This is a genomic window from Acinetobacter sp. AKBS16, assembly GCF_002899995.1.
GTDB lineage: Bacteria > Pseudomonadota > Gammaproteobacteria > Pseudomonadales > Moraxellaceae > Acinetobacter > Acinetobacter baumannii.
The window spans coordinates 1-57,671 of sequence record NZ_POYH01000027.1 but is presented as its reverse complement, the minus strand read 5'-3'; the positions used below and the strand labels follow the sequence as shown (position 1 = coordinate 57,671).

Annotated in this window: 56 protein-coding genes and 3 pseudogenes (1 of these 59 running past the window's edge); 24 read left to right on the top strand and 35 right to left on the bottom strand. The window is 38.1% G+C overall.

Features of this window, described 5'->3' with window-relative positions; translation table 11 throughout:
* The 3 genes from C1642_RS04280 to C1642_RS04270 all read left to right on the top strand — a co-directional run.
* A protein-coding gene (locus C1642_RS04280; RefSeq protein ID WP_000355658.1) for a LysR family transcriptional regulator crosses the window boundary here: on the top strand, positions 1–57 show its final stretch. The gene continues 810 nt to the left of window position 1, outside the view; 57 of the gene's 867 nt are visible here — the last part of the coding sequence; its start codon lies off the left edge, out of view; the stop codon is at positions 55–57.
* A gap of 148 nt (positions 58–205) precedes the next feature.
* Positions 206–625 carry a hypothetical protein gene (locus C1642_RS04275; protein ID WP_000644154.1) on the top strand — a complete coding sequence of 140 codons (420 nt, stop codon included), beginning with the start codon at positions 206–208 and terminating at the stop codon, positions 623–625.
* 94 nt (positions 626–719) lie between these two features.
* Positions 720–1,151, top strand: coding sequence for a hypothetical protein (locus tag C1642_RS04270; protein ID WP_001088069.1), 432 nt, complete (start codon positions 720–722; stop codon positions 1,149–1,151).
* 99 nt (positions 1,152–1,250) lie between these two features.
* Here the strand turns inward: C1642_RS04270 and C1642_RS04265 are convergent, their stop codons facing one another.
* Both C1642_RS04265 and C1642_RS04260 read right to left on the bottom strand, forming a co-directional pair.
* The gene (locus C1642_RS04265) at positions 1,251–2,606 is read right to left on the bottom strand and encodes a S8 family serine peptidase (protein WP_001190943.1); all 1,356 of its coding nucleotides are present in this window, start codon (positions 2,604–2,606) and stop codon (positions 1,251–1,253) included.
* Positions 2,607–2,641: 35 nt separating this feature from the next.
* Complete coding sequence (locus tag C1642_RS04260) at positions 2,642–2,950, bottom strand: hypothetical protein (RefSeq protein ID WP_086221421.1); 309 nt, start codon at positions 2,948–2,950, stop codon at positions 2,642–2,644.
* A gap of 593 nt (positions 2,951–3,543) precedes the next feature.
* On the opposite strand from C1642_RS04260, the gene C1642_RS04255 reads away from it, so the two are divergent.
* Complete coding sequence (locus tag C1642_RS04255) at positions 3,544–4,290, top strand: hypothetical protein (RefSeq protein WP_103235959.1); 747 nt, start codon at positions 3,544–3,546, stop codon at positions 4,288–4,290.
* A gap of 62 nt (positions 4,291–4,352) precedes the next feature.
* Here the strand turns inward: C1642_RS04255 and astE are convergent, their stop codons facing one another.
* The 8 genes and pseudogenes from astE to C1642_RS04215 all read right to left on the bottom strand — a co-directional run bounded on the left by astE (position 4,353) and on the right by C1642_RS04215 (position 16,005).
* A complete protein-coding gene (astE, locus tag C1642_RS04250) occupies positions 4,353–5,327 on the bottom strand; it encodes a succinylglutamate desuccinylase (RefSeq protein ID WP_103235958.1) in 975 nt (324 codons plus the stop codon).
* Positions 5,328–5,339: 12 nt separating this feature from the next.
* Complete coding sequence (astB, locus tag C1642_RS04245) at positions 5,340–6,683, bottom strand: N-succinylarginine dihydrolase (RefSeq protein ID WP_103235957.1); 1,344 nt, start codon at positions 6,681–6,683, stop codon at positions 5,340–5,342.
* 17 nt (positions 6,684–6,700) lie between these two features.
* Positions 6,701–8,170 carry a succinylglutamate-semialdehyde dehydrogenase gene (astD, locus tag C1642_RS04240; RefSeq protein ID WP_103235956.1) on the bottom strand — a complete coding sequence of 490 codons (1,470 nt, stop codon included), beginning with the start codon at positions 8,168–8,170 and terminating at the stop codon, positions 6,701–6,703.
* The gene (astA, locus tag C1642_RS04235; protein ID WP_000973732.1) at positions 8,170–9,201 is read right to left on the bottom strand and encodes an arginine N-succinyltransferase; all 1,032 of its coding nucleotides are present in this window, start codon (positions 9,199–9,201) and stop codon (positions 8,170–8,172) included. The genes astD and astA overlap by 1 nt, the downstream gene beginning before the upstream one ends.
* A gap of 18 nt (positions 9,202–9,219) precedes the next feature.
* Positions 9,220–10,434: an aspartate aminotransferase family protein gene (locus C1642_RS04230; protein WP_000437488.1), complete on the bottom strand. Its 1,215-nt coding sequence runs from the start codon at positions 10,432–10,434 to the stop codon at positions 9,220–9,222.
* Positions 10,435–10,578: 144 nt separating this feature from the next.
* Complete coding sequence (locus tag C1642_RS04225) at positions 10,579–11,850, bottom strand: Glu/Leu/Phe/Val family dehydrogenase (protein ID WP_001281781.1); 1,272 nt, start codon at positions 11,848–11,850, stop codon at positions 10,579–10,581.
* 1,039 nt (positions 11,851–12,889) lie between these two features.
* A pseudogene (locus C1642_RS04220) lies at positions 12,890–14,315 on the bottom strand (amino acid permease).
* 412 nt (positions 14,316–14,727) lie between these two features.
* Entirely contained in the window at positions 14,728–16,005 is a 1,278-nt protein-coding gene (locus C1642_RS04215; RefSeq protein ID WP_002125615.1) for a hypothetical protein, read from the bottom strand.
* A gap of 127 nt (positions 16,006–16,132) precedes the next feature.
* Between C1642_RS04215 and C1642_RS04210 the strand changes: the two genes are divergently transcribed.
* Together C1642_RS04210 and C1642_RS04205 are read left to right on the top strand one after the other, a co-directional pair.
* Positions 16,133–16,927, top strand: a complete 795-nt coding sequence (locus tag C1642_RS04210; protein ID WP_103235955.1) for a class I SAM-dependent methyltransferase — start codon at positions 16,133–16,135, stop codon at positions 16,925–16,927.
* Positions 16,928–16,942: 15 nt separating this feature from the next.
* Positions 16,943–17,476 carry a hypothetical protein gene (locus tag C1642_RS04205; RefSeq protein WP_086261905.1) on the top strand — a complete coding sequence of 178 codons (534 nt, stop codon included), beginning with the start codon at positions 16,943–16,945 and terminating at the stop codon, positions 17,474–17,476.
* Between the two features lie 49 nt (positions 17,477–17,525).
* Here the strand turns inward: C1642_RS04205 and C1642_RS04200 are convergent, their stop codons facing one another.
* Both C1642_RS04200 and C1642_RS04195 read right to left on the bottom strand, forming a co-directional pair.
* Positions 17,526–18,089 (bottom strand): hypothetical protein, encoded by a 564-nt coding sequence (locus C1642_RS04200; RefSeq protein ID WP_103235954.1) that lies wholly within the window; start codon positions 18,087–18,089, stop codon positions 17,526–17,528.
* A 139-nt stretch (positions 18,090–18,228) separates the two neighbouring features.
* Positions 18,229–18,696 (bottom strand): Holliday junction resolvase-like protein, encoded by a 468-nt coding sequence (locus C1642_RS04195; protein WP_103235953.1) that lies wholly within the window; start codon positions 18,694–18,696, stop codon positions 18,229–18,231.
* A 158-nt stretch (positions 18,697–18,854) separates the two neighbouring features.
* On the opposite strand from C1642_RS04195, the gene C1642_RS04190 reads away from it, so the two are divergent.
* The 4 genes from C1642_RS04190 to yccS all read left to right on the top strand — a co-directional run bounded on the left by C1642_RS04190 (position 18,855) and on the right by yccS (position 23,774).
* Positions 18,855–19,499, top strand: a complete 645-nt coding sequence (locus C1642_RS04190; protein WP_000849145.1) for a ParA family protein — start codon at positions 18,855–18,857, stop codon at positions 19,497–19,499.
* A gap of 122 nt (positions 19,500–19,621) precedes the next feature.
* Positions 19,622–20,740 (top strand): AI-2E family transporter, encoded by a 1,119-nt coding sequence (locus C1642_RS04185; RefSeq protein WP_000553809.1) that lies wholly within the window; start codon positions 19,622–19,624, stop codon positions 20,738–20,740.
* 115 nt (positions 20,741–20,855) lie between these two features.
* Positions 20,856–21,431 (top strand): superoxide dismutase family protein, encoded by a 576-nt coding sequence (gene sodC, locus C1642_RS04180; RefSeq protein WP_001143885.1) that lies wholly within the window; start codon positions 20,856–20,858, stop codon positions 21,429–21,431.
* A 192-nt stretch (positions 21,432–21,623) separates the two neighbouring features.
* A complete protein-coding gene (gene yccS, locus C1642_RS04175; protein ID WP_032060057.1) occupies positions 21,624–23,774 on the top strand; it encodes a YccS family putative transporter in 2,151 nt (716 codons plus the stop codon).
* 37 nt (positions 23,775–23,811) lie between these two features.
* Here the strand turns inward: yccS and C1642_RS04170 are convergent, their stop codons facing one another.
* Both C1642_RS04170 and C1642_RS04165 read right to left on the bottom strand, forming a co-directional pair.
* Entirely contained in the window at positions 23,812–25,041 is a 1,230-nt protein-coding gene (locus C1642_RS04170) for an MFS transporter (RefSeq protein WP_103235952.1), read from the bottom strand.
* 369 nt (positions 25,042–25,410) lie between these two features.
* Complete coding sequence (locus tag C1642_RS04165; RefSeq protein ID WP_000719498.1) at positions 25,411–25,776, bottom strand: hypothetical protein; 366 nt, start codon at positions 25,774–25,776, stop codon at positions 25,411–25,413.
* A gap of 224 nt (positions 25,777–26,000) precedes the next feature.
* On the opposite strand from C1642_RS04165, the gene C1642_RS04160 reads away from it, so the two are divergent.
* Both C1642_RS04160 and C1642_RS04155 read left to right on the top strand, forming a co-directional pair.
* Positions 26,001–26,588 (top strand): NAD(P)H-dependent oxidoreductase, encoded by a 588-nt coding sequence (locus tag C1642_RS04160; RefSeq protein ID WP_000065452.1) that lies wholly within the window; start codon positions 26,001–26,003, stop codon positions 26,586–26,588.
* A gap of 13 nt (positions 26,589–26,601) precedes the next feature.
* On the top strand, positions 26,602–26,916 hold the full coding sequence (locus C1642_RS04155; protein ID WP_000955560.1) for a putative quinol monooxygenase: 315 nt from the start codon (positions 26,602–26,604) through the stop codon (positions 26,914–26,916).
* A gap of 44 nt (positions 26,917–26,960) precedes the next feature.
* Here C1642_RS04155 and C1642_RS04150 read toward each other — a convergent pair whose 3' ends face one another.
* Both C1642_RS04150 and C1642_RS04145 read right to left on the bottom strand, forming a co-directional pair.
* Positions 26,961–27,329, bottom strand: a complete 369-nt coding sequence (locus C1642_RS04150; protein WP_001189303.1) for a hypothetical protein — start codon at positions 27,327–27,329, stop codon at positions 26,961–26,963.
* 95 nt (positions 27,330–27,424) lie between these two features.
* Complete coding sequence (locus tag C1642_RS04145) at positions 27,425–28,834, bottom strand: FAD-binding oxidoreductase (RefSeq protein ID WP_000993506.1); 1,410 nt, start codon at positions 28,832–28,834, stop codon at positions 27,425–27,427.
* 379 nt (positions 28,835–29,213) lie between these two features.
* Here C1642_RS04145 and serA point away from each other — a divergent pair, with 379 nt between their 5' ends.
* The 3 genes from serA to C1642_RS04130 all read left to right on the top strand — a co-directional run bounded on the left by serA (position 29,214) and on the right by C1642_RS04130 (position 32,380).
* Positions 29,214–30,446: a phosphoglycerate dehydrogenase gene (gene serA, locus C1642_RS04140; protein WP_000077814.1), complete on the top strand. Its 1,233-nt coding sequence runs from the start codon at positions 29,214–29,216 to the stop codon at positions 30,444–30,446.
* A gap of 98 nt (positions 30,447–30,544) precedes the next feature.
* Positions 30,545–31,429 carry an EamA family transporter gene (locus C1642_RS04135; protein WP_000098158.1) on the top strand — a complete coding sequence of 295 codons (885 nt, stop codon included), beginning with the start codon at positions 30,545–30,547 and terminating at the stop codon, positions 31,427–31,429.
* 90 nt (positions 31,430–31,519) lie between these two features.
* Positions 31,520–32,380, top strand: a complete 861-nt coding sequence (locus C1642_RS04130) for an EamA family transporter (RefSeq protein WP_001180504.1) — start codon at positions 31,520–31,522, stop codon at positions 32,378–32,380.
* Between the two features lie 7 nt (positions 32,381–32,387).
* On the opposite strand, the gene C1642_RS04125 is transcribed toward C1642_RS04130, so the two are convergent.
* The 3 genes from C1642_RS04125 to truB form a co-directional block, all read right to left on the bottom strand.
* Positions 32,388–32,831 carry a hemerythrin domain-containing protein gene (locus C1642_RS04125; protein ID WP_001019905.1) on the bottom strand — a complete coding sequence of 148 codons (444 nt, stop codon included), beginning with the start codon at positions 32,829–32,831 and terminating at the stop codon, positions 32,388–32,390.
* Between the two features lie 210 nt (positions 32,832–33,041).
* Positions 33,042–33,818: a sulfite exporter TauE/SafE family protein gene (locus C1642_RS04120; protein WP_000525222.1), complete on the bottom strand. Its 777-nt coding sequence runs from the start codon at positions 33,816–33,818 to the stop codon at positions 33,042–33,044.
* Positions 33,819–33,837: 19 nt separating this feature from the next.
* Positions 33,838–34,743 carry a tRNA pseudouridine(55) synthase TruB gene (truB, locus tag C1642_RS04115; protein ID WP_000208689.1) on the bottom strand — a complete coding sequence of 302 codons (906 nt, stop codon included), beginning with the start codon at positions 34,741–34,743 and terminating at the stop codon, positions 33,838–33,840.
* A 153-nt stretch (positions 34,744–34,896) separates the two neighbouring features.
* Between truB and C1642_RS04110 the strand changes: the two genes are divergently transcribed.
* Together C1642_RS04110 and C1642_RS04105 are read left to right on the top strand one after the other, a co-directional pair.
* Positions 34,897–35,931 (top strand): lipase secretion chaperone, encoded by a 1,035-nt coding sequence (locus C1642_RS04110; RefSeq protein ID WP_002027627.1) that lies wholly within the window; start codon positions 34,897–34,899, stop codon positions 35,929–35,931.
* Positions 35,932–36,045: 114 nt separating this feature from the next.
* Positions 36,046–36,987, top strand: a complete 942-nt coding sequence (locus C1642_RS04105; RefSeq protein ID WP_103235966.1) for a lipase family alpha/beta hydrolase — start codon at positions 36,046–36,048, stop codon at positions 36,985–36,987.
* A gap of 51 nt (positions 36,988–37,038) precedes the next feature.
* On the opposite strand, the gene rplS is transcribed toward C1642_RS04105, so the two are convergent.
* The 12 genes and pseudogenes from rplS to ispH all read right to left on the bottom strand — a co-directional run bounded on the left by rplS (position 37,039) and on the right by ispH (position 48,104).
* Positions 37,039–37,407: a 50S ribosomal protein L19 gene (rplS, locus tag C1642_RS04100; RefSeq protein ID WP_000014562.1), complete on the bottom strand. Its 369-nt coding sequence runs from the start codon at positions 37,405–37,407 to the stop codon at positions 37,039–37,041.
* 207 nt (positions 37,408–37,614) lie between these two features.
* Complete coding sequence (gene trmD, locus C1642_RS04095; protein ID WP_000464599.1) at positions 37,615–38,355, bottom strand: tRNA (guanosine(37)-N1)-methyltransferase TrmD; 741 nt, start codon at positions 38,353–38,355, stop codon at positions 37,615–37,617.
* Between the two features lie 45 nt (positions 38,356–38,400).
* Complete coding sequence (gene rimM / locus C1642_RS04090) at positions 38,401–38,949, bottom strand: ribosome maturation factor RimM (protein WP_000189236.1); 549 nt, start codon at positions 38,947–38,949, stop codon at positions 38,401–38,403.
* 19 nt (positions 38,950–38,968) lie between these two features.
* Positions 38,969–39,220 carry a 30S ribosomal protein S16 gene (gene rpsP / locus C1642_RS04085; RefSeq protein ID WP_000260334.1) on the bottom strand — a complete coding sequence of 84 codons (252 nt, stop codon included), beginning with the start codon at positions 39,218–39,220 and terminating at the stop codon, positions 38,969–38,971.
* A 146-nt stretch (positions 39,221–39,366) separates the two neighbouring features.
* On the bottom strand, positions 39,367–39,792 hold the full coding sequence (locus C1642_RS04080) for a type IV pilin protein (RefSeq protein WP_000788342.1): 426 nt from the start codon (positions 39,790–39,792) through the stop codon (positions 39,367–39,369).
* On the bottom strand, positions 39,789–40,271 hold the full coding sequence (locus tag C1642_RS04075) for a type IV pilin protein (RefSeq protein WP_001046417.1): 483 nt from the start codon (positions 40,269–40,271) through the stop codon (positions 39,789–39,791). The genes C1642_RS04080 and C1642_RS04075 overlap by 4 nt, the downstream gene beginning before the upstream one ends.
* Positions 40,272–40,283: 12 nt before the next feature.
* Positions 40,284–44,129 carry a PilC/PilY family type IV pilus protein gene (locus C1642_RS04070; RefSeq protein WP_213064248.1) on the bottom strand — a complete coding sequence of 1,282 codons (3,846 nt, stop codon included), beginning with the start codon at positions 44,127–44,129 and terminating at the stop codon, positions 40,284–40,286.
* Positions 44,130–44,140: 11 nt separating this feature from the next.
* Positions 44,141–44,959 (bottom strand): PilX N-terminal domain-containing pilus assembly protein, encoded by an 819-nt coding sequence (locus C1642_RS04065; RefSeq protein WP_000149374.1) that lies wholly within the window; start codon positions 44,957–44,959, stop codon positions 44,141–44,143.
* Positions 44,956–45,957 (bottom strand): PilW family protein, encoded by a 1,002-nt coding sequence (locus tag C1642_RS04060; RefSeq protein WP_000079191.1) that lies wholly within the window; start codon positions 45,955–45,957, stop codon positions 44,956–44,958. The genes C1642_RS04065 and C1642_RS04060 overlap by 4 nt, the downstream gene beginning before the upstream one ends.
* A complete protein-coding gene (gene pilV / locus C1642_RS04055; RefSeq protein ID WP_103235951.1) occupies positions 45,958–46,518 on the bottom strand; it encodes a type IV pilus modification protein PilV in 561 nt (186 codons plus the stop codon).
* Entirely contained in the window at positions 46,512–46,985 is a 474-nt protein-coding gene (locus C1642_RS04050) for a pilus assembly FimT family protein (RefSeq protein ID WP_001214058.1), read from the bottom strand. Before C1642_RS04050 ends, pilV begins: the two co-directional genes overlap by 7 nt.
* Positions 46,986–47,154: 169 nt before the next feature.
* Positions 47,155–48,104, bottom strand: a pseudogene (gene ispH, locus C1642_RS04045) (4-hydroxy-3-methylbut-2-enyl diphosphate reductase).
* Positions 48,105–48,226: 122 nt separating this feature from the next.
* On the opposite strand from ispH, the gene gmk reads away from it, so the two are divergent.
* The 7 genes and pseudogenes from gmk to bfr all read left to right on the top strand — a co-directional run bounded on the left by gmk (position 48,227) and on the right by bfr (position 53,138).
* Entirely contained in the window at positions 48,227–48,856 is a 630-nt protein-coding gene (gene gmk / locus C1642_RS04040) for a guanylate kinase (RefSeq protein ID WP_000015937.1), read from the top strand.
* 72 nt (positions 48,857–48,928) lie between these two features.
* The gene (gene rpoZ, locus C1642_RS04035; RefSeq protein WP_000135049.1) at positions 48,929–49,207 is read left to right on the top strand and encodes a DNA-directed RNA polymerase subunit omega; all 279 of its coding nucleotides are present in this window, start codon (positions 48,929–48,931) and stop codon (positions 49,205–49,207) included.
* 38 nt (positions 49,208–49,245) lie between these two features.
* Positions 49,246–49,376: pseudogene (locus C1642_RS04030) on the top strand (hypothetical protein).
* A gap of 39 nt (positions 49,377–49,415) precedes the next feature.
* Positions 49,416–51,521 carry a RelA/SpoT family protein gene (locus C1642_RS04025; protein WP_001117590.1) on the top strand — a complete coding sequence of 702 codons (2,106 nt, stop codon included), beginning with the start codon at positions 49,416–49,418 and terminating at the stop codon, positions 51,519–51,521.
* Between the two features lie 120 nt (positions 51,522–51,641).
* Positions 51,642–52,025, top strand: a complete 384-nt coding sequence (locus tag C1642_RS04020) for a RidA family protein (protein WP_000090000.1) — start codon at positions 51,642–51,644, stop codon at positions 52,023–52,025.
* A 209-nt stretch (positions 52,026–52,234) separates the two neighbouring features.
* Positions 52,235–52,429, top strand: a complete 195-nt coding sequence (locus tag C1642_RS04015) for a bacterioferritin-associated ferredoxin (protein ID WP_000289091.1) — start codon at positions 52,235–52,237, stop codon at positions 52,427–52,429.
* A 244-nt stretch (positions 52,430–52,673) separates the two neighbouring features.
* The gene (gene bfr / locus C1642_RS04010) at positions 52,674–53,138 is read left to right on the top strand and encodes a heteropolymeric bacterioferritin subunit Bfr (RefSeq protein ID WP_000678123.1); all 465 of its coding nucleotides are present in this window, start codon (positions 52,674–52,676) and stop codon (positions 53,136–53,138) included.
* A 40-nt stretch (positions 53,139–53,178) separates the two neighbouring features.
* Here bfr and C1642_RS04005 read toward each other — a convergent pair whose 3' ends face one another.
* The 4 genes from C1642_RS04005 to C1642_RS03990 all read right to left on the bottom strand — a co-directional run bounded on the left by C1642_RS04005 (position 53,179) and on the right by C1642_RS03990 (position 57,603).
* Complete coding sequence (locus tag C1642_RS04005; RefSeq protein WP_103235950.1) at positions 53,179–54,807, bottom strand: PglL family O-oligosaccharyltransferase; 1,629 nt, start codon at positions 54,805–54,807, stop codon at positions 53,179–53,181.
* A 108-nt stretch (positions 54,808–54,915) separates the two neighbouring features.
* Entirely contained in the window at positions 54,916–56,226 is a 1,311-nt protein-coding gene (locus tag C1642_RS04000; RefSeq protein WP_103235949.1) for an O-antigen ligase family protein, read from the bottom strand.
* A 60-nt stretch (positions 56,227–56,286) separates the two neighbouring features.
* The gene (locus C1642_RS03995; RefSeq protein ID WP_103235948.1) at positions 56,287–56,703 is read right to left on the bottom strand and encodes a pilin; all 417 of its coding nucleotides are present in this window, start codon (positions 56,701–56,703) and stop codon (positions 56,287–56,289) included.
* 339 nt (positions 56,704–57,042) lie between these two features.
* Entirely contained in the window at positions 57,043–57,603 is a 561-nt protein-coding gene (locus C1642_RS03990) for a TPM domain-containing protein (protein ID WP_020753495.1), read from the bottom strand.
* Positions 57,604–57,671: the final 68 nt, after the last annotated feature.

The window sequence follows — 57,671 nt, the reverse complement described above, 5'->3', positions numbered from 1 at the left end:
AACCATAAAGCGAGAGACATGTTTATAGAATTGATTAAGTCTGAGTTTTGTTTATAAAGCATTTGGGTAATGATGCTATTCCCTTCAAATGATGATTTCTCGTAATCGAATCGTATGGGTTTTATCTCATGTCTGCACAAGATTTATTTTTAACAGTAAGATCAGCTATCCATATTTTGATAGTCATTGGGGAGATTAATCCAAAATGAAAGCCATAAAAATTTTATGTATTACAAGCTCTATCTTGGTTTCATCATCTCTCTTTGCTGAAACACCTCAACCTCAACAAGTGAATGAAGCAACTTCTAAGACAATGCCTTATGGTGATAATCCAAGCTTAGGCCGCGTACTGTTATATAAAACAGGAAAAGGCATTCAAAATTTAGGAGATTCTATTCAAGGCGCTTCTGAAAAAACTTCAAATAAAATTAGTGAAAAATGGAAAGATACGAAAGAATTTACCGCCGAAAAAGCAGAAGTTGTTCAACAAAAAGCGGATACAGCCAAAGTATTTACTGAACAGAAAATAGAACAAGCTAAGCAAAATATCACCAGCAGTAGAAACGGTGAAAATATTCCAATCGAACAAGGTGAGCTAAGTAAATCTAGTACGACTGCCAATTAAAATTAAATCAGAGTAGCGCGATCATATCGCGCTTCCAAAGAAACACACTTTAAAAAAGACATACATCAACTACAAAGAGCTAGGAACCTGCCTTATGAACAGTCAAAAACTTCTCTTTTCTACCCTGTGCTGCTTAGCATTAACTGCATGTGCAACTACCGCACCTCTTTCTTCTTATCCTCAGGCACAAGTTTTAGAACAAGATACCAATATCGAAGCTTATCCAACCACTACAGGCAATGTAGCCAAACTCATTAAACACGATAAGCAAGCTTGTATGATTGAATTTACGGGTTATTTAGGTGGTGGACAAGTAACTGAACATTGGATTTTTAATAATAAAGGCCTGATTTCAGCTCAATCATTTACAGAGCAATATCCAGACTCTTCTGGCATATTAAGTCAAGCGACCAATTCGACAACCAAAAGCTCTACCACTTTTAATATCCAAGATCCCGAAATTCAAAATAATTTCAAAAAACTTCAAAGTAATTTTAGTAAAGATAACTTAGCAAAGTGTGATTAAGGCTTTTTCATAAAAAAACTCGTTGCAGAAGTTATCTTTTGCAACGAGCCATAGCCATTTAAATTTTTTGGACCTAATAAAAAATTATAAATATGCTATTTAGTTAACGGTTAAACCATTGGTTGCCGCCAGTAAATCAATCCGTGGGAAAACCAAGCCCGTTCTTGAGTCAGTAATAGGTTTACCCGTAGCTTTTAACCGGCTAATGGTTTGATCGATACTTTCTGTTGGACTCACGCTATTCGCTCTCAATAGAGCAATCGCGCCTGCCACGTGTGGTGTCGCTTGAGAGGTACCGCCCATGGTATAGCCACCTGCGGTAATCATTGCACCCGGCGCCAATAAAGTCACAAGGCTTCCCCCATTACTAAAGCAGGCTACCTTATCTGCTGCTGTAGTTGGGTCAGAACATTTCACGGGGTTACCCCATGACACACCACCAATATTACTATCATAAACAGCACCTACCCTTACTGCTCCTGCCACACAAGCAGGAGATGAAATGCCGTCAGGGAAGGCATCATTACCAGAGGCTACAACCGGAACCACGCCAGCAGCTCGCGCATTGGCAAATGCTGTTCCATAACTGCTATCGCTACACTCAGAGGTATATTTGACTCCCGGCACACCAAGGCTCAAATTCACCGCTTTAATATTATAGGTTTGTGCATTGTTTACAGCCCAGTTAATCCCCGCGAGAATATCACTATCATAAGCAGTGCTTACCCACTTCCCTTGGGATCTGACCTTTCTAAAGACATCAATACCAATAATTTTAGTTTTAGTAGCGACTTTCGACACAATAGCGGAAACGTTACTGCCATGCCCATCATCATCCAAAGTGCCATCATCTGGTGCACTATCAAAAGAATAAACCACACGGCAAGTACTTGATGGAGTATTCACAGCGGTACATCCGAAATCTGAATGTAGATAATTTACCCCTGTATCCAGCACAGCAACACTCGATCCCTCCCCCGTAAAACCATTGGTATTGGCTTGTGGTTGATTAATCAAAGGCAAACTTTCAGTAGTTGTAGTACGGTTAATACGGTTTGGATAAACTGCTTTAACGTTCGGATCATTTAATAAAGATACTAAAGCCTCACGGTTACTAATCCGATAAAAAGCCAAAGGCAGGTTATTGTAATCCCGAAGTACTTGTACACCGCCGGCACGATTAAACCTTGTCTGAAGATTCTTTTTATTTGTAGCAATATAACTTCGCCGTTCTAAACCGGAAGGTACGCTCGATGAAGGAATATTGTATTCGACAATTAAATCGTTTGAATCATTACTAACCAAGGCATCTAAATCTATTTTACCTTGGAACACTTTTTGTTTTGCTGCCTGACTTAACCGCTGTTTGGCCCCTTTGGAATCCAAAGGAAGAGCGGACACAGTTGTACTGAAAATTGTACATAGACCTAATAGAAACAACGTTTTACTTTGCATTATTTTTCTCCGTAGTTTTTCAACTAACAATTTGCTTATTTCGCTTTTATTTCATTTGCTGGATCTTTTTCTGGATCAATCGGTTGAATCGAAGGATCACTTTTTGTGTCATAGAAAGGAACGGCATCTGCTGATACCGGTTGAGAGTGGTTTGAATTTAAAGATACGTTTTTAGGTTGAGTAGGCTCCTTAAGTTTAGAAAGGGAAGATGAAGTATCTGGTTGCGGTGAATTCGTCTCATGTAAAGCAGAATTGAACACATCAGATGCACCGCTTGTGGGTTTGAAATAAAGAACAACGGCGATCAAGCCGACTATTACAAGTAGGGAAGCTATAATTTTCATCATTTAAGATCTCTGTTCTTTTGTTTATAGATATCTATATTTATTTTTGATTATTCGAAATAAAGAGACATTTCTTGAATTACATTTCATGTGAAATTTCTATTTCATAAAATGTATAAACATGAGAAAAGCTAAAATATCTTTTCTCGAATAAGCAAAAATACAGTTCTGCCCTTTACGTTTATATTTCTGGCAGAATAAGGTTCAAAAAAGTGCTAAAAAAGCACTATATTCTCATAATAAGCAATTATTATGCCGTTTTCTCCAATAAATAATGAGAAACACATCACATTTAGAGATATAGGCATGTATCACATGAACAACAATAGAAAAATTTAGGAGATGAAGGTTAAAAAGCTGTAAGATGGAAATAGGACCAGCTTAATAAGAATAACTAAAAAATAAATGTTCTTTTTCACTTTATTATTAATTTTTATTAATCTTCACAATTTATCCCTAGTCTGTTTACTCAATGTAACACTGTTGTAACGTTTTGATGAAGTGAGTTCCCAAGCTCATATTTCCTTAGCTATGATGCAATTGCGTTTATGAAATACCTCACTAAAAGGGTATATTCTTTGAAGGATATCGCAATGAAAATGATGAAAACAGCTATCGTTACTGCAAGTGTTCTTGCTTCTGCCTCTATTTTTGCACAAAGTGCGGGCGTTAATGCAGGTGCTTCTGCTCAAGTCAACGTACAACCGGGTGGTCTTGTTAGTGGCGTAGCCAATACAGTCAAAAATACTGCACACACTGTAGGCAGCACAGCAAAGCATGCGGGTCATGTAGCTGCTGACACTACGGTTAAAGCAACTAAAAAAACAACAGGAAAAGTGACTGAACTTTCTTCTACTAAAAATGTAGCGACTAAAGCTGCAAATGGTACTAAGCATTTTGCTACCGAGGCAGTAACAGGTACTAAAGATGTAGCGACTAAAGCTGTAAATGGTACTAAAAATCTAGCAGTTGAAGCTAAAGCTGATACTAAAGCACGTGTTGATGCTGTAAAAACTAAAGTTGCAGAAAAACAAGCTGACCAAAAAGAATTTACTGCTGAAAAACAAACTAATGCCCAAGCGCATGTAGATGCAGTAAAAACTCGTGTAGCTCAAAACCAAGCTGAGCAAAAAGAATTCGTTGCTGACACTAAAGCTGATGCTCAAGCAAAATTAAATACAGCTCAACCAGCTCATGGAGTTAACGCTCAAACAGGTGTAAACGTTGGTGTTAATGTTGCTGGTATTAATGCAAATGCAAACGTAAATGCAGGCGCTCAAGCGTCTACACAAAAAGGCGAAAAGAAATCTTTTATTAAAGGTCTTTTCGGTACTAACTAATTAAGTTAGCAATAAAAAAAGGGCGATTCATCGCCCTTTTTTATTTGCCTAAAATTAACTATTCAGATTGTTTCAGTTAAAACCAGGCCTGCACGTAAACCGATCTTCACATTCGGGTTTGGGAATAAAATCCAGACCTGATCTTGTTCAACTACATAGTTACCAGAAGGCTGAGTCGCAATGATTTCGCCTTTAGTAAAAGTTGAAAAGTTTGGAGCCTCAGCAGATAAATTCATGTGGAACTCTTCATCTTTTTTTATTAAAGAGTCAGATACCTGAAACACACGAATTTTTGGTTTATTCCGCACTGGTAAAGCTTGCTCAGAAACCACGTTACGAATGACTTCATCAATTGAAGCAAATTGACTCAAGTCATTTTGTCCAAATGGCAATGCTTTGCCTAACTCTAAAGTTGCACTCGCCGCCTTAAAATTCTCACTCGTAAAATGGGTAAATGTTTTACCTACCGCATTATGATAAACCAAAGCATCCAAATCAGCTGCTTCAAGACTTGCTGTTAAATCAGCATCATAGCCATGCGTTTGATATGGAAATAAAGCAAATGTTGGCAATAATGAAGCCCGAATTGCTGTGTGCAAATCATAATGATAACGTTTTGCCTGACTCGAACTTTCCTGAAAGAAGGTGGCAACAGTTTGCTCTAAAACCTCAGCACGCTTAGATTCTTCAGTTACAGGCAGATTTTTATACCCACCACAGAACATACGGTTTACATCGTCATGTACATAACGCTTGCCTTGACGCATCGCATAGGGATTACCCAATACAAGCAATAATCTCACCGCAAGCTTTAAACGCCCGGCAAATAAACCGGTGCAAAGATGAGATAGCAATTCAATTGGTGCCGTTTCATTCCCATGTACTCCAGCTGACAGTACGACAGCTTTGTCGTACTGCGCATGTGGTGTACATTCAAGAAGTCCCTCACCTAACCAACGCCAAGAAAAATTTGCTTGTTTTCCCTCGCGCGTTGCAGGTTGCTCACCTTGTAAGGTTAATGCTAGAAAATCTTGCATGTCACCTCCTCATTATTTTTGGAAAGGATAAACCGAACCTAAACCTAAAATTTTAGTCAGTTCATCAAGTGCCATACGGCTTTCCATGAGTAAATGCGGATCTGCCAAATCTTCTTGTGCTAAACGATCACGATAGTGTTTATCTACCCACTGATTAAGTGTCATAAACAATTGATCATTCATGAGAACTTTGGGATTTACGGCATTTAATTCGGTTTCATTTAATGCTACACGTAAACGTAAACAAGCCGGACCACCACCGTTACGCATACTTTCACGCAAGTCATAAACCTGAATTGCATCAATTGGTGTACCCATTTGAATCATGTCATTCAAATAGCTCCACACTGCAGCATTTTGGCGAGACTCTTCAGGCACAACAATGGTCATTCCGCCATCTGGACGAGTCAAAATCTGACTATTAAATAAATATGTTGCAACAGCATCGTCCACAGTCACACGGTTTTCAGGCACTTCAATTGAAATAAAGTCTTCACCGAGGCTTGCCATTTTCTGACGAATTTCGGCAAATGCCTGATCTTGATTTAAAAATGCATGTTGATGGTGGAATAAAACCTGCTGGTTACTTACCGCGATCACATCGTTATGGAAAACGCCCTGATCAATTACATCCGGGTTTTGCTGAACAAAAACGGTATGTGATTCATCTAAACGGTGCAATCGTGCAATTGCCTCGCTCGCTTCACGTGTCTGACGTGCAGGATAACGTTTTGGTCCCGGTAAACCATTATTTAAATGTTGTTGACCATAAACAAACACCTGAACACCGCGTTTAGCATAATCACCACCTAAACGATTGTGATTTGCTGCCCCTTCATCACCGAACAAAGCCACTTGCGGTAAAGCTTCATGGTGTACAAAATGACGTTCATTTTTAAAGATGGCTTGTAAAACTTGGCTTGTAGTTTCAGCTTCAATTGAACGGTGAAATTTATTGTTCAGGTTAGCCGCTGTAAAATGCACGCGCTCATCTTGGCTATCAGCCGAAGGTGAAACAGTCGCAGCATTTGCAGTCCACATTGGAGAAGCTGAGCTTAAAGATGACAGTAGCTCTGGTGAATAACGCATTGCTTGAGCCACAACACTAATGTCATCTCCGGTAAAACCTAAACGGCGTAACATCGGAACATGTGGACGCTCATGCGGAGCAAGTACTCCTTGTTTCATGCCCATGTCAGCCAAAGCTTTCATTTTTAATAAGCCTTGTTTCGCCGCCAATTTTGGGTTAGATAAATTATTACGGTTTTTGGTCGATGCTTCATTACCAAAAGACAAACCCGCATAGTGATGTGTTGGTCCCACTAAACCATCAAAATTTACTTCATATCCTTTCATTTTTTCTTTCCCTAGTGTTAAGGCAACACAATCCCTGGAGATAATTTTTCTGGCAACGTCAAGCTTTCACTTTCGAGTGAAGCCATTGGCCAAGCACAGTAGTCAGCAGCATAAAATGCACTTGCACGGTGATTACCTGAAGCTCCTACACCACCAAATGGTGCTGCACTCGATGCTCCTGTTAATGGTTTGTTCCAGTTCACAATTCCGGCACGTGCTTCAATGAGTAAGTCATCAAACAGTTCACGTTTTGGAGAAACCAAACCAACCGACAAGCCAAAACGAGTTGCATTGGCAATTTTTAATGCTTCATCAAAACTGTCATAACGCTGAATAGTGGTAAGCGGACCGAAATATTCTTCATCTGGAATACCCGCCACACCTGTTACGTCAATAATGCCTGGAGTAAGTAATGAGCTGTCTTCTTGAGGACGTGTCATTGGCAACAAGCTTTTTGCACCAAGCTCAAGCAACTTTTGCTGAGCATTCATCATGTTTGTTGCAGCAGCCGATGAAATTACGCCGCCCATAAATGGTTGTTGCTCATCGTTCCAACGACCAACTTTTAAGTTTTTAGCAACCTCAACAAAACGTTGAATAAATGCATCGCCTTGCGCACCATTTTTTACCAAGATACGGCGCGCACATGTACAACGCTGCCCTGCCGAAACAAATGCAGATTGAATAGTGAGGTTAACAACAGCATCCATATTTTCGATTTCATCGATAATCAATGCATTATTGCCGCCCATTTCAAGCGCAAGAATTTTCTCAGGAGCACCCGCCATTTGTTTGTGTAGGTGATAACCTGTGTTTGCACTTCCAGTAAACAAGAGGCCATCAATTTCATGTGAGGCAGCTAGCGCTTCACCCGTGGTACGACCACCTTGCACCAAATTCATTACACCATTTGGCAAACCGGCTTGTTGCCAAAGTTTTACAGTTTCTTCAGCAGTCCAAGGCGTTAATTCACTTGGTTTGAATACAACTGTGTTACCAGCAAGTAACGCTGGAACAATATGTCCGTTCGGCAAGTGGCCCGGGAAGTTATATGGACCAAAAACTGCAAGTACGCCATGTGGGCGGTGACGTAAAGATGCCACTCCATCTGCCATTTCAGTTGAGCTTTCACCGGTACGTTGGTGATAAGCACGAATCGAAATTGCAACCTTGCCAATCATTGACTGAACTTCAGTTAATGTTTCCCAAAAAGGCTTACTGGTTTCTTGGCTAATCACTTCCGCTAAATGCTTTTTATTTTCTTCAAGCAAAGCTGCAAACTTTTCTACAATCGCCACACGCTCAGCAAAAGCTAAACGCGCCCACGCTGGGAATGCTATACGAGCAGCTTGGCAAGCTTTCTCAACATCACTAGCCGTAGCTTCAGCACCTGACCATACAGTTTGGTTATCAACCGGGTTTGTTTTTACAAATGTTGTACCGCTGCCTTGTAACCAGACACCGTTTATAAATAAAGAGTTTGACATCAGGATACTTCCATAGGATTTAGTGATAACACACGAACAGCGTGACCTTCTTGTACACCGAGTTTTTCAGCTTGTTCATGCGTTAAATTTAAAGTGTTATCTACGAGATCAAGCTTCAATAACATGGCCCGATAGTCGTGGTAATTATCATTGGCAACAAGGTATTGTGTTTTACCTACTGTTGCTTCATTGGTAATTTTGACGTTTAAGAGTTGACTTTCTTTGACTGCACGCAACTCATCAATATTCGCTTCAATAGTTGGACCCGCATCAAAAATATCGACATATCCTTGATAACGTAAACCTTCTGATTCAAGCACATGATAAGCAGGCAAAGTATGTGGATGCATTTTTCCAATCACTTCTTGCGCATCTTTTGGCAAAAGGTCGACATAGACTGGAAAACGTGGCATCAGCTCGGCAATAAAAACTTTTTGGCCAATACCACTTAAATAGTCTGCAGTTGAGAAATCCATATTGAAAAAATGGTGCCCAATCGCATCCCAAAAAGGTGAACATCCATTTTCATCAGAGTAGCCACGCATTTCCGCAATTAATTTTTTCTCAAAATATTGCTTAAATGCTGCGATAAACATAAAACGGATTTTCGATAAAAATTTACCGTTTTGATTTTCACGGCGTTCCGGATCTAAAAATAATGTACAGAGCTCACTACTTCCTGTTCTGTCATTACTTAAAAATAAAGTTGGTAATGATTTATATACGTTTAATGCTTTTGAAGCGTGTACTTGTGTTCCCACATGAAAGTTGTACCAAGGTTCAATTAAACCTACCGCAACCTCAATTGCACTTACACCAATAACACGTTGAGCTTCGGTATCTTCCAGAACAAACAAATATCCCTGTTCACTCTTATGAACATTGCCATTTAAAGTATTGCGAGTACGTGAAATTCGAGCCGAAAGCGTATCCATATTTTGTGGCAAGGAAGTCAGGCCAACACCTGACTTACCTGCTAATTTATAAATATCTTCAAGGTCTCGAAACTCGGCATGACGGACAATCATCATGGCTAGCTTTCCTTTTTTTTATTTAGCCAACTTTGCCAAAGCTCTTTTTAAACGAGCAATCCCTTCATCAATATCTTGTTCAGGAATAATTAGAGAAGGAGTGAAACGAACCACGTTAGGGCCTGCGATTAAAGCGAGTAATCCTTCTTCGCCTGCCCATGTGGTAATGTCTTTCGCTTTACCTGCATATTCAGCTTTTAGTACACAGCCAATCAATAGACCTTGACCACGGATTTCATCAAATACTTGATATTCAGCATTTAAAGTATTTAAGGCATCAAGGAAATATTGATGACGGTGTTTTACGCCTTCAAGTACTTCTGGTGTATTAATAAACTCAAAAACTGCACCTGCAACCGCACTTGCTAACGGATTACCACCATAAGTCGTACCATGTGTACCGACAGAAAAATGCGGTGCAAATTTATCAGTTGTTAACATTGCACCGACCGGGAAACCACCGCCCAATGCTTTTGCAGTCGTAAGTACATCTGGAATCACACCGTAGTTCATGTAGGCATAAAGTGCACCTGTACGGCCCACACCAGTTTGTACTTCATCAAAAATAAGTAAGGCACCGAACTGATCACACAGTTCACGTAAACCTTTTAAAAATTCGATATCAGCCGGAATAACTCCGCCTTCACCTTGTACAGGCTCTACAATTACTGCACAAGTTTGTTCATTTATGACTGCTTTAGCTGCTTCTAAATCATTATAAGCAACATGGCTAATACCGTTTGGAAGTGGTGCAAAGTCTTGTGAATATTTTGGCTGGCCGCCTGCTGAAACGGTAAATAAGGTACGGCCGTGGAAAGCATTGTTAAATGCCACAATGCCACTTTTACCTGCAATACCGCTGTCGAGTCCAACTTTACGAGCCAGTTTTAATGCTGCTTCATTCGCTTCTGCACCTGAGTTACAGAAGAATACTTTATCGGCAAATGTATTTTCGGTGAGTTGTTTAGCAAGGCGTAGTACTGGTTCATTGGTATAACCATTACCGACGTGCCAAAGTTTTTTTGCTTGTTCTGTTAACGCATTGACTGCCACTGGATGCGCATGACCTAATGCATTTACTGCAATCCCGCCTGCAAAATCGATATATTCTTTATTTTCTTGATCCCAGATACGTGAACCTTCACCACGTACCGGAATGAAATTTGCCGGTGCAAATACTGGAACCATCCAGTCATTAAAGTTGCTTCGAGTTACAGAAATTGGCTGTTCCATGCTTACCTCAGTATCTATTTAATTTATTTAATCTGTCTTACTGTCTTTAATTTAATTCATTTAGAAAAAGGGACCGAACAAATAACCCTATAACATCCTTTATATTTGCTCGGCCCACCTTTCCTAAAAGGTAGTTTCCTCAGATTAGCCTGGGAAAATACCGCGTTCTTTACGAGCTTTTAAGATACGCTCACATGCCAAGATGTAAGCTGCTGTACGTAAAGTACAAGCATTCTTGTTCGCTGTATTCCAAACGTCATCCATTGCCTGAACCATCAACTTGTCTAAACGCTCGTTGATTTCTTCTTCGCTCCAGAAATAGCTCGCCATGTCTTGAACCCATTCGAAGTAACTTACAGTTACACCGCCGGCGTTACATACAACGTCAGGAACTACAACAATGCCACGCTCAACTAATACATCTTCAGCTTTAGGATAAGTCGGGCCGTTCGCGCCTTCTAAAATCAACTTAGCTTTAAGTTTTTCAGCACGCTCAACTGTAATTTGGCCTTCTAATGCAGCAGGAATAATGATGTCTACTTCTGCAGTCCAGAAATCTTCATCTGCAATTGCTTGTGCACCAGCAAAACCACCAACACCTTGGTTTGCATTTACGTGATCACGTAGCGCAACAAGATCAATACCATCAGCATTGAAAATTGTGCCAGTGTGGTCTTGAACGTGAGTGATTTTTGCTTTTGATTCAACAAATAAGAAAGCAGCTTCACTACCTACGTTACCAAAACCTTGAACAGCAACTTTCGCGCCTTCAATTGGTAAGTTGATTTTTGCAGCAACTTCACGACCAGTAACGAATACACCGCGACCAGTTGCTTTCACACGACCTAAAGAACCGCCTAAGTGCACTGGTTTACCAGTTACAACACCAGTCACTGTGTGACCTTGGCTAGTAGAGTAGGTATCCATCATCCAACCCATAATATTGGCATTTGTACCAACATCTGGAGCAGGAATATCTTTTTGAGGTCCGATAATGTGACCAATTTCAGTCGTATAACGGCGAGTTAAACGCTCTAATTCACGATTTGATAATTTACGTGGGTCAACACGGATACCACCTTTTGCACCACCAAATGGCAAGTTCAAAACTGCAGTTTTAATTGTCATCCATGCAGACAATGCCATCACTTCATTTAAGTCAACATTTGGATGGTAACGAACACCACCTTTACCAGGACCACGAGACAAGTTGTGTTGTACACGGTAGCCTTCAAAGTGCTGGATTGAACCGTCGTCCATTACAATTGGCACGTCCACAATAAGCGCACGCTTAGGGCGTTTTAAAGTATCGATATAATCAGCTAAATGTTCTAAGTATGGCGCTACACGGTCAATTTGAGCCAAGTAAGTTTGCCATGCATCGCTATGTTCGTTTACGTATGAAAGATCTGACATCTTTTTTCCTATCTACCTACACAGACTCAGATGTGATAAATCTGCAGTCTTTATTATTCAGCAACCAAAACCTTGCAATAACAATGTTTTGATTTATTTATAAAATCTTCAGCTCTTCTAAAGCTTTAGACCTTTTAAATTCCATCTTGTGATATCAAAAGTACGATTTACTTTTATATATCGATATCTTTTACAATATTCTTTCTTTTGCCTCATCTGCCATTTATAAAAAGTCTTTATAAAAGCAAAAGTTCCACCGCAACCAACTCAAATAAGTCGACTGGAAATAAGTACAAAAGAGGTGACATAACCGTTTGGGAGTTAAAAAGAACTAGGGTTCATGAAACAAAAAAACCATAAGTCCCTAAAATTATTTTTGACTAATCGATAGATCCCTCCATTAGTCTTTTTAAATAAAAATTGTTCAGTAATACTGCAAGTTTCACATCACTACTCAAGCGAGTTAATCAAGCCTTCATATAGACATAAAATCTTTAAGTAAATATAGCACAGAGCAAGTTAATTTAGAACATTTTAAAATAAACAAGCAGAGAAAAAATAATCAATTTTCTCTATTTTTTATAATAAAAAAGTAACCAGACCTAAAAAAACACTACACTATAATAATTTTATTTTATGGAAATTAAAAAAATATTAAAATTAAAAATGATTAAAAAATTATCATTTAATAACAATTACTTAATTAACAAAAATTTTCAAAAAATTCTTAAAATTTCTATAAATTTTCATAATATTTATTCAGTTTCTCTAATTCAAAACAAAGATATATAAATATTTAAACAATCTCTTTATTAAATAACCATGATAAACATATACTTATTTAAAAACTTATAATAATTAGCTATTAATAATATTCCGACAAGTGGTTAATTTATGTGTCAATATTTGGTTTTATTATCAAAACAAAAAAATCATTTTCAAAAAAAATATATAAAACTCACTTTAAAGCTCAAGTTGCGCCCATGAAAAAAGGCCCCATAAGGAGCCTTCAATCAACACAACCAAGTAAGCAAAAGACTTAGTTTTGAGCTATATCTTTTTTACGATAAAAGATGAAATAGCTGACATAGCATAGCAAGATAAAAATAATGCAGCAGATAAAGCCTACTTGCATAGAAGGATCAAATACCATACTGATACAAGTAACTATACAGAATAGCCCACCTACAATTGGAGTAAGAGGAAAAAGTGGTGCAGCGAAACGTAGATCTTTTACTGTTTTTCCTGACTTATACCACTGTCTACGGAAGTTAAATTGCGAAATACAAATTGCAATCCAAACGACAACCATTGTAAAAGCAGCAACACCCAACAAATTTTTAAAAATTGTTTCTGGTGCAAATTGTTCTGAAAGCAATCCTGGAATAGCACCAAACATTGTCACAATAATGGCAATAATAGGTGTTCCAGACGGCGTGAGTTTCGCGAAAATTTTAGGTAATTGATTTTTTGCTGAAAGCGACCACATCATACGTGATGCAGCAAATAAACCCGAGTTAGCAGCTGATAGTAAAGCTGTAATAATTACAAAACGGATAATATCCTCTGCATACGGAATACCAATGTAATTAAATACAGTCACAAATGGGCTACTGCTCACATCATTTGCACTAAGACCTGCTAGGTGGTATGGCAATAGTGAACTAATCACTACAATCGTACCAACAAAGAAAATCAATAAGCGCCAAATAGCCGCATTAATTGCCTTAGGAACTGTTTTTGCTGGATTCTCAGCTTCGCCAGCCGCCACCCCAATTAATTCTGTGCCAGAAAATGCAAAGTTAACGATAAGCATAGTGGCAAAAATTGGGAAAAGACCATTTGGGAACCAACCATGAGCAGTCAAATTACTGAACAATGGTGCTGTTTCATGCCCCTGATAAGGAATAAAGCCGAAAATTGCAAGCAGCCCCAAACCAATAAAACAGATAATGGTGATTACTTTTACACCAAAATTCAGACTCTGCAAATAAGCGGGTTGAACTTACATTAAGAAAGAAAACCAAGGCGCCAAAGAAAAGAGTCCAAGCCCACACCGAGGTAGATGGAAACCACTCCTGAACCAACAAGGCCGCAGCGGTAAACTCAGTCCCCAAAGTTGCAGTCCAAGTCAGCCAATATAGCCAAGTAATCATATACCCCGTACCTGGACCGATATAACGCCGTGCGTATTCACCAAAAGAGCCAGACTCAGGGACATGAACCGCTAGCTCACCGAGACACAGCATAACAGTATAGGCAATTAAACCGCCCAAGAAATAAGAGATAATTGCGCCAATTGGACCTGCTTGAGAGATTACGTCGCCAGACCCAAGAAAAAGACCTGTACCTATGGCACCGCCAAGGGAGATCATCACCAAATGTCGAGTACTCATTGCTCGTTTCAAAGGTGCAGAACTTCCATGTTGCGATGCATCATTATTCCGATAATTTAATGATTGCATATAAAAAACTGTAACGACAATTTAGTAAAAAATCATTTTAGGATAAAAAAATAAATATGCAATTATCTTTGAATAGTGGAGTTATTTTAAGCAATCTTTTGCCAACCAAATAAAATATATTTAAAAAACAAACAATTAATAATTATTAGGATAATTATTGTATTTTAATTAATCTTACATCATTTCTTTAATTTATATAAATTAAAAAATCATACTTTTTAAAATATAATAATTTTTCACTTAATTCACTATACCTACTTTTAGCTCTATCTTTATTTAAAAATTAGACACACTATTTATTTAAATAATGACTTTTAATTTTATATACAAATAAATTGATAAAAAATATTTTTTAAGCAAAAAATAAAGCTCAAATCTCGAGATTTGAGCTTTATTTAATCGAGGAAATAACTTAGTAACTGGTCAATACAAACTGTTGAGATGGCTGAATGGAACTTTCAACGTAATCACATACACCTTGTTCATCACAATTTAAATTTAATTGCTTATAGCTTAACGCAAAGAAATCAGAATATTGCTTAATAACAAACGGACTCATATCCGAAGTGAGTGCATCACCCTGTTTAAACAATTTAATAATTTTTCGGTCATTCATCCCTAACAAATAAAGTTCATTATTTAATTCAATCTGAACAACCCCAGTGTGTTCTGCCACAATGGGAATCAAATATGATGGGTTTGCCAACACTACATCTACAGCATAGGTTTCAAGCTTTAGATTAATCAAATTAAATACTAGTATTGCATCAAATTGATTTTTCAAACCTTTTTTACGGTTTTCAGCTTGCTGGCTATACTGAATTTTAATTCCAAGCTTCTGAAAATCTTGCTCTGTAGCTTGCTTTGTTTTAATAAGACTACGTGTGACCGCTTGCTTAAGCGGATTGTCTAAATAACGTTCATCTAACTGAAAGTCATTTTGACGCAATATTTTCAATAACATGCTGTCATGGTATGTCAGCACATTTGCAAGAACATTACGATAATAGAACTTACTTTGTTTTTTGATTTTACGAACTTGTTGATAGAAATATGTTTCATCAAATTCATGCTCAATAAAATCATGTAAAAGGCTTGAGCTTGCCAATACAGATAAAGCTTCATGTCCTGTAAAAGGCAAATGAATTGTATGTAAACTTGGCAAGATCTCTTTTATTTTTAAGTAATGTTCGCGATCAATTGAAAAGTAAGGGTCATAAACAATAATGTATTCACGACTTACATCTACATCTTGCGGCTGAATTTGCATGTCTTTATTCGCGACAGCATTGAAGAACTCAGCATAGCGTCGGTCTTCAACTTGTTCAGGGTCAATTGAATACTGAGGCACAAATGCAATGATTCGATTCATATTTAATAAATTCGAATATTTAATTGCTGCATAGCCACCCATTGAGCCGCCATAACCTACAATATTTTTAAAACGCTGAATAATAGGCAAAATGACTTTTGCCAGCTCAACCATACTGGCCTTTGGAAACCATGATTTTTGTTTTGGCATCACCCCAATAACATTGTATTGGTACTTTATTAGAGACTTTTCAGCATTGATAGATAAGCCACTCGCCCGGGTAATCAAATCGCCAAAAGAGAGAACTAATGTATTAGAATCGCCTTGTAAAAAAATGGCTCTAATGTGTTCGTCTTCAAAAATAATTTGCTTATCCATGCTCACACCGAAAGAAAATTTACTCCCACATACATCGTCAAAAATGAAACAAAATAGGTGTTTTGCCAATTTATGATTGCGGAGTATCTTATTTTATAGATGCCAGTCAGATTAAAAAGCGCAAAATATGACACAATCCTTACATCCTGCCGCTCAAAAAGGCTTCAGCTCTGCTGCTGAGCTTTATCAGCAAGTTAGACCAAATTATCCCGTAGAAATAGTAAGTTGGCTACAAGATCGGCTCCAAATACATGAAAATTCTACTGTTATCGATCTTGGATCGGGTACTGGCAAATTCTTACCTTACTTAAAACAGACACATGCCAATATTATTGCAGTAGAGCCAATTGGCGAGATGTTACAACAGCTTCAGCAAGCCTATCCTGATATTAAAACTATACAAGCCTTTAGCCACAATATTCCGGTAAATGACCAACAAATTGATGCTGTCATTTGTGCCCAATCTTTTCATTGGTTTGACAACATAGAAACATTGACCGAAATCCATCGAGTATTAAAACCTCAAGGACATTTAGGACTTGTTTGGAACCAGCGCGATGAAAGTACAGACTGGGTAAAAGCCTTAGCGGATTTTCTACTACCACTTGAAGGTGATACACCTCGTTACCATAGTGAAAGGTGGAAAAAGGTTTTTGAAGAGCAAGATTTATTTACTTTTGACAATTTAAATACTTTTTCGCAATCGCAGCATGGTACTGTCGAACAAGTGGTGAGTAAGCGGTTACTTTCAACAAGTTTTATTGCAGCAATGACTGAAAAAGATCAACTACAGCTCAAAGCTCAGTTTGAAAAAATTGTTTATGATTTTACAGGGCTAAGCCCACAAGATCAGATTGATTTCCCATATATTACATATGCATATCATTTTCAAAAAAATACGTCGTCAAATCATAGAGAATAGGTTCGGTTGAAAGTTATGTTTAAAAAAACGCCTCATATCATCTTAATGTCTTTGCTCAGCTCTAGCCTATTATTGACGGCTTGTAAAAAAGCAGATGAGCCAGCAAAGACTGAACAATCTCATACAAGTTCATCTACCGATCAGGTCTTAGAAAAACTCAATGAAAGACCAGTGAAGAAATTCCCAGCTACTGCGGATGACGCTCATGATATTGCACTACTAGAAGATTACGATCACCGCTTTACTGAAATGAGTGATGAAATGGAAACTGAGCTAGAAAAAATGCATGAGGCAGGTACGCTCACCACAGAATTTGAACAAAAACGTACGCTTGATAATGTGCGCTCAGCATTGACCATGCTAAAAGACCTCGATTTAAAAACTGAACAAGGTCGTTATATTCAGGGCTTACTCTATCAATATTGGGAAAACCAAGAAAAGAACTTTAGTGATAAGCAGGCAAGTAAAGATGAGCAGGTCAAACAGCTTGCTGACTATTTACAAGCACAAAATCAGTTAAAGTACTGGAAAGCCTCACAGCAGCATTAATTTAACTGCATGCAATAAAAAGCCTTCTTATAAAGAAGGCTTTTTTAATTTAAATATTTTGTTTTTCAACCCAGTGAATGGATTGAACACGGAAGAGTTCACATGCACCATCGCCGGTATCAGTTGGGGTCAAAGATGACTTCCAAACCAAATCTTTATCTTTGATTTCAACCAGATCACCTTTTAAATAAACCAAATCACCACGCTTAACTTGCTTAATTTGTTGGGCGATTTCAGGGTTTGCAGGAATAATGTGCATATTCGATACCATCTGCATTGCTTGCTCAGCTGGTACAGGAAGTTTTGCTATTTTCCAGTTTAAATAGCGGTCATATTGTTTCACTGAAATATGTCGCGCGATTTCAGGTTGAGCAAATAAACCCCAACTTACCGCATAATCAATCGGTGAAAATTTGGCTTGCTCATCATTGTGATAAATTTTTGAACCTAAAATCCTAAAATTTCCCTGAAATGGTTGTAATACAGAAATTGATTGATCTTTTTCAACTGGAAGCAAGCCCTTGGCAATATTGTATTCACTCGAGGTTGATGCAAGTGCTGAACCCATGCCTAAAGTCGCCAGCAAAGCTATCATCAAACGTTGTTTTTTCATCGCTTTATACCTCAAATATTGCTAGATCAAATTCATTAGATCTTCGTTTTATGGTAGCTCTAAGGTATGAAAAAAATATCGGAATTTAGTAACAATACAGATCAATTTCGTCTATTTTTGTGCCTAATTAAATAGATTATTAATCTTCAAAATCTATTCTTAAAGTTTCAAAGCGAACTTTCCCTTCCTTAATTACCTGAGCAATTGCTTGCTGCCCCTTTGTTAAACGTGCCCCTCCACTTTTGACATCCAGCAAAATAATTTGAATATCATCGGCAGTTCCGTCTCCATCTCGAAAATCGGTATAGCCATCGAAAATAATATAATCAACTGGGTCGCCCATAAACTTGGCATCACTTGGCAAATACTGAAACTCCGGCAAGACTGGCGCAAATTGTTCTGCCATTTTTCCTTTTAATACGGCGCGGCTCGTATTCACACTTCTCTTTTGTGCTTGGGCAAGGGCTTGTTGATGCTCAAGCTCCAACTCGGCAATATATTGCTCGTATTCAGCCTTGATTCGGCCATTACGGGTATTTGATAAAATGAGCGTCGTGATAATAATACCAATACCAGCACCAATAAGCATGGCCAGCCATACGGACATAAATTTTCCTTAACAAATACACATCATCGCGATAGATGAGCAATCATATCTAAAATTAGGGAGTAGCTTAAACTTTTGTCAAAGGCAGTCATCTACTTCACATAAAAAGATGCTAAGGTATAAGTAGAACAAGTGTGCTGCTGAATATAACTGAATTTATGAAAACGATACTTATTGCAAATCAAAAGGGCGGATGCGGAAAAACCATGACAGCCATTACGTTGGCAACAGCTTTGGCACAAAAAGGATATAAAGTAGCATTGGCAGATTCTGACAACCAGAAATCTTCCTTACAATGGTTAAAACAACGTCCAGATAACGTAGCTGTAATTCAAAGCCTCGACTGGCGTCAAGAAAAATCAATTGGTGATGCACCTAAAAATTTAGACTATTTAATTATTGATGCACCGGGTGCCCTTTCAGGTGATCATGCTGAACAATTAGTCAGCGAAGCCCATGCGATTATTACTCCACTTCAGCCTTCATTTTTCGATATCGACAGTACACGACGTTTTCTCAAGCATTTGCAGGATATTAAGCGTATTCGTAAAGGTAAAGTACAAATTTTACTACTTGCAAACCGAGTTAAACCGAACAGCGCCAGTTCAAAAGATATTCAGCAATTTTTTGAAAAAATCGAACATGAACCTATTGCATGGATTGCCGAGCGTAGTGCTTATGGCAGTTTAGCAATGCAAGGTTTAAGTGTATTTGATAAACCACAAAAGAACTTTATTGCAATTCAAAGCCAGTGGCAGCCTCTTTTAAATAAACTGATTGAAGATAAATCTGAGTGGTTCTAAAACCATCTCTTTATTTTAGGTGGGCAAGATGCAGAAATGAGCACGCCTGCCTAAAATTTGTCTCAGGTCATTTTTCAGTTAATATGACCTTATTCTATTTTAAAAATTAGAGAATTTTGTTCGTGCATCCATACGCTCCTACTTTACAGCGCGTTTTATTGTTTGGGCTGTTTTTTATCCTGATCTTTTTAGGATTTAACATCCTGAAGTACTTTATTGTACCTGTACTTTGGGCTGCCATTATTGCCTACATGACTTGGCCGATTTATTTAAGAATTCAGCATTTTTTTGGTGAAAACCGAAATAATTTAAATGCTACAGTTATGATTAGCTTAGTCATTTTAATTGTTGGCGTACCATTTACATGTGCTATTTTTATTCTACAACATGAAGGTCGCAACCTTTATTTTGATTTACAGCGTCAAGTCTTTTCAGGTCATTTAAGCGTTCCCGATTTTATTCGTAATCTTCCGTTTATTGGTAAAGAAATATCTCGCACACTCAACGAAATTAACACAGACCCTAATAGTACTATTCAGAATATTGCAGCTTGGGTACAAAGCCATTTAAGTTATGGGCGTGTGTTATTAAATGAAATTAGTAAAAATATCGTCAAACTTTGTTTTGCGATTTTAAGTCTTTTCTTCTTTTATCGTGATGGCCACACGATCTTAACCCAAGTGAGTAAAGCCTTGGAAATGGTAATTGGGCCACGTATTCATCATTATCTCGACACAATTTCAGAAACCACACGTGCCGTTGTGTATGGCGTGGGTTTAACTGCCATTGCTCAAGCAGTACTGGCTGGATTAAGTTATTTCGTCGCTGGTGTACCTAACCCAATGGTTCTCACCATTGCAACGTTCTTATTAGCCCTAATTCCGTTTGGTACTCCTGTTTCCTACTTAGGCGTTGGACTATGGTTGTTCTCTCAAGGTCAAACTATGGAAGCTATTGGCGTCATCTTATGGGGTGTGCTGATTGTAAGTAGTTCAGACAACGTGATCCGTCCACTTGTAATCTCTGGTGCGACTCAAATTCCGTTTTTATTGATTATGTTCGGTGTATTGGGTGGAATTGCAAGTTTTGGTTTAGTTGGTCTATTTATTGGCCCTGTTATTTTAGCTGTTTTATTAGCAATTTGGCGTGAATGGCTTCACGAGACAATTGACCCTGAACCCATGCCAAAAACGACCATGATTTATGATTCAGATGATGATTTACCACCATCTAAAAACTAAGCTAATGATTTAAAAATATTTCAAGATACAAAGTGACTATTTAAATTAACTTGTAGGGTTCACGCACCTTTGCTTGAATAAAAAAATCAGATTTATAGTTATAAGGATATCTATAATGCCAGTATTTAATAAAATTGGTGCAGTATGTGCACTGACAGCTTTATTAACGGTTGGTTGTAGCACGGTAAGTAAGACTGTATCTGATACAGCCCATGCACTTACCACAATGCATACTAAAAAAGTGGTGGATGTTAATGAAGTGACAGCTAATGGTATAGGTAAAAAAATTGGTACGATTAGCTTTCAAGATAGTGATAAGGGCTTAATCATTACCCCTGCTTTAGCAGATTTACCAAGTGGTACTCGCGGTTTCCACATCCATGAAAATCCATCTTGTGCCCCTGCTGTTAAAGATGGAAAACCAGGCGCTGCTTTAGCTGCTGGTAGCCACTATAACCCTAACCAAGCCCCACATCATGGTACGCCAACTACTGGGCATTTAGGCGATTTACCAGCATTAGTCGTTGACAATACTGGTGTAGCTACAACTGCTGTTATTGCACCACGTTTAAAACTTGCTGACATTCAAGGTCGCGCTATCATGATCCATGCTGGTGGTGATAACTATTCAGATTCTCCTTTGCCTCTAGGTGGTGGCGGAGCGCGAATCGCATGTGGTGTAATCAAATAAGTGCTATTTTTAAATTGTGGGTATCTAAAAAGATATCCACAATTTTGCTATTTTATTAAGCAACTTAGACTAATTAATTATTATAAAATCTTAAAAAATAAACTGACTTTTTTAGACAAAACGCATAATATTTTTCAAGTAATAAAAATTTAAATACCAATTGTCACGTATCCTCTCATTTAGAAAAAAGCCGTGAATAATCTGACTCAACTATTCAATCGTTTTAAAGCGAATTCAATTTTAATTTATTGCCTGCAAATTTTAATTGTACTCACAGGTACAACTTTAGGTTTACTTTGGTTAGGACATAACGAGCTCATCGTTCCTGTGACTTTAGGTGCAATTGCCGCTGCCCTTACTGATTTTGATGATCGCTTAAGTCTTCGTTTACGTAATCTGCTTTATGTCTGCCTACTCTTTTTTACTGTCAGCACTATTCTTGGTTTTTTAGCGCCTTATAAATTTTTATTTATTTTATATCTTTCAATTTCCAGTGCTTGTTTCATTTTATTGGGCGCTTTAGGGCAACGCTACGCTACCATTTCTTTTGGTACGATTTTACTCTCAATTTATAGCATGTTTGGTTTAGGAGAATATGCACACTGGTACCAACAGCCTACTTATTTTGTCTATGGTGCGTTGTGGTACGGCCTAACTTCTATTTTATTTTTTATTCTTAAACCAACACTTCCTTTACAAGATAAACTTTCACAAATTTTTGAAGAAATTTCAACCTTACTTCAAGCTAAAGCACGGTTGTTCGACCCAGATAATAAAGAAAATGTTGAACAGCTTTTATTTGAGTTATCACTACAAAATACACAAGTTGCGCAAAGTCTTAACCAAATACGCAGCTCTCTGCTAACTCGCCTTAAGGCATCACGAGTCAGTAATAAAAGTATTTACTGGTTAAACCTATACTTTTTTGCGCGAGATATACACGAGCAGGCAACTTCTAATTATTTACACTACGAGCATATCCAACAAAATTTTAGCCGTAGTGATCTCATTTTTCGTTTTCAGAAAAACCTACGCTTACAGGCACAAGCTTGCCATGATTTAGCCCAATGCATTTTGCATAATCAACAATATCAGTCTTCTCAAGAAAGCCAAATTGGCCTAAACCATTTGGAAAGCTCTTTGAAAGACTGGATACAACAGCATCCACAAAATTTTGAAGTTAAAAATTTAAAGTTGATTTTTAATAATTTAAAAGGAATGCATGAACAATTTGAACAACTTCAATATGCTCAACCGTTTAATGAAACGCTAAGTCAAAACAAGCAAGAACATCTCAATTTACTAGATGATGATATTCAAGGATTTTCAGACCTTGTTTTAAAAATTCGGCAGCAACTGACGCCACAATCGGCCCTATTTAGACATGCAATACGAATTGCGGTTGTGTTTGCCGCAGGTTATGCCATTTCCCTCCTACCTTTTGCCCAACATGGTTACTGGATTTTGCTCACCAGTTTATTTGTTTGCCAAATTACTTACTTTGCAACCAAAAGTCGTTTAAAGCTTAGAACGATTGGGACTTTACTCGGCGTTTTATTGGGTATTCCCATTTTATATTTTGTTCCTAGTATTGAAGGTCAACTCATTCTTACCATTATTTGTGGAGTTAGCTTTTTCTACTTACGCCAGAAAAAATATGCGCTGGCAACACTGATGGCAACCTTAATGGTATTGCTCATTTTCAATTTAAAAGGTGCAGGTTACAGCATTATTTTACCTCGCCTAATCGACACCTTATTAGGCTGCTTTATTGCTTGGCTTGCTGTTAATTTTATTTGGCCAGACTGGAACTTCCGTAATATTCCAAACAATATTAAGAAAAGTAGCCAAGCAACTTTCGATTACTTCAATGTGATTGTTGAGCAATATCAGCATGGGAAAAATCAGGATATAGAGTACCGCCGAATTCGCCGTGCTGCACATAACGCGCAAATTGAACTGTCGAATATGATTTCAAGCTTAAGTGCCGAGCCCAACCCAAATCCAGAGCTGATTCATTACGCCTTTCGTTATTTGGTTTATAGCCACAGCCAGTTGAGTTATGTCGCAGCATTAGGCAGCCAAAGACAAAAAATTGATGATCAACAGGTATTACAACTTTTACTGGATTGTCAGCAAATTCTTAAACAAAGTTTATTTGAACAAGCTTCGGTTAACTTTAGTTTTCTTGAACAGACTTTAAAGCAAATTCAAAGTTTAATAACTCACGAACATTTTTCAGAGAACTACACACTTGTCTTAAAACAGATGAGTTTATTATTAGAAACCTTGCCTGAACTCTTAAGCTTAAAAGGCAAACTTTTAGAGCATGAAATTAAATAGAATAAAAAAATACCGGAATATAAATTCCGGTATTTTTTTAATGTAAGTCTTGTGCAACTCTTTCCTGCATTTCTCGTTTTAAAGCTAAACGTGGTTGAGTAAACCATAAGGCAATAAATGCAAAAGCAGATAAGACAAAAGCCCATAAATGAAATTGAGTGTAGAGATAGCGTACAAGCTCAATCATTGCAAAAAAGCTCGTCATCAATAGCATCGAAACAGCAGCAGCTACAGTTCCTTTTGACACTTCAGATGACATGAGTGCAAAACGGTACAGCACTGAGAAGCTAATTCCTTCACCAAAACAAATGAGTGTCATACCTATTAACAAGCAAGGAATTAAATAGGCTTGCCAGACAACACCTAATATTAAAATTAGCGTACCAGTGAGCATAATCGGTAAGCCAATTAAGACAGTTTTACCTAAAGCTAAACGGTCAATAATTTTAATTAAAACAATGTTACCAACAATTAAACCTAAAAATACCGGGAACTGTGCTAAACCATATTGCACGCTCGTTAGCTTCAGTTCATCGACCAAAATAATTGGTGATAACGCGATCCAGAGCATAAGCGGCATACCTACAAGCGGTAAGGCCAACGTTAACCCAAGGAACTGTTGATTGCTAAATACCTTTTTAAAGTCATCAAAAAGATAACTAAAAGGCTGTTTGGTTACACTCACCTTATGACTAGGCATTTGTTTCTTTAAGCCAACCCAACTCAGCAGTGCAAGTAAAGCAATTGCCACGAAACCCCAGTGCCATGAAACATAATCAATTAAGAAAGCTCCAAGTACAGGCCCTAGCAAAGGCGCAAGCAATGAGATATTTGCCATAAGTGCCATGACTTTAATCGCATCACGCTCGGCAAAATTTTCCTGAATTGCTGCATATCCCACTGCTGAAATTACGCTTAACCCAATACCTTGTAAAAAACGTAATGTCAGAAAGTGTTCAATTTGTCGCGTTAATAAAATTAAAAAACAGCACAAGGCAAAAAATAAAACACCAGACAAAAGTACTTTTTTACGGCCTAATCGATCTGATAAAGGTCCTAGTAACCATGCAACAGATGCACCACCTAATAAATAAAATGACATTGAAGACGGCGCCCAAGTTGCGCTTACACCGAAATCTTCAGTAATTGCCAACATGGCTGGCTGAATCAGGTCATTACCAATATAAACCGCAAATTCAAATAGCACTAAAGCTAAAGGAAACATCAACGTTGTACGGTTCAACGCTGTCGTTTGAATATTTTTCATGAGTTTGTACACTTCAAAATAGCGGCCACTATGTCTCAGCAACTACATATTGAAATAAATAATGTAGTCATGACGATGACAGTATGGTCAGTCAATCTTTAGTTAAGTTGTTATATGCCGTGAGAGTGCATGTTGAGAATGTGAAACACCGTATTCACAAGGTGTCTAAAACGAGAAAAAATGTATGACGTGAGATTCGGTAATTTTTACCATCTGGCATAATTGCCGGATGACACAATATCACTTTTCAAATTGATCATCAATCGGACAATTCCAACAATTTTAAATTCTATATTTTAATGATGACGAACTCATTTTTATATTGTGAATAACCCTAAAGTTATCCACATATTCAATAGAGATTCAGCTTTAAGGACAAGGATTAACTTGAAAGTCTGCTGTTTCCTCGCCTTTTGTACATTGATAACTTTGTTTTTTATTCACGATTTTCCAAACAGTCTGATCTTTTTTTAATAAATACTCAGTACGTGTTTTCGAAACAGCATCTTCACTCGGCTCTGTCTGCAAAATAGTAACTTGAGCATTAGAAGGATCCTCTAAGGCATTCATTTGCTGTGAAATACTTAAATTACTGGCATTATTTAAAAGATTAGGTTGATCGAGTAAAACAGCTTGTATCGGACTGTTCGCTTGAGGTGTAGGTGGATTTGTATTTGGTGTACAAGCACTCAGAATCAACAAATTACACATCATGAGTAAACCAATCTTTTTCATACTCAACTCCACCACAACTTCACCTTGATGCTAAAGGCTACAAACAATTTTTTCCGTTCAACTTTGTAAAGTATTTGCCATTAAAATGAAGAAACCAGTATGAGGTATCAAACCAAGATTAATGATTTTTAATCAATAATATTTTTCCAATTACTACATTTTTCTTTAAGAGTAAGTTCTCTAAAGTATCGCTCAAGTTTAAGAATTGAATTAGAGTAACTCCCATGAGCAATATTTTAGTCATTAATGGTGCCAAACAATTTGCCCACTCAAATGGTGAATTAAATGACACACTCACGACATTAGCGACGAATCATCTCACTGAACTAGGTCATGAAGTAAAAGTCACTCGTGCAGATAGTGACTACAATGCTGAAGCTGAAGTAGAAAAATATTTATGGGCAGATGTCGTGATTTATCAAATGCCGGGCTGGTGGATGGGTGCACCGTGGACCGTAAAAAAATATATTGACGATGTATTTACGACAGGTCATGGTTCTCTTTATGCAAACGATGGTCGTAGCCGCTCTGATGCCTCAAAAAAATATGGTTCAGGTGGTTTAATTCATGACAAAAAATATATGTTGTCGCTTACTTGGAATGCGCCAATGGAAGCATTTGACGATGCGGATCAGTTTTTCCATGGTGTGGGTGTAGATGGTGTTTATTTACCATTTCATAAAGCAAATCAATTCTTAGGTATGAGTACCCTACCAACATTTATTGTAAATGATGTAATTAAAATGCCTGATGTAGATAGTTATGTGGAAGCATACAAAGCACATTTGAACACACTATTTGCAGCAGCCTAATCCGGAGAAAACCATGCTTACTATTATAGCGGAAATTCGTACTCAATCGGGTGGACAGCACCGCCAAAACGTATTGAATGCATTTCAAAAAATCATTCCAACTGTTTTAGCAGAAGATGGTTGCCATGGTTATGAACCTTTAGTTGACCACATTTCAAATGCGAGCTTCCAGAACAAAGACCCTGACATTATTGTGATGTTAGAAAAATGGGAAAGTGTAGCTCATCTTGAAGCACACTTAGCTACACCTCATATGCAAGCGCATCATGAAGCAGTCAAAGATGATGTAGTTGACGTCAAAATTAAAATTTTAGAAAGCGGCGTATAATTTAAGAAATAAAAAAGACGATATATTTATCGTCTTTTTTATGCTTAAGAACAAAGCTGCATTTGGAAACCTTTAGAACCTTTTCCTCTTGCACATTGGTAGCTCTTTTGCTTATTTTGCAATTGCCACTTTTCATCAACCAATTTAAATAAATATTCCGTCCGAATTGCTGAGACAGAGTCATCCATTAAACCGGTTTGTATAACAGTAATGCGAGAAACAGTTGGGGATTCTACTCGGTTAAATACCTGCTGAACTGAAGTATTGTTATGCTCTTTTACAATCTCGGGTTGCGTTTTAAGTACTTGTTGCATTGGGGTTTCTGAGCCCACAAAAGGAATTAATTTACTTGTGGTTGCACAACCCGTCATAAGTCCAGCACAAAGTGCAGAAATTAAAAATAAACGTTGCATTTTCATCACCAAAAAACAAAAGGCATAGCTTTATGATGCTATGCCTTTGCCGGTTACTCTGTAGAAACTATGTAGTTCTACAAAATAGATCTAATTTAAAGATCGAATAATTTACCCGGATTCATAATACCTTTCGGGTCAAATACTTTTTTCAAAGCTTTCATATATTCGATTTCTTCAGCTGAGCGCGAATATTCCAAATATGGCTTTTTCGTCATACCTACGCCATGCTCGGCAGAGATTGAACCATCGTATTTTTTAACAGTATCAAACACATATTTATTCACGACCTGACACTTCGCAAAGAACTCATCTTTGGTTAAGTTTTCAGGTTTTAAAATATTTAAGTGTAAGTTACCGTCGCCGATATGGCCGAACCAGCAAATTTCAAAGTCAGGATAGTTTTCTTGAACAATCGCATCAATTTCACGAATAAATGCAGGTACGTGAGTAATTAATACTGAAATATCGTTTTTATATGGAATAAACGGCGCGATTGATTCAGAGATATCTTCGCGTAAACGCCACAAACTCTCTACTTGGTCAAGACTCTGGCTCATTACACCATCAAGTACCCAACCTTGTTCCATACAGTGCTCGAAAATCTCCATTGCTTTGTCGATAATCGGTTCGTATGGTGCTTCAAACTCAAGCAATACATAGAATGGACATTGAGTTTCAAATGGACGTTGAACATGACCACGGTCGAGTACTTTTTGCATTGCAAGCTCACCAAAGAACTCAAATGCAGTTAAGTCGATATCTTTTTGGAAAGCATGTAACACAGGCATTACTGCATTAAAATCAGGAACACCTAAAACTAAAACTTGTAGGTTTTGTGGTTGACGCTCAAGTTTAATTTCTGCTTCAGTCACTAAGCCTAATGTACCTTCACCACCAATAAACAAATGCTGTAATGCATATCCAGTTGCATTTTTAATCATGCCTTTGTTTAAACGTAAAATGTCGCCCTTACCCGTCACTACAGTTAAACCGAGTACCCAGTTACGCGTCATGCCATATTTAATGACTTTAATACCACCAGCGTTGGTACCGATATTACCGCCAATCTGACTAGAACCCGCTGATGCAAAGTCAACCGGATAATACATACCCTGCTCTTCTGCATAATTTTGCAATTGCTCAGTCACAACACCAGCTTGTACACGAACCATACGGTCTGCCGGGAAGAACTCAAGAATCTGGTTCATTTTGTCCATGCTAATGACAATTTCACCATTGGTTGCTACAGCACCAGCAGAAAGTCCTGTACGCCCACCTGACGGTGTAATTGCGATATTAAACTGGTTTGCAAGCTTCACAACTTCCTGAACTTGTTCAGTCGTTGACGGAAAAACGATGACCGATGGGTTCGGATTAAAATGCTTGGTATGATCTTTACCCCAGTTTTCGAGACTATCAGCATCGGTTTTAATACGGTTTTCACCGACGATTGCTGTTAATTGGGTGAGTAACTCAGGTGTTAAAGCGACTGGAGCATTCATCGTTTGCAGACCTAGCAAGAAGTAAACTGTGGTGGGACTATGACCTCATATTTCTCTAGGTTTTCACCTGAGCAAAGCCATAATGTTCAAGGAACTCCTATATTCTACATGTAACAGCACAAGCGATAAAGTTCAGAATAGAGATACTGTCACTACAAAACATGTTTAACACCAATAAAACACTTTTTATAAGGCCTTAAAGGAAAATTTGGGCCTAAACGTAGATCAAGCATATTTTGTAATGCTCGACAAGCCATAAATGGAAGTGATTAGACATAGATAAAATTGCCATAAGGCGATGGTATAAACGAAATATCTATAGCGCTGCCCAGTATGTTATTATACCGCCACCAAATTTGGCCTTTGTAGCGGAGCCGTAATGAGCCAACATCTTTCACTACCTAAAGATAAAATCCGTTTCCTTTTGTTAGAAGGCGTTCACCAAAACGCAGTCGATACTTTAAACGCTGCGGGTTATACCAACATTGACTATCGCAAAACTGCTCTTGAAGGCGAAGCGCTTAAAGAAGCAATTAAAGATGCTCACTTTATTGGTATTCGTTCGCGTACCCAATTGACTGAAGAAGTTTTCGAAGCTGCAAATAAATTGATCGCAGTAGGTTGTTTCTGTATCGGAACAAACCAAGTAGATCTTAAAGCAGCGATGGCACGTGGTATTCCTGTATTTAACGCACCATATTCAAATACGCGTTCGGTTGCAGAGCTCGTACTTGCTGAAACTATTCTTCTTCTTCGCCGTGTTCCTGAAAAGTCAGCGGCTTGTCATCGTGGTGGTTGGGACAAATCTGCTGTGGGTTCTTTTGAAACTCGTGGCAAAACTTTAGGTATTGTGGGTTACGGTTCCATCGGTTCTCAACTTTCAGTTCTTGCTGAAAGTATGGGTATGCATGTCATTTATTATGATGCAGTCACTAAATTACCAATGGGTAATGCTCGCCAAGTTGGTTCTTTAGATGAACTTTTAGCAACTGCTGATGTTGTGACTTTGCATGTACCGGATGTTCCGTCTACACGTAACTTCTTCACTAAAGAACAATTTGCAAAAATGAAAGAAGGCGCGATCTTCTTAAATGCTGCACGTGGTACATGTGTAGTAATCGAAGATTTAGCTGATGCAATCAAATCTGGTCACCTTGCAGGTGCGGCAGTTGACGTATTCCCGAAAGAACCAAAAGCAAATGGTGAAGAATTCCAGTCTCCACTTCGTGGTTTAGACAACGTGATCTTGACTCCTCACGTTGGTGGTTCAACAATGGAAGCTCAAGCAAATATCGGTTTAGAAGTAGCAGAGAAATTTGTTGCTTACTCTGATAAGGGTATGACACTTTCTGCGGTAAACTTCCCAGAAATTGCGTTGCCATTGACAGCGGGTCAACACCGTTTACTACACATCCACAAAAACGTACCGGGTGTATTGTCTAAAATCAACAACTTGTTTGCTGAACAAGGCATCAACATTTCTGGTCAGTCACTTATGACTAAAGGCGACATCGGTTACCTTGTAATGGACGTAGATGCTTCTGCTTCTCAAGAAGCTTTAGATATGTTGCATGAAGTTGAAGGCACAATTCGCGTACGCGTATTGTTCTAATACAGACTGTAAATTTAAAAGCCACAGCATTGTCTGTGGCTTTTTTATAGGTATTTACATTATCATGTGAAAAGTATACCAATTGATCAAATAATAAAATGTCCAGTCCAAGCCAGAAATCCCAGCTTCATGCTTTGGGCTTTCTTATTCTTGCCATGTTAAGTGTCCAAAGTAGCGCATCCTTAGCTAAAGTCCTGTTTCAGAACTTTCCTGTACTGACTGTTTCTGCAATGCGTTTATGTATCGGGGCATTTATTTTGGCTTTCATTTTTCAGATCTGGAAAATTAATTTTAGTCAGGTCCGATGGAAAGCTATTTTGAGCTATGGCTTTGCTCTTGCTGGCATGAATGCTCTTTTCTATTTATCGCTTGAACGTTTACCCATTGGTATTGCGGTTGCATTTGAATTTATTGGTCCACTCAGTGTGGCCCTTTACCATGCTAAACAAAAATATGATTTTGTCTGGGTCACTTTCGCAATTATTGGTCTCATTTTATTATTTCCTTTTAACCAAGCACATAGTTTGGACTGGATCGGAGTCCTATTTGCGATGAGTGCGGGTGCTTGTTGGGCCCTATATATTATTGCGGGGCAAAAGCCTTCTGGTATCTCAGGTAACCATACCGTTTGTTTGGGCATGACTGTAGGTGCTTGTATACTTTTACCTATTACTTTTTTCTCAGGCTCGATTGGGCAAGTTATAGAACTACCATACTTTTTTTATTTTATTGGTCTCGCCGTTTTAGCCAGTGCACTTCCATTCTCTTTAGAAATGTTAGCTCTACGCAATTTAACACCTTTAAGTTTTGGAACATTGATGAGCCTAGAGCCAGCTGTTGCTGCACTTTCCGGTTTTATCTTCTTAGGTGAATACCTGTTATGGAATCAATGGTTGGCACTTGCCACTATTATTACTGCTTCTGTGGGTTGTACCATAACCACCCAAAGAGCCCGACAACAACGTGAAAAAACAGTAGGTTAATTCTGTAAAACCTGCGAGTTGAAACCCAGTATTGGCTATAATTAATCCCTCTTATTTTTTACATATCAAATGAAGCGTTAAGGTACTTCCATGCAAAATCTTCCAATTATTGCTGTGCTCTATATGATTTTGTCGATGGTTTCGTATCAAATCAGCGCTTCATTTGCCAAGCAACTTATTGCGGCTTTAGATCCGCTTACCGTTACTATTTTAAGACTATGTTTTGCAGCAGTGATTGTTGCCTTTATGTTCCGTTCTTGGAAAATCTGGTCTCGTTTACCTTATTTAAAATGGCGTGATTTATTAATGTACTGCGCATCTTTAGGGTTAATGAATATCTTATTTTATACCTCTCTTGGAAAATTACCCCAAGGGATTGCGGTAGGTCTAGAATTTATTGGTCCATTAGGCCTAGCCCTAGTTTCTATCAAACAAAAGAGCGAATATATCTGGGTAGCTTTTGCCATGCTGGGTATTGCACTCATGGTACCTTGGCAAGATCCAACTCAACACCACTTTTCTTACGTAGGTGCAGCCTGTGCTTTAGGCGCAGGGCTTTGTTGGGCATTCTATATTTATTTTGGTCAAAAAGTTGTAACTCAAAATATAGGAATGCATTCCTTAACCATAGGGATTACCGTATCTGCCCTCGCCTTATTACCAATTGGTATTTGGTATAATGGCCCAGCATTACTTGATACACAGTACTGGGGTAAAGCCTTACTTATTGCAGTTTTAGCGACTGCTATTCCCTATGCACTCGACCTAATGGCACTCAAACAACTTAATAAATTAACTTATGGCACCCTAACAAGTTTAGCGCCAGCATTGGCAGCATTAACAGGTTTCTTATTACTTCACGAAGAAATCAGCATGCTGCAATGGGTGGCTTTAGCTTGCGTAATGCTAGCGTCAATTGGGGTTACTTTAAGAAGCAAAACAGCATCATAGGTGTAGCTTATTGCTGTTTTTTATACTTTTTATATTCCTTTAAATATTTATTGCCTAGCGTTTCTTTTTCACTATCTTTAAGAATTTTACCAGCTTGTTGAAAAAATTTATGCTCTTCTTCTTTTAAGTGGTGATGGACTTTTTCGCTCAACTGTTTAGCGGTTGCCAACCAACTTGGGCTACTCATATCCGTTTTTTCGAGTTGCTCGACCAACTCATCCATTTCATGGTGTTCAGATAAAGCATGTCTCGTAATATCTAAACCGACATCATCAAACATTAAAGGGATATATAAATAACGGTCTTCGGCAACTGAGTGAGCATAAAGTTCGTTTTTTAATGCATCAAATAATTCTTTTCGTTCTTCGGTTAAACCATGTGTCTGGATTAATTGTTCAGAAAGGTTGCGTTGATTTTCGTGGCTTTCTCTTAATGCTTCGAAAATATTCATTCTCTTCCTCATTTTTAGTTAAAAAATCTTTTTTATTTCAAGGTTTATCGTACGGCAAAATTTATATTATTTAAGTAGCTTAAAATGAGACTATTTTTTACACAGTTTTCTTTCTAGTAAGTTTCTGTAATGTTTTTTATATTTTCAATTTTAAAAGATACATAAAAGTATGAACCACTCCTCAGGAACAGTTCATACTTTTTATCTTATTTAACCTGTAACAAACATTTGATATCCCAAACGGCAAATCAGGATACTCACCAAAATTAAAAAGATAATACGTACAAAACCACTACCATATTTAAGCGCGGTACGCACCCCTACAATAGAACCTAGCACGTTAGCCGCTGCCATCATTAAACCAATATGTAAAATAGCGTGCCCAGTTGGGATGAGGAAACTCAGCGCAGCTAAGTTAGTCATAAAATTACCGATTTTTGACAACGCCGAAGCATGTAAAAAATCGACTTGTAAAAAACGAATGAAGAAAAAGATAAAGAAACTACCAGTACCCGGCCCGAAAATACCGTCATAAAAGCCAATCGCCAGACTACCGATACCAGCTAAAACGAGCATTTTCGTGGTAATTTTTTGCTCGGTATGGACTTGTCCGAAGTTCTTTTTAACTAGGGTATAAATCGCAATCACAATCAACATCACGAAAACAAAAGGACGCAATACCGATTGAGGGATAAGCGACAAACAAGCCGCACCAGCGAAAGAACTAATCAAGGCACAAATGGCAATAACGGCTAAAAGCTTCCATTGCAACTTTACTTTTTTAGCAAATGTATAAGCTGCCGATGCCGTACCAAAAATGGATGAGACTTTATTGGTACCAATCACCGTAGCAGTCGACATGTTAGGAAAAGTGCTCATGATCCCGGGAATCTGGATGAGTCCGCCGCCACCAACAGCAGCATCAATTGCTCCCGCAGTAAACGCAAAAAAGATCAAACTAAGGATAACATCCCATTCCATGCCCATGTTTTATACTCTACATCTACTACAAATTTAAGATACGTTTAGGTACCAACCGTTTTTTATCGGTAATTTCAGCTAAACCCAGACAGCGTTCACCCGAAAAAACCAACACTTCTGCTTCTGCAGAATGATCAATATTGCTTTCTAGACCGTTACAAAAATATTTTTCCCGTCCTTCGGGAACCTGAATTTTTAAGAAATGGTCAATTGGAGCATATACGGGCAGTAGCAAAGCTTCTCTTTGCTCTTCCGTTAAGCTTTCCAAATATTCAATGGTATAACTTGGGATGAGTTCAAAATGTCCAGTTTGAATACGGTGAAGCATCGTTAAATGACCACCACAACCAAGTGCCTCACCAATATCTTCACCTAACACACGAATATATGTTCCTTTAGAACAAGTTACATCTAAAGTGATACTATTTTCATTAAATTCAATGAGTTCTAAGGCATAAATCGTAACCGGGCGTGCCTCGCGCTCAATCTCTATACCCTTTCTGGCCAGCTCATATAGTGGCTTACCTTCTTTTTTTAATGCCGAGTACATCGGTGGAACTTGTTGAATATCGCCCCTAAACTTTTCTAAAGTTTGCTCAATAAGCTCTTTGCTAAGAACCGGGATAGGACGTTCTTGTAAAATATCGCCTTCAACATCGCCTGTTGTTGTAGTTTGGCCTAATCGAACAGTAGTTTGATAACGCTTTGTCGAGTCCAGCAAGTAATGTGAGAATTTAGTGGCCTCTCCTAAACAAATAGGAAGTAAACCGGTTGCTAATGGATCTAATGCACCAGTATGACCCGCCTTTTGGGCACGGTAAAGCCAACGCACTTTTTGCAAAGCAGCGTTAGAACTTAGCCCTAATGGTTTATTTAAAAGAAATACACCACTGATATGGCGACGAGAAATTTTTTGATTTTTTGTCGTCATTTTTACTGGAACACAAAGCTAGAGAAAAGTGCCGACATGTTAGCAAATTCAGCAAGATATTTTCATAATATTTAGGTGCCTTTTCACTTATTTTATGGCACATTAATGATCGAGTAAAAAAACAACAAATGAAAACTTAAGGAAGATATCTTTATGCAAAGGATGCAGAAAAAGATATGGTGGTGTGTGCTCGGATTTTTTATTTTGAGCCTCATCGCATGTGTGTATTGGCTAAGCCCAGACTCGGAAAATACTTCACCTCAGCCAAATCAGGATGAAGCTAAAAGTTTGGTAGCTACTTCGCAATCTACTTTAAATTCACCATTAAACGAAAATACTTATTTGAGTAAAAGTCAGCAAGATACTCAAGTTAACTGCCAATTAAAAATTGATAGTTCACAGCATTTAGTTGTGAATAGCCAAACCCGTGACTGCTTTGAATATTTTATTACGCAGTATGGCGAGAGCAATTTACAACAAGTTAAAACTCATTTTGAGAAATTTATACAAGATCAATATTTAGAGCCAGCCCGCTCACAGATTATTGATTTGTGGACGCGTTATTTAAAATACCGTGAGCAGCTCGCACAAATTCAACCGCCTCAATCTAAACAACAAGATCAAAATTATTTTCAAAAGATCTTCAGTTCAATTCAAGATATAAGAAAACGTTTCTTCTCTGCCTCTGAAATTGAAGGGTTATTTTCAACAGAAGACATTTATCAGAACTACACATTAGATCGCATGAAGATTTTAGAAAATTCATCTTTAAGCGAAATTGAAAAAGCTAAAAAACTCAAAGAGCGCTTTGAACAATTACCAGAAGACTGGCAAGAAAACCTACAAGAACTCTCAAAGCTTGATGATTTACACACACTGACCAAACAAATTAAAGCTCGCAATGGTTCAGCAGAGGAACTTCGGCAAATGCGTACAGCACTTGTTGGAGCCGAAGCAACTCAACGATTAGAAACTTTAGATATACAGCGTAATGCGTGGCAACAGCGAGTGACTGGCTACTTAAATCAACGTGATGAAGTCCTGCATAGCAATATGAGTGACAGCGCTAAAAAACAAGCTATCCAACAACTACGCCAACAACAATTTAGCTCATCGCAAGAACAGCTTCGTCTTAGAACTTTTGAAACAGTCCATGATCAAGGAGGTGAACTACCCTTTAACTACTAGGCTTTTCTATTTCAAAGTGAGCCAAACCTTATCCAGCAGTAGAAGCTGCTTCTCATACAAAATAAAAATAGTGAGTAAAAAATGAAAAGGAACTTAATATTTTTCTGTGCTGCAATACTCTCAGGACTGAGTGTTTCAGCAACCCATGCCACAAATGCCGAGCAAGTCAAAAGCTCTTTCGTCTATTCGACTTATGCACAAACCAAATATCCATTGGTTTTTAACCATGGTATGGCGGGTTTTAATCGAGTTGGAACAGATACGCTTGGTCTGGACTACTGGTATCAGATTCTTCCTGATCTTGCACGTAACGGAGGAAATGTCTGGGCAACAAGAGTTTCTCCGTTTAACTCAACTGAAGTTCGTGGAGAACAACTTGCCCAACAAGTAGAAGAAATTATTGCCATCACCGGAAAGCCTAAAGTCAACTTGATCGGACATAGCCACGGGGGACCAACAATTCGCTATGTCGCTGGGATCATACCTGAAAAAGTCGCTTCGCTTACTACTATTGGTGCACCTCACAAAGGATCACCAATGGCAGATGTCATCCTGAATGTTGAGGGTACTCCTCTATCTGGGTTGGCAACATTAGTAAACTGGTTTTCCGCAGCAATTACTTGGGCAGGAGGTCTAGACCCAAATAGTTATCCGCATGACTCCCTAGCAGGTGCCCACAGTTTATCGACTCAAGGCTCTGCACAGTTTAATGCCCAGTTTCCAATGGGTGTTCCTATCACGTCTTGTGGTGAGGGTGCTTATCAGGAGAAAGGCATTTATATGTATTCATTCTCTGGTAATAAAGCGCTGACGAACCCATTAGATCCATTTGACATGGCATTGACAGGAAGTAGTCTAGTGGTTGACCCATTTGGGGATAATGATGGGCTTGTGTCTCGATGCAGTGCCAAATTTGGTAAAACTATTCGTGACGACTATAACTGGAATCATTTAGATGAAGTCAATCAGGTCATGGGAATACGTTCTATTTTTGCAGCAGACCCTGTATCGGTTTACCGTCAACATGCTAACCGTTTAAAACTTCAAGGATTATAAGCTTTAAAACAAAAAATGCGCCAAAAGGCGCATTTTTTACTCGCTATAAGCTTACGCTTTACGAGCTGGTAATTTTTCACGAATACGTGCAGCTTTACCAGACAAGTCACGGAGGTAGTAAAGTTTAGCACGACGAACGTCACCACGACGTTTCACTTCGATTTTAGCAACAACTGGTGAGTGAGTTTGGAATACACGCTCAACACCAACACCGCTAGAAATTTTACGTACTGTGAACGCAGAGTTCAAACCACGGTTTTTCTTAGCGATTACAACACCTTCAAATGCCTGAAGACGTTCACGGTCACCTTCTTTTACTTTAACTTGAACAACTACTGTGTCACCAGGAGCAAATTCAGGAAGGTCAGTTTTTAACTGTGAATTTTCAATAGCTTGAACTAAAGGATGTTTACCACTCATTGTGGGAATCTCCAATATGTGCGGAGTCAGAAGAGGCCTGAATTTCCGCTGGGGATAGAGGCTAAAGCGCATATCAACCCGTTTAACTTTCCCTTTACGACAACCGTAAAGAGCCTTAAGTACACATAAATCTATAAAAAATAGATTTATGCTTTAATTCGAAGCAAAGCTTCTCATCTTTTGCTCAGAAAAACACAGGGGATGTGCTTACCCTTGTTCATCTGACAGCCATTTTTTTTGCTGCTTAGTCAACGTAACCTGTTCAATCAACTCAGGTCGACGCTCTAAAGTTCGTTGATAACGCTGCAAAAAACGCCATTTCTCAATATTGGCATGATGTCCCGACTTTAAAATTTCAGGAACCTCTAACCCTTCAAACTGGTCTGGCTTAGTGTATTGCGGACAATCCAAAAGACCATCTACAAAAGAATCCTGTATCGCTGATTGCTCATCTGACATTACATTCGGCAAACGGCGAATAATACTATCAAGCAACACCATGGCAGGTAGTTCACCACCAGATAAGACATAATCTCCAATTGACCATTCCTGATCAACATAATGCTGGATCAAACGCTCATCGACGCCTTCATAACGCCCACACAATACAATTAAGCCATCATAATCGACAAACTGCTGTACTGCCTGTTCATTTAAAGTTTTGCCTTGTGGAGACATATACACCACAGGTACATGAACACATCCTGCTTGCGAAGCAAGTTGTTTGGCATGGTTAATTGCTTTTGCCAAAGGCTCCGCCATCATCACCATACCAGGGCCACCACCAAATGGACGTTCATCCACTCTTCGGTAATTCCCTTCAGCAAAATCACGTGGATTAATACAAGTGACTTGTACTATGTCACGTTTTGCTGCACGCCCGCTAATCCCGTAGGCTGTAATCGCTTCAAACATTTCAGGAAAAAGCGTAATGACTGCAAAAAACACCGCAGACTCCTCTATTTTCCTGCTGCGTTAATCCTATAAAAAGGATTAATAATCTACGCCCCAATTGACGTAAATGCGACCAGCTTCAAGATCAACGCGTTGCACCACATCTTTATGCCACGGGATCATGCGTTCTTCTGAATCAATGCTGTCTGGTGTAGCGCGTACAACCATCACATCATTGGCTCCAGTTTCAAACAACTCATGAATTTGCCCCAAGTTCACTTCCTGTTCGTCGTCATCAAGACCTAACACTGTTAAGCCTTTCAAATCTGACCAGTAGTACTCATCTACATCTGCTTTCGGCAGTTGAGATTTAGCAATCCAGATATTAGCGCCAACCAAGCTTTCTGCTCCTGTGCGATCACTCACACCTTTTAGAGCAACAACCAGGCCTTTGCCATGTGGTTTCCAACGTTTTACATCAACGATTTGCCAACCGGCCTTGGTCTCGATGTACCAAGGCAAGTAGTCAAACATATTGCTCATGGGTTCTGTATTGGAATACACCCAGAGCCACCCATTTAATCCATAAGCTGAACGTAACTGTCCAATCTGAATACGATCTTCGGGAACATTCTGTGTTGGTGTCATGGGCTACCTACTACAATAATTATGCAGTAGCTTTTTTAGCTTGAGCAGCCAAAGAAGCAACACGTTCAGAAGGTTGAGCACCTTGAGAAACCCAGTGAGCAAAACGGTCTGCATCTAAACGAAGTTTTTCTGCTTGACCTTGTGCAGTTGGGTTAAAGAAACCGATACGCTCGATGAAACGACCATCACGTGCATTGCGGCTATCAGTCACAACGATTTGATAGAATGGACGTTTTTTTGCGCCGCCACGTGCTAAACGAATAACAACCATGATAAAAGCCTTATAATTCTTACGGATTATCCCTGCGCCGACCATCGGCAACACTTCAAACCCCTTTCATAGAGGGCGACATTCTACGTGATTTTCACCCTGAAAGAAAGATTAAATTTTGAGTTATCCGCAGTTTTGAATTTAAATTACTCTGTCCAACTTGATGAAGCAGATAGTGCACAAACTGTGGCACCTTTTGCCCAAAATTTTTGCCCTTGGTCATTTAAACAAATAATTCCATCACCTGCTTGTGAGCTAGTAGAAATAGGTGTTGCAGTAAGTACCCAAGTTGAATCATTCAGAGTTGCAAAAGCTAACTTATATAGAGCCTGACCTTGTATAGGACTCACATTAGAACCATAAATCGACTGTATGGTCGCATTCGACGGATAACGATTGTGAACTACTTTTTCTGATTCTAATGTTTGGGCAATATTCATCATTTCGGATTGAACAGCTGTACGATGCCCTTTACGTAAATATTGCAAATATGAAGGTGTCGCTATAGCTGCTAAAATTGCAATTATCGCTACTACAATCATGATTTCTATTAAAGTAAAACCATTCTTCATTGCCAATTCTCACTATTTGTTTCACATACATTGCAAGTGACTGTTCCACCACAGTCATTATCAACAGCCGTAGCTGTTAAACTTTGACAACGCAAACCTGAATTCTTAGCAATAAAATTAAAGTTTCTTGAATCTGTAGTTGTCGCTTTAATGACCCATGTTTGCCCATTTGCAGCAGCATTCGTCAATAAATTTCCTGTCGTCGTATCATCAGTAATCTGAATCGTATATCCCCCGCGAGGTAGGGTTATAGAGGTTGTGGTAAACCCCCTATAAGTAAAATTTCTTGATTTATGCTGTTCCAATTGTTCAGCTAATTTCAAAATTTCACTTTTAGCCGCAGATGCAGTAGCTCTACGGCTATAACTTTGATATGAAGGGATAGCAATTGAAGCAAAAATAGCAACGATAACAATCACGACCATAAGCTCAATCAAGGTAACCCCTTGATTGAACCGTAGAATAGAGTACTTATTCATAAGCTGTTCCTTCTAGCGATAGCGCTCATACCAGCGCACAGGAAGTAAATGACTTATACATTGCCACTCACCTGTTCCGTTCTCGTTTCCAGACAGCTGTAATTTCCCACAACTATTAGTCACAGGAGGTTCATCTCTTTTTGGAACAAATGTGATATTACGAATACCTGCACCAATGACATTTGTATTACATTCAGAGACTCCAGCTGGACAGTTACTACCAGTTTTTGTTTGAAACCCGCTCGGGTTTTCTTTATTTGAATTAATGGTTCCATCCGGATTAAGACAAGCACCAAATGGTAAACAATAAGTTTGTCGGTCTGTTTCTCCCACAACACGAGGTAGACAAGGATCTGCCGCAACAATTCCCGTTCCTTGAGGGTCATAAACTGGAATAATTAAATTACCCGTAATTGCCATTGGTTCCTCAAAAGCTTTGAGTCCTCCTTTAATACGAAAACTATTATTAGCTTTTTCTGTACCATCGCTCGTACTAGAAAGCGAGCGATACCAACCACCTTTACCTACTCCTGTAGTGGGGAAGAAAATTTGAGCTACTCTTGTTTCACCTGTTCTTAGAATTTGTGGATTTTTTCTTAAGCCTGTCCGTGTAATATCTTTTGTTTCAAGCTGATTATCAGTTAAAGACATTAAGTTCTTTTTAACAAAGTCTTTATCAATAATTCCATATACATTATTTACAGGACGTCCACTTAATGCACTTGCAGGCGTCATACCTTCACGACCTGTGAGTGGGTAAACGTCTAAAGGTGTACTACGGTCTCCTGATGCAATACCTACTGTAATAAAAGTGTGAATTCCATAATCGTGGATCGTTACTGTTGGAGGCTCATAAAAACGAGGAGCATTCCCACCTGTATAATCATTTGTGCCATCATAAGTTGAATCATTTGTTGCTAAATTCGCTAAACGCACAACTCTGACACCAAAACTGCTATAGGTCGAATTGGTTTTTGTCTGATTATTATTAAGGTCCACGCGAAAAATTTGTCCGCCTAAATCTCCAAAATATAGATGGTCGACTAAGCCATCAGCATCACGGTCTAAAGTACTAATACGGCTAACAATACTATGCTTCATATTGGCGTTATCAGTATTAGAACCTGTATCACTTGTCCACCACAAACGCTGACCAGTTTTTGCATCAATAATATAGACAGCATTTCCTTTTGCTTTTCCATTGGTAAAGCAAGCGTCAGTCAACGTAATATTTGGTTTTTCATAACACTGATCATAACCACCGCCAACAATCAGGACGCGTCTAATAGAACCGTTATAACGGATGTTCGCGAGTACGGGTTTAGACCAGCTTTGCCCCATACGGCTATAGTCAGTCTGGTCTGCCCCTATTCTAAAAAGCAGTTTCGGTGAAGTAGGGCTTAATACATCTAGTCCGTAGTAGCTACTTCCCCCCATGCGCATGCCGCCATAAATATTCATTTGCTTTGCAGTTACTTTTGATACTGCCGAGCTACCACTTCCCACTGTAGTAATATTATAGGCTGGATCAGATACCCAAGCTCCGTCCATACCATGAGCGGGAGCTGAAGCATCACTTTGACCAACAACTAAAGCTTTGGAAGCAACTGAATCATTTAAAATATCTGCAGGAACAAAGACCATTTGCTCAATACCAGATGAAGCATCCACAATATGTAACCCGCCTTCCATGGTTCCATAGAGGATGGATTGTTCTCGGGCAGATGTTAAATTCCCATTATCATCTAGTGTTCCATTGTAGGTTAGTTGAACCGGTAAAGAGTGAATACTTCCCCCCATCGATAAATAAGGTTCATTCGATGTAACCAAAGATGAAGGCAGAGTTGTTGCATTAATATCTGTTGAATAACCTAAATAATTTAATATTTTTAATTTCAAGCTTATAGGAAAAGCTTTTAAAATATTTTGTCCAGTTGATGGATCAAATTTACCTAAAACATAACTTGCTGTATTAGCCACCGTATCAAAAGGATTAGTTCCTTCTGGTGGAACAGCTGGAATTTTTAGCAAATTAGTTCCAGAAGTTGAAATTTTCGTTAAGCTACCATCTGCTGCAACGGCGGAAACATCAGTAAATAAGTTGCGGATTTTACTTTGTACTGCGTAATAATATTTTGTGATATTTCCTTCTGCATCACGTGTTTCAGGTTGCCCAGCAATGGGTAAAGGCACATTCGCATATGAACCACCTAAAAAGACTTTGCCTCCGTCAGTATAAGTAGAGCTATTCCAATAATCCTTTGTTCCAGTCCTAAAAGCCCCACTTGCATTGTAGACTAATCCGCCAGAATTGGCCTCAAAAGCACCTGCATTCGCTCCAGATAAAACAACATGATATTTCTTTAAATTTCCACGCCATGTTAAGTACGTGTTAGCTGGATTTGGCTCAAAAGCTCGTAAATAACCATATTCCTGTAAATTTTTGGGATTCAATGCATCATATGGAACTGAGATAGCACCTGTGGTTAAGGGTTCTAAAGGAACTTTATCTAAATTATTAATAAATGCGATAACGCTGTCTGTTACACCTTGTGAACTCTGAGTAGGGAAAAAACCACCATTTCCATAACCTGGTGCAGCTACCGCATTTGTAGATTGATTCGGTGAACACGCATCATCTCCTTTTCGGTCAGACTGGGTTCTCGAACTTAAACGGCAGGCATTTTTTACATCAGAAGAACTCAAACTAGAAAAGTCACTACCAAAACCGACAAATGCTGTTTGAATAGAGACTCCGGCAGGATTCTTTGTTTTATCAAATAATCTTTTTGCAAACTCCCCCATACAAGCCCAACCAGAGTCTGCCGTAGTGTTAGATAAACCTCCAGAACAATTAAAATCAGCTCCAAAAGTACTACCTAAAGCAGTCGACATAACACTTGCCGAACGTGTATTTGTTGTATTGTTCGGTTCGCCATCCGATAAGAAGTAAATACCTTGTCCATCACAACTCTGACGATTCGCTACTGCAGGTAAAGGTGACTGATACACTGCATTGGAGTTAGTAGCATTTCGGTCTACAACAATATTCGGATTGCTAGCTGTATCGTTTGATTTAGATTTTGGAATACCGCTATCTGCATTTGCTACAGCATAATTAAAAGTGGTGTAGTAATAAGTATAGTAATAAGTCCAGTCAGATGAAGTCTCATAATCTGTTAATGTATTTACTCCTGGATTGAACGTGGTCCAGCTACTCCAGCCATTAGAACGACATGATTGACTTAAGGTATTAATATCAATTTGTGAAGAATTAGTGCAAGAAGAGTATTCAGTTTTATTATCAAATCTTCTTACACGTTTAATATAACTCTCTTTACGAATAGCATAATTCGTTTCTGAATATGTGGTTGTTCCCATTAAGTAAGCAGCTGCTTCAGCATAAGCATGGGCTGAAGGTGTCGTGCCCCCTGATTTTAAATTAGCAACAGCTTGTTTTAATTTATAACGTTGTGAGCCTACCGTATTTAAAGTACTCGCATCTCCTAAAGGGGCAGCAGCCACTAAAATTTGTCCACTTCGGCTATCACCATTTGCCGAGAAATTTCCTAAACCTACTCGCGTATCATTTAAGACAGGGTTATTGCTAGCTAAAAAAGCATTCATACCATCTTTAAGCATAGCCAAACGGTTTTCACCATAACTATTGCTGGTCATACTTCCTGATGTATCCAACATCATCACAATTGTTTTTTTACCTGCTGTAGGTGAGGCATAAATTTGTAAATCACTTGCTTGCACCACAGAGCTTGTCATCAGCCATGTGAATATCATTGAGCTTGAACAGACGGCATACCATAAATTATTTGGCTTAAAATTCTTCAATTTTAGTTTCATGATATTCCCCATTATGAACCTGGTGCCGTGATTTCAGTCAGCTTATTGGTATAGTTAAATTCTTGAACTTGAGTACTAAAAGGTACGTTATGGTTTGCCAAACAATCGGCTAGAGTTTGCTTATCCGTTAATGCACTATCAAAGTTGTCACTAATTTTTGCGGAACTCGTACTTAAGCAATCAGATTGCAAAGTTTCTAAAGAAGTTGAGGCATAAGCAGGTAAAAACGCTGTTGTAATAACCCGAATACGTTGCGTAGATAGCATGCTTTTAGGAAGTTGGGTTCCTTCGGAAAGATTTATGTCCCGAGGTAGATTTGAACCCGGAATATCAGCCATGGCATCGGTTGGGATACTGACAGCAACTTGAGTAACTACCGCTTGACGATTACTCCCATAGTCACTTGTTAAATCGCAGAAACCTGCTACTCCACCATCTTCAACCACAGCATTATTGGCGCTGCCAGCTCGAAGCAAACTTGCCCCCCGAGTTTGAGCAAAACTTACAGATGTAGAAGTTGGTTTATAGCAAAAGTTATATTCCGCACCAGGGTTACTTTCATGTGCTTTCAGTGCTGCTCCAATCACATTGGTAATATTTGTCAATGTGGTTGGGTTCATCTGTACAATAAGCTCTAACGGAGTATCTGAAGATTGAAAGTTTAATTGGCCAACTTGGCTATTAGTTGCAACTTTTAGAGAAACAATCGCTACTCTTATTGCCAAAACCCCGACAGAAATAACAATCAATAAAATAATAAGTACAACAATAAGTGTGGCACCCGTTTCCTTAGATCGACCTTTAATATTTTTATAATTTAAATGGGTCATATTGTTTCCCCCATTGCATTGCGTAAAGCAATTGTCACGCTATATACGCGTCGCAAAAAGCGAGTTCTGTTATCGGCAGCATGCACATTCTGATCTAGCATAAGAAAAGACTGATTAGGGTCTATTGCCTTATTTTGAGCATTATTTGTAGAACGGGCTAATACCGATATTTGTATTGACAGAATTCTTGGAGCAGCCACAGCTGGACTCGCATCTCGAGCAGCTTGTGCAGCCACCCGATACTGAGGAATTGTGTAATAAGCAAAATTACCAGCTGCGTTTTTCGCACCTAATAAGACATGAAAATGGTCAATACGAGGCAGTATAATTTGCCCTGCATCTCCTAATCCATTAACGATATCAGGTTGCGCTGTAGCACTAACCGCAGGGGTATTCGCATCACATGCAAGTGCATAATCCTGTTGAGAGCTACCATTATTATCAACACGTAAAAAATACCGTTGAACTATTAGGTCCCCCGCTAACACATTCACACCTTCACAATTAGTCATATTGGTCGGGGCAATGAATTGAATAGTCAGCTGATCGCTTTGTACTTCAGCATTTGAACTATTCTGTATATTTGAAAGACCTTTCCAGTGGTTATTCACTGTACTTACCGTATCACCTGCACCACGGCTTAATAACGCTTCCGGAATATAAGTATTTGTATCAACTTTTGGAATAAAATTAATATTGTTGGCATTTGTTGCTGTTGAACCTGTTAATACAATACCTCCCCAAGGCGTTGTATCTGTTAATTGTGGATTTACAATATTTCCATAATTTAGAAGCCGTATATCACGTGCCATATATTCCAAACCAAAAATACCGCTGTCCTGGATTTCAGCATTGGCCTTTTGCAATCGGCTCGATAAAAGCCCTCCAATAAATAGCTGTGTTGCAGCAGCTACTAATATTAGGCCTAAAGCTAAGGCGACTATAAGTTCAATCAAGGTAAAACCTTGTTCTTTATTAGAAATAAATGATTGAGCCATTTAATATGCCTCCATCATTAAGCAAGTTGAATTATTCACGTAAACACCGTTATTACTCATACAACTTGAAACATCCACACTAGTATTTGTTCCATTTGTAGTAATCACTGGCGCAGTTTTACCCCAAAAGACAAATAGGCACTGGCGTTGTTGCACCATTGTATTTGTAACGCCAGGGCAATTTGACATCGTAATTCTCATACCCAGTTGATTAGCATTTCTAGCTGCTTGATAGGCATCAAATTGAGCAAGTTGGGAGGCAGTACATAGAGAGTTAAAACATGACGTGGGTGCAGGAGTATCAGATGTATAGTTGCTATAACTACGCACAAATGTAAGATACTGGCTAGCTTGAGTACTATTTGTACGGATATTTTCTGCTAATCCCCTCATCACTAGAATGGCTTGAGATTTACTTAATGCTTCTGAAGATGCATCCATAGCTCTTAGCTGCAAGGCAACATAACCTAAAACTCCAATAGCAAGTAAAATTAAGGCAACCAAAACTTCGAGTAAGCCCACCCCAGCTTGGGCTTTTTGCTTATAGTGATGCATTAACAAGTCTCCTCGGCCTTAAAAACTAAAGTGCCAAGCTTGGTCAAAATAATGACTTTCTTTTTATTTATTCTAGAATTACAAATAGATAAAAGCGTATCTTGAGTTATATTTGCCACTACTCCATTTGCATTAAAAGCTAAAGTGGTAGTCGTTAAAGAACTTTGCGTACCATCAGCGGCTATATTTTTTAGCTCAAGAGTATTATTAGAAGCTGTCTTCCAATTTAATGAAGAGGGTGTATTTGAAGCTGTTGAGTTCAAGTTAACAGAAACATTCTGACGGCCTAAAATTGCCTGGCTTTTCGCTTCTGATAAAGTGTTGATTAAGTCTCTTTGATTAGCATCTAAACGTTTACTTTCTAATAAATTTGACATTGATGGTGCAGCCATCAGTGCAATAATAGCCATGACCGCAATCGTCACCATTAGCTCGACCAAGGTGAACCCTTCTTGCGGAATAATTCCCCTCATCCCCAGAACCCCAAATAAAACTAAAATTTTTTATTTCTTATTTAAATTTTACTTTTACAAATTACAAAACAAATACAAAACAGACAAAGGGTATAAAAAAACAGATAACTGTCATGTTAACAATTATCTGTTTAACTATTTAAAATCAGTATGTTAAATAAGTCACATTTTATGCTTGGGTCACATGAATACGTAATTCTTTAGGAAGACTAAAAGTAATATTTTCCTCACGTCCTTCTAATTCTTTAGGCGCCTGAGCTCCCCAATCTTGTAAACGTTGAATCACTTGCTTAATTAAAATTTCTGGAGCTGAAGCTCCCGCTGTAACACCAATTTTACAAGTATCATTGAACCATGATTGTTCAAGTTGATCTGCATTATCTACTAGATAAGCAGCTTTCCCCATACGCTCAGCAAGCTCACGTAAACGATTCGAATTTGAAGAGTTAGGCGAACCAACAACCAGCACAACATCACATTTTTCAGCTAAGTCACGTACTGCATCTTGTCTATTTTGAGTTGCATAACAGATGTCATCTTTACGCGGACCTTGAATATTCGGGAATTTTGCACGCAAAGCATCAATCACTTTTGCTGTATCATCAATAGATAAGGTCGTTTGCGTAACAAATGCTAATTTTTCCGGATGTCTAACCTCGAGTGCTGCCACATCAGCCTCATCTTCAACCAGATAAATATCGCCACCTTTTAATTTGTCATATTGTCCCATCGTACCTTCAACTTCTGGGTGCCCTTCATGACCAATTAAAATAGCTTCTGTCCCTTCGCGAGCATATTTAGTTACTTCAATATGTACTTTAGTCACCAATGGACAAGTTGCATCAAAAACTTTTAAGCCTCGACGCTCTGCTTCTTGCTGAACTGCTTTTGAAACACCGTGCGCACTGAAAATTACAATAGAATCATCTGGCACTTGATCCAGCTCATCAACGAAAACTGCCCCTCTTGGCGTAAGTCATCTACCACAAATTTATTGTGTACAACTTCATGACGTACATAAATAGGAGGATTAAAACATTCCAAAGCCCGATTGACGATTGCTATGGCTCGATCAACACCGGCACAAAAACCACGCGGATTAGCTAACACAATTTCCATAACAGCCTCAAAATTAATAAAACAGGGGAACTTCTCGTAAATATTTGCAGTTAAAACTATTCAGTTTAAACGCACGGTACACTACAATAGCGAAGATATTTTATCATATCAGGAAAAATATCATGTCGGGTCTATTGTTTGTCGTTTCTGCTGCATCAGGAACGGGCAAAACATCTTTGGTGAAAGCCCTACTTGACCGTGTGAGCAATTTACATGTTTCAGTTTCGCATACTACCCGAGGTCAACGACCAGGTGAGTTAGATGGTGTTCACTATCACTTCACAACAAAAGATGAATTTTTAGACCAAGTGAACCAAGGTGGATTTATCGAATATGCTGAAGTATTTGGTAATTACTATGGCACTTCGCAAGCAACCGTAAAACAACAGTTAGCTCAAGGACATGATGTCTTGCTTGAAATTGACTGGCAAGGTGCAGAGCAAGTACGCAAGCTGTTTCCTGAGTCTAAACAGATCTTTATTTTACCACCTACTCAATTCGATTTACGTCAGCGTTTATCTAACCGTGGTACAGACTCTGTTGAAGTTATTGAACACCGCTTAAGCTGTGCTGTTGAAGACATGCAGCATTATGTAAATTTCGACTATATCATCATTAATGATGACTTTAATAAAGCCCTACATGAGCTTGAAGCCGTCATTACAGCAAATCGTTTAGTCTTATCTCAACAGGCAAAAAGACATCAAAATCTAATTCAAGACTTGATTACTCCACAACCAAAACAGGAATAACTTGAGTCTGGAACGAAAGCCTTTTATACTATTTAGTCTGTTCAAATTTACCATTCCAAAACGAGAACTTTTATGGCACGCGTCACCGTTGAAGATTGTTTAGATCATGTAGACAACCGTTTTGAGCTTGTGCTCGTTGCAAGTAAACGTGCTCGTCAATTGGCACGTCAAGGCATGGAGCCAACTGTAGAATGGGATAACGACAAACCAACAGTTGTTGCTTTACGTGAAATCGCTGTAGGTCACGTAACGAAAGAAATTCTTAAACAACGTGAGCAAGATTACCAAACTTCTAGTCTTGATCTTGCCCTTTCTACAAACAGCTTAAATTTAGAAGGTTTTTCTTTCTAATTATTCCTGTTTCTATAAAAAACCATCGTTTTTTTGCGATGGTTTTTTATTTGGCTTATGCATATTTAAAACATATTGGTAAAAGCAATTATTTTCATTGAAAAAAAAATACACTTTTTCAAACGAAAAAATTGACAAGTTCCGCAATATGCTTTTCATTAAGAAGTAGATAGATTTAGTTTTTTAAGCAACAGAAAAAGGGTGGTCTATGCCAGGCGAAGAGGTCAGCCAAGCCAAGCAACAGCTCAAATTAATTATCGACCCTTACTTATCGGTAAGTGAAGTCGAAAAAGTGCTTGCTGCCTGCGATTTTGGAGATCTGGCACACACTGGTATTACCCGTAAAAGTGGTGAACCTTATATTCTGCATCCTATCGCGGTTAGCTGTATTTTAGCGAATATGCGCCTGGATCCTGAAACATTAATGGCTGCACTTTTACATGACGTCATTGAAGATACTCAATATACAAAAGACGATATTATTGAGCGATTTGGACAAACAGTTGCAGAGCTTGTTGATGGCGTAACCAAACTAAGCCAGTCGAGCGATAAAGAATATAATAAAGCTGCTTCTTTTAGAAAAATTCTACAAGCTACTTTGCAAGATCCACGCGTCATTATTATTAAACTAGCTGATCGCTACCACAATATGACCACATTGGGCGCCTTACGTCCTGATAAGCGTGCTCGTATTGCTCAAGAAACATTTGATATTTTCGTACCTATGGCAAGATTAGTCGGCATGAATGAAATGGCCGATAACCTTGAAAATTTATGTTATCAAAATCTCGATTTAGATATGTTTGATAACGTTCAAAATGCGTTGCTTCAAACCAAGCCAGAGCGATGTAAATACCAAAGTATCTGGGAACAAAATCTTGCGGAGCTTCTCCACAATTATCATATTCAAGGTCGAATTAAAAAGAAAAATAATAATATTGAGCTCTTACGCCATTTCGTAAAAAATGAAATGGATTTACAAGAACTTACTCATAGCCATGCCTTTGAAATCGTTTTGCAATCCATTGCAGACTGCGATCGTTTAGTAGCAGCCTTAAAAGAAAATTTTCAGGTCATCCAATATCAAGATCATATCCGCCGCCCGTTACCAGGTGGCAATCAGTCATTAATGATCAAGCTTAAGGGTGAAAAAACTACCTTATCGCTCACTATTCAAACTGAGTTGATGCGTAAAGCTGCACGTTTCGGTGTAGTACTCGGCGAAAATGCCCCACAAACTTGCCGCTCTGCCATTCAAGCTTCCATGCAGAACCTAAATACACTCATTGATGGTGAATGTGCTAAAACGACTTTTAATGACTTACTTGATTATTTGCATCAAGAAAAAATTTGGGTTTACACACCACACGGCCAGTTACATGAGTTACCACAAGGTGCCACAGTAGTTGATTTTGCCTATTCAGCTAGTCTTTTCTTAGGCAACCATGCGGTAGGTGCGAAAGTTGATGGTGAAATTAAGCCACTTTCTACACCATTAGTTAGTGGGCAGGTTATTGAGATTATTACTGACGTTTTAGCAACGCCAAATCCAGATTGGCTGAGCTTCATTAACACTCAAAAAGCTCGCCGTGCTTTACAGCACGTACTCAAAGACCAAGATATTGAAGAACAACGTTTAGTTGGTGCCCAAGCACTTTCACGAGCTTTGAAACTCTTTAATCGTTCTATTAACGACCTTTCAGATGCAGATTGGTTGGATCTTTTACAATGGCGTCATATTGATAATAAAGATGCATTATTTGAGCAAATTGCTGTTGGAGATTTACTTCCTCAACTTGTAGCTAACCATTTGTTTGCAAATGACAAGCATCCTCGAGCAGAAAATTCAGATCGACTAATTCAAGGAACTGAAGGCATTGATGTTAAATATGCCCACTGTTGTAATCCTATTTTAGGCGATCCAATTCAAGGCCATTTAACACGACGTGGTTTAATTGTGCACCGTATTCGTTGTCATAATTTGCTTCATGAACAACATTTACACCCAGAAAACATTATGCCGCTTCAATGGAAAGCAGATGACGTAGATGATGTACGTTTTACTGCTTACCTTGCGATTTATATGGCAATGAATGATGAACAGGTATCAGACCTCATCTATCAATGTCGTAAAAATAATGCTGGGGTAGAAATGGTACATTCCAACGAACAGCGTACTTTCGTCAATATCGTAGTAAACAACCGTAAACATATTGCAAAAGTCATTCGTGATTTACGAATGCACTATGGCTTCCCACGTATTGAGCGTCTAGACGCCCCTGCTCCACAAATGGAAATTTCCAAAGTCAGCTAAAATTTGTTCTGCTTTACTAAAATCTAACTTCTAGAAGTACCTAATCAATTAAATCGATGATACTTTTGTCAAAACGTATCATCGATTATGATGAAAAAAGATTTAATCAAGGAGAACCAAATGTCCCGTCAAGTCATTCATACTGAAAATGCCCCTGCTGCCATCGGCACATATTCTCAAGCCATTTTAGTAGGTAACACACTATATTTATCAGGGCAAATTGGTTTAGATCCTTACAGTATGGAACTTGTAGACGGTATTGAAGCTCAAATCCGCCGTGTTTTTGATAACCTTAAAGCAGTATGTGAAGCTGCAGGCGGCACACTTGCAGATATTGCAAAGCTCAATATTTTTCTTACTGATTTATCTAATTTCCAACTCGTTAACCAAATTATGGGCGAATATTTTGCTCAACCATACCCAGCTCGTGCTGCACTTGGTGTAGCAAGCCTGCCTAAAGGGGCTTTAGTTGAAATGGATGGAATTGTTATTATTAATCAGTAAGATAAAATATTAACTAGAAATTATTTAGCTCTAAAATTAGATACCACCCCAGCTTAAAAAGCTGAGTAACTCTCAGATTTCCGCTTAGGTGGTATTTTTTTATCCAAAATCCCAATAACGATAAATGAGATTTTAAATGAATTTCATTGACAAACGATAATAATTATCAATAATATCAATTATCGCATTTATATTTGGGGATCACTCCCATGTACGTTTGCTTGTGTCGCGGCATTACCGATCAGGATATTAAAGACGCTATTGAAAATGGCGCTGAAAGCTATCGTGAAATTCGCGATTTGCTTGATCTTGGTACTTGCTGTGGACGCTGTGCACCAGAAGCACGTGCTATTATTAGTGAAGAATTAGCAGAAATTGCTGCTCGCATTTCTGTAGCTGCATAATAAAAATTAATATTTAACAAAAATTTATTGACTCCTCCACCGCTTTTTGCGGAACGTTAAATGTTCCTCATTGAAGCGGTTTTTTTTGGAAGGAAATCCACATTTACCAATATTGTGTTGTTTTTGATTGCGATTTTCATTTGCTGTTCCATAAATTACTCGCCATATCCATGATTGTTCACTAAAATGAATTTATAGATTGCCTTAATTGAATTAAGGCAGAAATTGTTTTGGAGTAGCTACAATGAAAGGCAATCGTGATGTGATTAATCAGCTCAATCAAGTGCTGTATCATCATTTAACTGCAATTAATCAATACTTTTTACACTCTCGTATGTTTAATGATTGGGGAATTGAACAACTCGGTTCTGCCGAATATAAAGAATCAATTCGCCAAATGAAGCATGCTGACAAAATTATTGAGCGTATCTTATTTTTAGAAGGTCTCCCTAATCTTCAACACTTAGGTAAATTGTATATCGGTCAACATACAGAAGAAGTTCTGCAATGTGACATCCGTAAAGTAAAAGAAAATATTGAAGCAATTCAGAAAGCGGTCGCTTTAGCCGAAACAGAACAAGACTATGTAACGCGTGATTTGGTACAAGAAATCTTAGAAAAAGAGGAAGAATATTGGGATTGGTTAGATACTCAAATTGATCTTATTGGCAGTGTTGGTATCGAAAATTATATCCAAAGCCAAATGTAATTCCTCATAAAAAATCCCCTTGTACTCAAGGGGATTTTTTTTATTTATCTTTTAACAACTCTGCCAAAGTTATTTGCTGTCGGTAAAGATGCTGCAAAATAAATATTTGTTGCTCGGCCTGTTCTACTTTTCCATTATAGGCAAGTAGCTGGGCATATTTACGCAAGTTATAAGGCGTCGCTTTATTCTTCACAAAATTACCCCACACTGCTAAATCAGCATCAGATAAAGTAGTTTCAGGCTTCATCTCAATCCATTTTAGACGCTGCTCAAACTGCGTTAAAACAAAAATCTGATTACTTCCCAAAACCTCAGCATTTGGCTGTTTATTCTTAAACAACAAATTACTATTTGTGACATAGACATTATAGTCACGCCAAATTGCTAGCAGAAGTATTAAACTTATTCCCCAAATTAAACGAAGAACCTGCTTGTTGAGTACAATACCTTTGAGTACAGGTGTCTGTGCCTGAATTATGCCTAATAAGAAACCACAAGTAAGTAAGAAGTAAGCGTAGCGTTGAGGAAACTCTAACATGGCATGAATGAGTACGGTACACACCATCATAATTGCAATAATTGAGATAGTTTCTTTAGCCTGCTGGTTTAGCCAAAGGAACCAACACGTAAAGTAAGCAATAATGGCTATACCTATTGGAATACCGTTCCAGATGATGAGATCTAATAAAATATTATGGGCACTGGTCGTCCACTCAGTTGTTGGAAAAAGAGCATAGGCTGACATTTGCGCCACACTGGTTTGGTTCCAACCATACCCTAACCAAGGATGCTGCTGTACAGCAAGTAGCATTTGGGTCCAGATATTAAAACGTAAATATCCAGAGCTTGCTCTTTCAACTAAACTACTTGCTTGGGTTACATCAGTGCTTGACCATGCTTCAATTAAACTAGTAACAAATGGCAGAATCACGCCAGCTATTACAAAAAAACCAGCGCACCACAAGAACCCTTGAATAAAACCAAATCTTTTTTGTTTTCCAAATAGTTTAACTATCCAATAGATAAGTAAAAATAGAAAAACGACCCAAGACGTTCTTGATTGGCTTAAAGCGATTGTAAACAAAATAATGAGTGCTGAAGGGAAAAGTAACCAAACTGTTGCTTTATTCTTTTCATATAAAAATAGACATCCTAATAGCCCCATAACCAGAAAGGTTGCCATATTGTTAGGTTGACCAAAGTTACCGTAAGGACGGTTACCAATTAAATGCAACATATGCACAAAATGAGACTCAATATTTAACCATTGGCATATCGCAATAAAACTGGTCGCAATTGATACAATAATCAGTAATAGACTAAAGCCTGTAAAAATTTGATCTCTCTTTTTTTGATCTAAAGATAGGTTGTAGCCAGCCAAGACCATAAACCAAAAACCTAATAAGTAAAATGTACTTAATAAAGCCGTACTTAAATCAAAAACTAGACCAAAAGCCCACTGCACCACTGGAATTAGAATAAATGGCAATAGGAATAATTGTGCACGCGGAATTTTAATATTTTGATAAAAAAGTGCAGCTAAGACACTTAAACCTGCCGCAAAAGTACTCATTTCACTAGAAAACATTACCCAAGGGTTATAGTGAAATGGTGATAACCACGCAAAACCCAACAAAATTGCTGCGAGGAACAGAAAGAATACTTGCATAGTGATAGGTTTGAGACTATTAGAAATGGGTGAAATTATACATGGAACCCTAAAGAAAAAATGTATGAAGTCTATATGAAAAGGACTTGATAAAGTTTACTTCAAAAGTTAAGGAACTTTTGAAGTTGGTACTAAGTGCTCTGCACCACCATACAACCAAAAGTTTGGAGCCATTCGTCCCCCATAGCTTCCGCAATTCCAGCAAGTTAAATCTTGCCCTAAATACATTATTGTGATGTATAAAAATAAAGCTCCCCATAAAGCAATCAGTATTTTTGTCGACCTAAAAGAATATTGGGAACAGGAAGTTAACTCTCTATGAGAAAAAGTAAAAGCTATAAATAATACACAGGCAATTTGTGACGCTGGGTACACCATACTACCTGAGAACATTGCATCAACTAAAACGGCGATCACACCAACTTTCAAAATTAATGAAACAGTTTTATCTTTAAATAAACCGATTAACTGGGTCAACATCCATATACTGAATATGAGACCTATAATGCCCCATTCAAAAATAAGTCTTAAATATAGATTATGTATATGATGTCCATACGCATACTGTATTTTAGACAAATATCCACCACCAACCCCAGTAAATGGGTGCTGTTTCCATTGTTCAAATACAAACTTCCACATTTCTGCGCGTAGCGATGTTCCCGCTCGTATTACAGTCATTGTATTTTTTTCAGCTAAAAAAATAGTGATTTTATAAACAAAAAAAGCTAAAAAAATATAAATACAGCTTTGTAAAATAAGCTTTCGATTCTCTTTAGAATATATAAAGAGAACTAGCAATCCTGTCATTACCGCAAGTAAAGCAGACCTAGCCCCATCAAAAAACCATGCTAAAGCAAAAAAGAAAATTGCTATAGGGTAAAAATAAGAGATATAAGGATATTTCTTATTTTTCAGATAAATCAGGAAGAAAAATAAAGGAACAATAACACTATCATAAATCCGAATCGTGCCAGAGTTAAACTGCCAATCAAACCATTGTTGATGGATAATAAAATTAAAAATAGAAATCAAAATAAATAAACATGGAATAATCGCTGTAACTACAATTAGTGCAATACCATGCTCTATATTTTTTATATTCCTTAACTCATATGTTAAGGCAGAAAATATAAAAAGTAATGCTATCGCAGACCAAAGCTCTTGAAACTCAAAAATTTCCCAATTTATTTGCTGAGTTAATATGAGTACTCCAATAATAAAAAAAATAATTTGAGTATTGATTGAATATTCTAATTTTTTTGCGAAGATTAATATTAATAAAGCACATAACGCTAAAGGAAACTGCAATAAACGAAGTTCATCATATTGAACGAAAGACCAGCCAATTTGATATCCCAATAAGGCTGCGACAAGATAAATTACTATTAGAATAAATAGAATAGTTTTTTTTAACATATTTATTTTCTTTAATAAAAAAGAGAGGTTAGAACCTCTCTTTTTATCTAATATTAGAAATTAAGAAGCTGTGAAAGATTTCGGTAATAACTCCTCATCCACATCGGTATCAGCCCCTTTAGTTAATACGCCATTTTCTTGAACATTGATCACGATTTTCTTTTCGCTTAATTTACTGGATACACCATCTTTTGCAAAGGTATAAGTAATTGCACATGGTGAGGTTGCACCACTTACAACGGCTGTACCATACTTTCCAGCTACAGTATTTTCTGTAGTAATATCTGATTCACATTTTCCATTTTGTAAATTAGTTTGAATTGTTGTTTTCAATCCATCTGCTAGAGTAAATGCCTCAGATGCTTGTGACTTAGCAATATAGTTTTGATACGCAGGAATCGCAATTGCCGCCAAAATACCGATAATGGCAACCACAATCATAAGTTCGATTAATGTAAAACCTTTTTGTGCATTCATAGCCTTTTCCCCAAAGATTGTATGTATGTTTTTATATAAGCTTTTCAGCTATCAAATTTATTGCAGCAATCATGCCAACTTTTATTATTGTTAAAAAACATAAACTTATAATTTATTGAGTCTTATTTTAGTAGCTTAAGCTGTAATTAACTGACAAAAATTGTCACTAGAAATTTATTTAGACTGAATCACCAATAAAAATTAATTTATTGCCTATTTCATTTTTTTAATATCGAATGTGATAAAAATCTCTATAAAAATAATCAAATAGGTGACATTTTTTGTCAGTCACCTTTTGAGCAAAAATTCTAAAAACAGTTAAGTTTTTGAGTTAATCATTTAATTAATAATGATAGGTGCGTTACCTAATTCATTTAATTGATCTGGCATGTTTTCATCGTAAAAGCGTGACATCACTTCTCCAATTTGCTGAACTCCTGTAACTACAGCTTTCTGGTATTGCTTTTGTTGAAGCTGCTCTACAATCGACTTACATATGTGCTGCCATATTTGTTCAGTAGTTGCATTCCTAATCCCACGATCAAAGATAATTTCCACTGTGCGTTCACACAAATTTAAATAGAGCAATACACCACTATTGAGCTCTGTATCCCAAACACCCAGTTCTGCAAATAATTGCTGGGCTCGTAAACGTGTATTTTGTCTATACGCTTGTGAACATGGGATATGGCCTTCTATGACAACCTGTATTTCGCCAACATGTCCATGCTCTGCTTGCTGTACAGCCTCAGCAATAACTTGTTTGTCTTGTTTGGAGAAATATCTGCTACTTGCTGGTAAATAACAAAAATGCTTAAACCAACGTTTTAAACTGGGCTCTACAGATTCCTCAATTTTTGGCTGAGTAATAATTTGGGTTGTTTCTGATGTTGTTACCATGAGCCTGAAGCACCTCCACCACCAAAACGTCCACCGCCGCCGCCATAGCCTCCGCCACCACCGCCAAA

Coding starts and splice junctions, on each gene's coding strand:
- C1642_RS04080 (WP_000788342.1), bottom strand. CDS start 39,792: ATGAAGAATGGTTTTACTTTAATAGAAATCATGATTGTAGTAGCGATA.
- C1642_RS04230 (WP_000437488.1), bottom strand. CDS start 10,434: ATGGAACAGCCAATTTCTGTAACTCGAAGCAACTTTAATGACTGGATG.
- rpoZ (WP_000135049.1), top strand. CDS start 48,929: ATGGCACGCGTCACCGTTGAAGATTGTTTAGATCATGTAGACAACCGT.
- C1642_RS04130 (WP_001180504.1), top strand. CDS start 31,520: ATGCAAAATCTTCCAATTATTGCTGTGCTCTATATGATTTTGTCGATG.
- C1642_RS04210 (WP_103235955.1), top strand. CDS start 16,133: ATGACACAATCCTTACATCCTGCCGCTCAAAAAGGCTTCAGCTCTGCT.
- C1642_RS04160 (WP_000065452.1), top strand. CDS start 26,001: ATGAGCAATATTTTAGTCATTAATGGTGCCAAACAATTTGCCCACTCA.
- C1642_RS04155 (WP_000955560.1), top strand. CDS start 26,602: ATGCTTACTATTATAGCGGAAATTCGTACTCAATCGGGTGGACAGCAC.
- C1642_RS04025 (WP_001117590.1), top strand. CDS start 49,416: ATGCCAGGCGAAGAGGTCAGCCAAGCCAAGCAACAGCTCAAATTAATT.
- C1642_RS04050 (WP_001214058.1), bottom strand. CDS start 46,985: ATGAGGGGAATTATTCCGCAAGAAGGGTTCACCTTGGTCGAGCTAATG.
- C1642_RS04145 (WP_000993506.1), bottom strand. CDS start 28,834: ATGAATGCTCCAGTCGCTTTAACACCTGAGTTACTCACCCAATTAACA.
- C1642_RS04070 (WP_213064248.1), bottom strand. CDS start 44,129: ATGAAACTAAAATTGAAGAATTTTAAGCCAAATAATTTATGGTATGCC.
- C1642_RS04195 (WP_103235953.1), bottom strand. CDS start 18,696: ATGTCCGTATGGCTGGCCATGCTTATTGGTGCTGGTATTGGTATTATT.
- C1642_RS04150 (WP_001189303.1), bottom strand. CDS start 27,329: ATGCAACGTTTATTTTTAATTTCTGCACTTTGTGCTGGACTTATGACG.
- C1642_RS04265 (WP_001190943.1), bottom strand. CDS start 2,606: ATGCAAAGTAAAACGTTGTTTCTATTAGGTCTATGTACAATTTTCAGT.
- C1642_RS04275 (WP_000644154.1), top strand. CDS start 206: ATGAAAGCCATAAAAATTTTATGTATTACAAGCTCTATCTTGGTTTCA.
- C1642_RS04255 (WP_103235959.1), top strand. CDS start 3,544: ATGAAAATGATGAAAACAGCTATCGTTACTGCAAGTGTTCTTGCTTCT.
- astE (WP_103235958.1), bottom strand. CDS start 5,327: ATGCAAGATTTTCTAGCATTAACCTTACAAGGTGAGCAACCTGCAACG.
- C1642_RS03990 (WP_020753495.1), bottom strand. CDS start 57,603: ATGGTAACAACATCAGAAACAACCCAAATTATTACTCAGCCAAAAATT.
- C1642_RS04060 (WP_000079191.1), bottom strand. CDS start 45,957: ATGGCTCAATCATTTATTTCTAATAAAGAACAAGGTTTTACCTTGATT.
- astD (WP_103235956.1), bottom strand. CDS start 8,170: ATGTCAAACTCTTTATTTATAAACGGTGTCTGGTTACAAGGCAGCGGT.
- C1642_RS04190 (WP_000849145.1), top strand. CDS start 18,855: ATGAAAACGATACTTATTGCAAATCAAAAGGGCGGATGCGGAAAAACC.
- truB (WP_000208689.1), bottom strand. CDS start 34,743: ATGACGACAAAAAATCAAAAAATTTCTCGTCGCCATATCAGTGGTGTA.
- rplS (WP_000014562.1), bottom strand. CDS start 37,407: ATGAGTGGTAAACATCCTTTAGTTCAAGCTATTGAAAATTCACAGTTA.
- C1642_RS04065 (WP_000149374.1), bottom strand. CDS start 44,959: ATGACCCATTTAAATTATAAAAATATTAAAGGTCGATCTAAGGAAACG.
- rpsP (WP_000260334.1), bottom strand. CDS start 39,220: ATGGTTGTTATTCGTTTAGCACGTGGCGGCGCAAAAAAACGTCCATTC.
- serA (WP_000077814.1), top strand. CDS start 29,214: ATGAGCCAACATCTTTCACTACCTAAAGATAAAATCCGTTTCCTTTTG.
- C1642_RS04135 (WP_000098158.1), top strand. CDS start 30,545: ATGTCCAGTCCAAGCCAGAAATCCCAGCTTCATGCTTTGGGCTTTCTT.
- C1642_RS04120 (WP_000525222.1), bottom strand. CDS start 33,818: ATGGGCATGGAATGGGATGTTATCCTTAGTTTGATCTTTTTTGCGTTT.
- C1642_RS04215 (WP_002125615.1), bottom strand. CDS start 16,005: ATGGATAAGCAAATTATTTTTGAAGACGAACACATTAGAGCCATTTTT.
- C1642_RS04170 (WP_103235952.1), bottom strand. CDS start 25,041: ATGAAAAATATTCAAACGACAGCGTTGAACCGTACAACGTTGATGTTT.
- C1642_RS03995 (WP_103235948.1), bottom strand. CDS start 56,703: ATGAATGCACAAAAAGGTTTTACATTAATCGAACTTATGATTGTGGTT.
- rimM (WP_000189236.1), bottom strand. CDS start 38,949: ATGACACCAACACAGAATGTTCCCGAAGATCGTATTCAGATTGGACAG.
- sodC (WP_001143885.1), top strand. CDS start 20,856: ATGCCAGTATTTAATAAAATTGGTGCAGTATGTGCACTGACAGCTTTA.
- gmk (WP_000015937.1), top strand. CDS start 48,227: ATGTCGGGTCTATTGTTTGTCGTTTCTGCTGCATCAGGAACGGGCAAA.
- C1642_RS04200 (WP_103235954.1), bottom strand. CDS start 18,089: ATGAAAAAACAACGTTTGATGATAGCTTTGCTGGCGACTTTAGGCATG.
- astA (WP_000973732.1), bottom strand. CDS start 9,201: ATGATGATTGTCCGTCATGCCGAGTTTCGAGACCTTGAAGATATTTAT.
- C1642_RS04165 (WP_000719498.1), bottom strand. CDS start 25,776: ATGAAAAAGATTGGTTTACTCATGATGTGTAATTTGTTGATTCTGAGT.
- astB (WP_103235957.1), bottom strand. CDS start 6,683: ATGAAAGGATATGAAGTAAATTTTGATGGTTTAGTGGGACCAACACAT.
- C1642_RS04015 (WP_000289091.1), top strand. CDS start 52,235: ATGTACGTTTGCTTGTGTCGCGGCATTACCGATCAGGATATTAAAGAC.
- bfr (WP_000678123.1), top strand. CDS start 52,674: ATGAAAGGCAATCGTGATGTGATTAATCAGCTCAATCAAGTGCTGTAT.
- C1642_RS04270 (WP_001088069.1), top strand. CDS start 720: ATGAACAGTCAAAAACTTCTCTTTTCTACCCTGTGCTGCTTAGCATTA.
- C1642_RS04205 (WP_086261905.1), top strand. CDS start 16,943: ATGTTTAAAAAAACGCCTCATATCATCTTAATGTCTTTGCTCAGCTCT.
- C1642_RS04020 (WP_000090000.1), top strand. CDS start 51,642: ATGTCCCGTCAAGTCATTCATACTGAAAATGCCCCTGCTGCCATCGGC.
- C1642_RS04075 (WP_001046417.1), bottom strand. CDS start 40,271: ATGAATAAGTACTCTATTCTACGGTTCAATCAAGGGGTTACCTTGATT.
- C1642_RS04260 (WP_086221421.1), bottom strand. CDS start 2,950: ATGAAAATTATAGCTTCCCTACTTGTAATAGTCGGCTTGATCGCCGTT.
- C1642_RS04005 (WP_103235950.1), bottom strand. CDS start 54,807: ATGCAAGTATTCTTTCTGTTCCTCGCAGCAATTTTGTTGGGTTTTGCG.
- C1642_RS04000 (WP_103235949.1), bottom strand. CDS start 56,226: ATGTTAAAAAAAACTATTCTATTTATTCTAATAGTAATTTATCTTGTC.
- C1642_RS04110 (WP_002027627.1), top strand. CDS start 34,897: ATGCAAAGGATGCAGAAAAAGATATGGTGGTGTGTGCTCGGATTTTTT.
- C1642_RS04225 (WP_001281781.1), bottom strand. CDS start 11,850: ATGTCAGATCTTTCATACGTAAACGAACATAGCGATGCATGGCAAACT.
- C1642_RS04125 (WP_001019905.1), bottom strand. CDS start 32,831: ATGAATATTTTCGAAGCATTAAGAGAAAGCCACGAAAATCAACGCAAC.